The sequence below is a fragment of the Hydrogenophaga sp. genome, from assembly GCF_051858985.1.
GTDB lineage: Bacteria > Pseudomonadota > Gammaproteobacteria > Burkholderiales > Burkholderiaceae_C > Hydrogenophaga.
In genome coordinates this window covers 162756-218819 of sequence record NZ_JBHYGM010000004.1, presented here as the reverse complement: position 1 = coordinate 218819, position 56064 = coordinate 162756, and the positions used below count along the sequence as shown (strand labels likewise).

Here is a 56064-nt window from a genome sequence, read left to right as displayed (position 1 = left end):
ACGCCCAGGCCCAGCGGTTGCAGGTCCAGGTACAGCGTCTCGGCCAGGTTGGTGAGTGCCGCCTTGGTGGGGCCGTAGGCCAGGCTCTTGGGCAGCCCCCGGAAACCCGCTACGCTGCTGATCAGGCTGATATGGCCTCGGCCCTGTGCGATCAACGCCGGCACCAGCGCATGCAGGACGTTGAGCGCACCGATGTAGTTGATGTCGAGGTGCTGGCGCAGGTCGGCCATGTCCATGGCGCTGGCGCGCATCTCGCGGTAGTGGCCCGCGCAATACACCACCATGTCCAGCGGACCCCGGGCGAGGATCTCGCCCGCCGTCTGCGCCACGGCAGGCGCATCGGTCACGTCCATCGGCCAGGCCTGGGCACCTGCGTGTGCGGCCACGAACGCCTGCAGCGCCCCCGCCGAGCGCGCCGACACCAGCACCTGCGCGCCTCGCGCATGCAGGGCCGACGCGGTGGCCTCGCCGATGCCGCTGGAGGCGCCAACCAGCCACACGCGCAGACCGCGCCAGTCGCGGATGGGTGGATTCATGGCGCGCGCTTCACGAAGGACAGGGTGACTTCGCCCAGCTTGAAACCGAACTTGCTCATCTCGGCCTTGTTGAGCATCACCTTCTCGTCCATCAGGTACATCCAGTCGTCGAACTGCACCTCATAGGTTTTTCCATCCACCGGCAGCAGCAGCGTGTAGCCCCAGCGAAAGGCGTTGCCGCGCTGCTCGCCGCGGGCCACGCCCACCACGTCGTCGGCGGTGCCGGTGAACTGCCCGTTGCCCAGGTGCTTCATGCGCCAGATGCGCTTCTGTGCCGTGCCGTCCGAGTAGATGAAGTCTTCGTCCAGCACGCCTTCGTCGCCGTTCCAGGTGCAGCGCATGACCACCGTGAAGCGCTTCACCACGGCGCCCGAGCGGTCGGTGAAGACGCCATAGGCGTCGAGCGTGCCGTTGAAATAGCGACGCAGGTCGAGCACCGGCTTCTCGCTCGCGTACTGGGACACCTGCGGCCCGGCACAGCCCGAGAGCGTGGCGGCGGAGGCAATGCCGGCGGCGATGAGCAGACGTCTTTGCATGGGATTCCTTCAGGAGGTTGAGGCCGGCGCGGGAGCCAGTGGCAGACGCTGCCCGGGACGGATGACGAGCGCGTAGAGCGCGCCGCCCGCGAGCAGCTTGAGCGCGCAGGGCAGCAGGCAGTAGGCGATGGTGAGGGTGTGGAGCGCGGCCTCGTCACGCGCGCCGGGCACGTAACCGAACCAGGCCAGCAGCGGCAGCGCCAGGCCGGCGGCCAGCGCCAGGTTGAGCTTGGCGGCAAAGCTCCACCAGCCGAAGTACGCGCCCTCGCGCTGGCCGCGTTCGCCGAGCTGGCCGATCAGGCCAGCCAGCATCGCGCCAGGCAGGGTGAGATCGGTGCCCAGGGCCACGCCGGAAAGCGCACAGACGATGAGAAACGGCCACACGTCGCCCGTGCCCAGCGTGGCGGCCCACACGAACACCGCCACCGCCAGCGCCATGCCCAGCAGCCAGGTGCGGCCCAACCCCAGTCGGGCCACCACGCGCACCCACACCGGAATGGACAGCGCGGCGCACAGGAAGTAGGTGGCCAGGAACGCGGGTTCGATCGAGGGCGGCGCCTGCAGGCGGTCCTGCACGAAGAAGAGCACCAGCGTGGCCGGCACTGCGCTCGCGGTTCCGTTGAGCACGAACACCGCGAGCAGGCGCAGGAATGCCGGCTGGCGCAAGGGCGAAGCGCCCGCCGCAGCGGGCGTGTCTGCCAGCTTCAGCGCCGGTGGGGCGATCGAACCGCTCCACGCCCACCAGCCCAACGCCAGCAGCACCGCAAACGTGGACACGGTGGCGCCCAGGCCCAGCGTGCCCGGCAGCACCGCCGCGATCAGCACACCCAGCAGGGACAGACCTTCGCGCCACGCCACCACACGGCTGCGCTGGGCCTCGTTGCCGCCCAGCCGCGCGCCCCAGGCCTGATGCCCCACGGCAACGACGCTGAACGCGGTGTAGGTCACGGCCATCAGCAGCCCGGCCCAGGTCAGCAGGGCCGTGGTGCCGGCCTCGCGAACCGCAGAGGGCGGGAACAACAGGCCCCACAGCCCCAGCGCCAGCACCACGGCCGAAAAGCCGGTGGCCGCCATGAGGGCAGCCACCGAGCGGGCCCAGAGGCGATCGCACCAGCGGCCGATCCAGGGATCGAGCACGGCGTCGACCAGGCGTGCGGCCAGCAGCACCGCGCCCAGCAGGGCCAGCGGCGCGCCGAACTCGCGCGCGTAGTGGTTGGGCAGGATCACATACAGGGGCAAGGCCACGAAAGCCAGCGGCAGCCCGAGCAGGCCATAGCGCAGGCCGGCGCGCCACGCACCGGGGCCGATGAAGCGGGCCGCCGGTTCTGGCAGCTCGGCGTTCATGAGGACGGCCGCGTACCGGCGCCCGAGGGATCGATCAGCGCGCGGCGCATGGCAGGTTGCGAAGTCCTGGGGGAGAGCCAGATGCCGAAGAACAGGCGCGAGAAGCTTTCGTCCGCCACCTCGCCCAGCCACTGTCCGTTGAGGTAGAAGCGTGCGCCGGCGCCGGGCACGTGCACGCCGGTGATGCGGTCGCCGCGCTGCACGTCGGGGAACAGCGCGCTCATGGCCCTGAGCCATCCTTCGGCCTGAGCGGCATCGATCGTCCCCACGCGGCGCATTTCGTCCAGAGACCGTTCGGCGATGTCGGGTCCCTTGAAGCTGCGCAGGTAGTTCAGCTCCAGGCCGAAGCGCTGCTCGGCGAAACGCTGGGCGTCAAAACCTGGTGCCGCGTACAGGCTCGCGTCGTACACCTCGAAGCCCCACACCCGCAGGCGCGCCGTGCCCAGCCGGGGCTGGTCCTTCAATGCGGCGCTGGTCGTGGCTTCGGCCGGCATCGCCTGCGAGATGCCCGCCGTGAGCGCGAGTGCGCCGGCGAGCAGCGCGAGGGCGGCGACGGTGGAAGCGCGCATGGTGCGATCCTCAGGCGGGTTTGCGCAGCGTGTACTGCACGACGTCGATGCTGCCCTGCTCGAAAGCCGCCTCGCAGTAAGCGAGGTAGAACTCCCAGATGCGCAGGAAGCGCTGGTCGAAGCCGAGCTGCATCACGCGGTCTTTTTCGTGAAGGAACCGCTCGCGCCAGAGCGCCAGCGTGCGCGCGTAGTCGGGGCCGAAGGCGAATTCGTCCACCACCTCCAGTCCAGCGCTGGCCGCCTGTGCGCGAAACTCGCGCGGACAGGGCAGGCAGCCACCCGGGAAGATGTACTGCTGGATGAAGTCCGTGCCCTTGATGTACCGATCGAAGTGTTCGTCGTCGATCATGATGCTCTGCACACAAGCGCGCCCGCCCGGCTTGAGCAGGCGCGCCACGCTCTGGAAGTAGGTCGGCCAGTACGCGCGGCCCACGGCCTCGACCATCTCGATCGAGCAGATCGCATCGAATGGCGCGTCGTCGATGTCGCGGTAATCCTGAAGACGGAGCTCGGCCCGATCGGCGCGTCCCAGGCGCTGCATGCGCTCCTGCGCGAACCCGAGCTGTTCGGTGGACAGCGTCACGCCGACCACGCTGGCGTCGAATTCGGTGGTGGCCTTCTCGGCCAGCGCTCCCCAGCCGCAGCCGATCTCCAGCACGCGGTCGCCGGGTTTCACCCCAGCCATGCGCAGCGCGCGCCGCACCTTGGCGTGCTGCGCTGCCACCATGGTCTGGCCGGGTTCCTCGAACCAGGCCGACGAGTAGTTCATGGTCTCGTCCAGCCACAGCGTGTAGAACGCGTTGCCCAGGTCGTAGTGGGCGTGGATGTTCTTGCGGCTGTTCGCCCTGGAGTTGCGGTTGAGCAGGTGGCGAACCCGGTAGGCGAAGCGGCCGAGCCAGGAGCCGTAGATCACATCCTCCACCTCGCGCCGGTTGGCCACCATCAGCGACAGCAGCGCGGTCAGGTTGGGCGTGCTCCAGTCGCCGTCGATGTAGGTTTCGGCGAATCCGATGTCACCCGACTTCAACGCGGCGCCGCACACGTTCCAGTTGTGCAGCTTCATGCTCGCGTGTGGCCCGTCCGAATGGCCGAAGCGCTGCACCGTGCCATCGGGCAACTGCAGGGTCAGGCTGCCGTGCACCAGGCGTTGCAGCAGTTGCAGCGTGGTGCGCGCGGCCGCGGGCGCGTTGCGGGGCAGGTCGAAACCAGCGGGATTGCGGGAGGCAGTGGTGGAGTTCATGGATGGCGGGGTTCGGCGTTCACGGGACTCGTCGCAGGCGAGACGGCGGCGGTGACGAAATCGCCCGGGGCGGGCGGTTGGCGAAAAAACGGGGCGCGCTTGATCCACAGACGCAGCGCCTGCCAGTGGATGCGTGCGATCACGCCGAAGGTCATGGCCGGGTAGGACCACAGCGCGCGCCGCAGATTCTTCGCATCCAGGGGCAGCAGTTCGCCACTCACACTGGTGTTCAGCAGGGGCGCCGTACCGCTGACGTCGAAGTAGTCGACCCGCGCCACGGTGCGGGGCACCGGCTCCTGAGAGCGCATGAAGACGAAACGGTAGCGGCCTCGCAACGGGCAGAACGGCGAGACGTGGAACACCTTGTCGGCTTCGCACGGCTGGCCGTAGCGCGGTGCGTCCAGCAGGTAGCAGTGCCGTTCGCCGAAGGTGTTGTTGACTTCGGCCAGCACGGCGCGCAGGGAGCCGTCCGTGCGGTGGCAGTACCAGAAGCTCACCGGCAGAAAGGCATACCCCAGCACGCGCGGGTAGGTGTGCAGCCAGACCTCGCCATCGGCGTCGCGGATGCCGTGCGCCTGCAGCACCTCGTCGATCCAGGCCAGGCTGTCGGCGCGACCATCGCCGTGGTCGGCGTCGTGAAAGCTCAGGGCTGCGGGGCGATTCCGCGCCAGCGCGCCGTTGCCATTCGCGCGCAGGCTGCGCATGGGCAGCATCAGGAAATAGGTGGCATAGGCGAAGGCATGGCGGCGCGGGCGGTGGCGCGTGTGGCGCACCTGCCCGAAGCCGATCTGCGCATGCTCACTCATGCAAACACCCCGGGCAAGGCCTGGCGACGTGCCGCCTCGCCGCCTTCGACGGGCACAAGCCCATGTGTGTCGATGATGGATCGGGCCGCGCGCAGGCCGGACTTCAGGCCGTCCTCGTGGAAGCCGTAGCCGGTCCAGGCGCCAGCGAACCAGGTGTGTCGCTGCCCCTGCATGTCGTGCACGCGCGCCTGGGCCCGGATGGCGGCCAGATCGAACACCGGATGGTCGTAGGCGTACTCGCCAAGCACCTGGGTGGGCGCGATCTCGCGCTGCGGATTCAGCGACACCACCACCGGTTGCGTCACCGGCAGCGGTTGCAGGCGGTTGATGAGGTAGTGCAGGCAGACCTGCGCCGACTCGACATCGGCGCTGGGTGCGCGCTGGTAGTTCCACGCCGCCCAGGCGCGCGGGTTGGCCGGCAGCACCGAGGCGTCGGTGTGCAACACGGCGCGGTTGGGCTGGTAACGGATGGCGGCCAGCACCTCGCGCTCGTTCTGGCTCGCGCCGTTGCCGAGCAGGCGCAGCGATTGGTCGCTGTGGCAGGCCATCACCACCGCGTCGAAGCGTTCCACATGGCCGTCGGTGACGATGCGCACGCCCTGCGGGTCGCGCAGCACCTGCCGCACCGGCGTGGCCAGGCGGCGGTCCGCGATGCCCTCCACGATCTTCTGCACGTACTGCCGCGCGCCGCCCGCCACCGTGTACCACTGCGGCCGGTTGGTGACCTGGATCAGGCCGTGGTTGTGACAGAAGCGCACCATGGTCGCCACCGGGAACGCCAGCATCTGGTCGGTCGGGCAACTCCAGATGCAGCCCATCATGGGCAGGAAGTACCAGTCGCGGAATTCGTCTGAGAACCGCTGTTCGCGCAGGAAATCGCCCAGGGGTTGCAGCAGCGCGCTGTGCTCGCCCAGATCCTCGCCCTTCTCGGCCAGGCGCGAGGTGATGCGGTTGAAGCGGACGATGTCGGCCAGCATGCGCAGGAATCGCGGGTTGGCCAGGTTGCGCCGCTGCGCGAACACCGAAGACAGGTTGCTGCCGCTCCATTCCAGCGTCTGCCCCCCGGGCCCGGCGCCATCGGCCTGGACGGAGAACGACATGTCTGACTTCGCGATGGAAACGTCCAGTGCGGAAAACAGCGCCAGCAGGTTCGGGTAAGTGCGCTCGTTCAGCACCAGAAAGCCGGTGTCCACGCCAAAGGTGGTGGGCGTGCCCTGGGCGTCGGGCAAGGTGACGTCCACCGTGTGCGTGTGGCCGCCGAAATAGTCACCCGATTCGAACAGCGTGAGGTCGGCCAGGCCTTGAAGGGTGTGGGCGGCGGCAAGGCCGGCGATGCCGGAGCCGACGATCGCGACGCGAATCGGCCGCGGGGGGCTCGATGCCATGGCAGGCTGCTGGAGGTCCGTGTACATCGTCCGGACCCTCAAGCCATCACCGCAAAGCGGTGGCCACTTGTACAAAAGACTGCGAAGCGCCCCGAAACGAACCAGGGAGGGAGGGAGGAGGAGGAGAAGCGCCTCGGGATTTCAGCCGGATCACAAGGACCCGACCGGCTTCGCAGTGCAAAAAGGAATCTGTTGTCTGGGAGGAAATCGCCGCGCAAAAAGTTCCAGCGCCGCGACGCAATGGCAAGCGCAAAAGGGCGGCGGCGGGAGGAAGGTGCGTTCATGGGCATCGGAAAAACTGATTGGTTTTATTGTGACTGATCAGTCACTATTTGGTCGAGAGAAACTTTTCGATGTCCTTCACCAGGCCGGGGTCTTTGGGCTCGACACGGCTTCCATAGCTCTTGACAGTCTGGCCGTCGCGCGCGATCAGGTACTTGTGGAAGTTCCACTGCGGGCGTTCCCCGGTGCGCTGCGCGAGCTGGCGAAAGAGGGGGCTGGTGTCGGGGCCGACCACGCTGGTCTTGCTGAACATCGGGAATTTCACGCCAAAGGTGTTCTCGCAGAACTCGGCAATGGTCGCGTTGCTGCCGGGCTCCTGGCGCCCGAAGTCGTTCGACGGAAAGCCGAGCACGACCAGTCCCCGCGCCTGGTACCGGGCGTTCAGGGCCTCGAGCCCTTCGTACTGGCTGGTGAAGCCGCAAAAGCTCGCCGTGTTCACCACCAGCACCACCTTGCCCCGGTACTGGCAGAGGGACTGCGGCTTTTCATCCTGCAGGCGGTCGAACCGATGCTGGAGCAACGCGGGGCAGTCGCTGTCGGCAGCGCGCGCGCCACCTCCGAGCGCCAGGCAGGCCAGAGCCATCGCCAGCGCGCGCCGCAAGCCGGGGTTCGCGGTGGGGACAGGGCCTTTTCTCATGCCGGCAACTCCATAATGACGGGGTTCATTGAAACATTTGTCCATGACAAACTCAAGCTCTCGCAGCGCTACCTGGCACACCATCGCCGACATCGAGCGCGACACCGGTTTGTCCAAGGACACCCTGCGCGTCTGGGAGCGACGCTACGGTTTTCCGGATCCCGAACGCGATGCCCTCGGTGAGCGGCGCTACGACGACGCACAACTCGAACGCCTGCGCCACATCCGCCGCCTCATCGACGCGGGTCACCGGCCTGGCCAGGTGGTGCCGCTGCCTCGAGAGGCGCTGCTGGAACTCAATACGCAAACCGGCGCCCGGCGGATTCAGACCGTTTCACGCCGGGCGCCGGCTGCAACGCCGGCGTCGGCTCCCAGCGAGGAAATCGAGGTGTGGCTGCAGATGCTGCACCGATACGATGGCCGTTCCTTGCGGCTGGCCCTGACCCGGACGCTGGAGGAACAGGGGCTGGCGCGCCTGCTGCTGGAGGGCGTGGCCCCCATGAATGCGCTGGTCGGCGACGCCTGGCTGGCGGGTCGGCTGGGGGTGCATCAGGAGCATCTTTACAGCGAGATCGTGCAATCGCTGTTGCGCCAGGCGATCTCCCAGGTGAACCTGGCGCGGCCACTGGCGCCGCCGCGCGTGCTCCTGACCACGCTGCCCGGTGAGGAGCACGGGCTGGGGCTGCTGATGGCGGAGTGCTTCCTGGCGCTCGAAGGTTGCGAGACCCTGCCGCTGGGGGTGCAGACGCCCGTGCCCGACATCGTCAATGCGGTCTCGGTCAGCGGCGCCCACATCGTCGCCCTGGGTTTCACCGCTGCGCAGAACCCGCGCGACGCGCTCGGGGCCCTGGAGCAGTTGCGCAGCCGGCTGCTGCCTGAAGTGAAGATCTGGACGGGCGGGAACTGCCCCGCGTTGTTGCGCAGCCCACGCAGCGACGTGCGCGCGTCTGCCCCTTTCCAGCATCTGGCCCGGCTGCAGGACATTCCGATGGCGGTGACGCTCTGGCGCTCGCTCGTGCAGACCCATACCCCTGCGCAACGCGATGATTCTTAAGACTTTTTGCGACGCCGCATAAAATGGAACGTGTTTCGAAAGACCTCCATGCTCTACCCTGAACTCTTCAAGCAACTCGAATCCGTGCGATGGGACATGGACAAGGACATTCCCTGGGACCGGTTCGACGCCGCTTCGCTCACCGATGAGCAGGCCCAGACCATCAAGATGAACGCCATCACCGAGTGGGCTGCGCTGCCGGCCACCGAGATGTTCCTGCGCGACAACCGCGACGATTCCGATTTCTCTGCCTTCATGTCCATCTGGTTCTTCGAAGAACAGAAGCACTCGCTGGTGCTGATGGAGTACCTGCGCCGCTTCCGTCCAGACCTCGTGCCCAGCGAACAGGAGCTGCACGACATCCGTTTCGAATTCGATCCCGCGCCACCGCTGGAAACGCTGATGCTGCACTTCTGCGGCGAGATCCGCCTCAACCACTGGTACCGCCGCGCCAGCGAATGGCACACCGAACCCGTGATCAAGCAGATCTACAGCACGCTCAGCCAGGACGAGGCGCGCCACGGCGGCGCCTACCTGCGCTACATGAAGCGCGCCATCGGCAAGTTCGGCGATGAAGCGCGCTCGGCCTTTGCCAAGGTGGGCGTGCTCATGGCCAGTGCTCGTCGCACGGCGCAGGCCCTGCACCCGACCAACCTGCACGTGAACAAGACGCTGTTCCCCAACGACACCATCCAGAGTCGCCTGCCCGACCCGGAGTGGCTGGAGCACTGGCTGGACAAGCAGATCAACTTCGATGCGGTCTGGGAAACGCGTGTGGTCGAACGCATCCTGCACAACATGAGCCTGCTCATGGACCAGAGCTTCAAGACCGTTCAGGAACTCAACCGCTTCCGCAAGTCGCTGGCCGTGGTCACGCCCGTGCCCCAGGCCACCTGAGTCCGCCGCTGCCGGCGGACCAGCCCGGCCACCAGGCCACCAGCAGCCCCAGCAGCAGCCCCCACACCACGCCGCTCACGTGGGCGGCCTGCACCACCGACATGTCGTTGGCCCGGTCCCACACCACCGGGTACTGCCAGCCGCGCTCCATCAGTGTCTTGGTGATCACGCCCAGCGCCAGCAGCACACCCCAGCGCCGCGCTTTCCGAATGGGAATGCGCTTGAAGATGAGCTGCACCGCCAGCACCATGGCGCCCGCGTGCAGCACGCCCGACAGACCCACCGCGTAGCCGATCTGTGGCCACCACAGCAGGCTGAACTGCATCAGCGGCCAGGCGGTGAGCCAGGCCAGGGTGCAACGCAGACTGGGCCGCACCAGCCACGCAAACGCCGTGAGCGCACCCAGGGCCAGTTGGTTGCCGATCAGGTGCGGGGTGTTCAGGTGCACCCAGGCGCTGGTCCAGAGGGTCCAGGGATGCTCGGCCCAGTGATCGGCGCGCCAGGTGAGCGCCGCCACCGCGCCCGACTGCGCCCACCACAGCAGCATGCTGGCCACGCCGTGCACGCAGCACACCACGAGCCAGGCGCGGGAAGGGTTCATGCCAGGGTCGTGGCGCTGGCCTGCTGCTGGCGGCCCAGCACGTGGTGCCACAACGCGCGCACGGCGGCGGCCGCGGTGGCCACGCGATCGGGCTCCACCTGGGTGGGCATTTCATCCAGCCGGGCACGGTGCTGGATCTGGCGCAGCTCGCGGTAGGCGCGCGCTGCGGCTTCGCCCATGCCCGGCTCCAGCAGGCCGGCATGCTCGGCGCGACGCAGCAGGTTGATGTTGCCGGTGTTGGCGCGCAGCTCCGGGTGCGCGTGCGAGTGCAGCAGCACCAGGTACTGAACCGCGAACTCCACGTCCACCATGCCGCCGGCGCTGTGCTTCACGTCGAACTTCGCCCCGCGCACCGGGTGGGCCTGGCGCACCTTGGCGCGCATGGCCACGATCTCGTTGGCCAGCGATTGGGCATGGCGTGGTGCGGTGATGACGGCTTCGCGGATCGCGTCGAACCGGCCGGCCAGCGAAACGCCACCCAGCACGAAGCGCGCGCGCGTCATGGCCTGGTGTTCCCAGGTCCAGGCGGTGTTGCTGCCGCGCTGCTGCTGGTAGTTGGCGTAGGCGTTGAAGCTGGTGACCAGCAGACCCGAGTTGCCATTGGGCCGAAGCGCGGTGTCGATCTCGAACAGGTCGCCTTCGCCGGTCTTCACCGTCAGCCAGTTGATCATCTTGCGGACGAAAGCAGCGTAGATTTCCGACGCGTTCTCGTGTTCGTCCTCGTAGACGAAGACGATGTCCAGATCGCTGCCGTAGCCGAGCTCCTTGCCGCCCAGTTTGCCGTAGCCAATGATGGCGAAGCTGGGCTCGGCCCGATGCCGGTTCTTCAGGCGCGCCCAGCACCAGCGCGCGGTGGTGCGCAGCACGGAGTCGGCCAGGGCCGAGAGGTCGTCGGCCACCTGCTCCACGGTGAGCACCTTCTCCACGTCGCGCGCGAGCGTGCGGAACACCTCGGCGTGGTGCGCGCGGCGCAGCAGGTTGAGCAGCGCCTCCTCGTCGTCCTCGCCGGTGGACTGCAGCGCGGCGCGGCGGGCTTCGAGTTCGGCCTCGAACTGGGCGGCGTCGAAACGGTCGGTCAGCAACTGCTGACTGGCCAGTTCGTCGATCACGCCGGGGTGCTGGAGCAGGTAGCGCGCTGGCCACTTGGCCGCACCCAGCAGGCGCAGCAGGCGCTCGTGCACCGACGGGCGTTCCTGCAGAAGGGCCAGGTAGCTTTCCCGGCGCAACAGGGGCTCGATCCAGTCGGCCATGCGCAGCGCGGCTTCTTCGCTCACGCGGCCTTCGTCGAGCCAGGCGCCAGTGCGCTGCACCAGGCGCACCAGCCGGGCCCGGGTGTCTTCGCGCAGCGCCAGCACGCGCGGGTGCTCGCACCATTGGCCCACCTTGGCGGCGAACGCCGGTGGCAGTTGCGCCAGCACGGTTTGCAGGTCGTCGGCCGAACTGCGGGTGGATGAACCGTTCTTGCCGTTGCAACCCTTGCCGTTGCAGCCCCCGTTGGTGGGGCCGCCCAGCAGCGTGTCGAACTCCTGCGCCACCAGCTCGCGGTGCGCGTCCAGCGCGTGCAGGAAGGCGCACACGTCGGGGTAGTCCAGTGTGGCGGCGAGCCAGGCCAGGTCGTCGTCCTGCGTGGGCATCACGTGGGTCTGCTGGTCGTCCAGGTACTGGATGCGGTGCTCCACGCGGCGCAGGAATTCGTAGGCGCTCGCCAGCGCGTCGGCCGTGGCCTGTGGCATGAGGCCGGCCTTGCAGAGCCGCTGCAGGGCGTCCAGCGTCGGGCGCGTGCGCAGCTCCGGAAACTGGCCACCGCGCACCACCTGCAGCAACTGCACGGTGAACTCGATTTCGCGGATGCCGCCGCGCGACAGCTTGACGTCGTTGGAGCGACCCGGGTGGCCCGCGGCGCGCTTGGCAGCGTGGTCACGAATCTGGCGGTGCAGGTTGCGCAGCGCCTCGAACACCCCGTAGTCCAGGTAGCGGCGGAACACGAAAGGCAGCACGGTGCCGCGCAGGGCCTGCGCGCCACCGTCGCGCACACAGGCCGCCGGCGCAATGACGCGGCTCTTGAGCCAGGCAAAGCGTTCCCACTCGCGGCCCTGCACCAGGAAATACTCTTCCAGGGCGCCGAGCGACACCGCACTCGGGCCGGAATTGCCATTGGGCCGAAGCGCCAGATCAACCCGGAACACGTTGCCGTGCTCGGTGGTCTCGCCCACGGTGTTGTAGATGTGCTTGACGGCCTTGCCGAAATACTCGTGGTTGCTGATGCGGTTGCGGCCCTGCGCGTTGCCAGCGGTTTCGCCGTCCTGGTCGTACACGTAGATGAGGTCGATGTCGCTCGACACATTGAGCTCGCGCGCACCCAGCTTGCCCATGCCGATCACCCACAGGTGCGCGCGCCGTGGCTGGCCATCGGTGCCCACGCATTGAGGCGCGCCATGCAGGTCGTCCAGGTCGGCAAAGGCCAGGGTGCAGGCTTTGTCCAGGGCCAGTTCGGCCAGCTCCGTGACGGCGCGCGTGATCACCGCCAGTGGCGCGCCTTGCTCGCAGTCCAGCACCACCAAGCGTTCAAGCACCAGCTGGCGCAACACGCGCAGTGCGGCCGGCATCGGCAGGCCGCGATCGAGCAGGTTCTGCAAGCCGGCCTGCAGGGTGGCGTGCACCGGTTCGCCCGGTGGCAGGCAGCTCAGTTCATCGGGGTAGCGGCGCCGCACGCGCTGCACGAAGCGCGAACCGTCGGCCTGGCGGTCGGCGGGCGTCAGCGGCGGGCAGGCGTTCACATTTGATGACAAACCGGAAACTCCCGCTGAGGAACCCGTTGAAAGGCTGGCCGTCATAATTTGCGGTGGACATGAATCAAAGACCGGCTCCCATCGCTGCTGCCCCGCGAACCCTCAAGACACTTTCGTTGGCAACGCGGCTCATGTTGTGGCTGGTTCTTGCAGGCTGGAGCCTGTTCGCGCTGACCTGGTTCGGCCTGCACGCGTGGATTGTGCCCCGAATCGGCGAATGGCGTCCCGACCTGGAAAGGTGGGCGAGCTCGGCGGTCGGGGTTGAGGTCCGGGTGGGTGAGATCCGTGCCAAAGACACCGACAATGCCCGCGCCTGGCTGCCCGCGCTGATGCCTTCCTTCGAGCTGCGCAACGTGCAGCTCATCGACTCGCAAGGCCGCGTGGCCCTGGAGCTCCCACTCATCCGCACCTCGATCTCGGCCCGTTCGCTCTGGCACGGCGGCTTCGAGCAGATCGTGATCGACCAGCCGGTGCTGGACGTGCGGCGCACCGCGCAAGGCCGCATCGAGGTGGCTGGCCTGGACCTCGCTGGTCCCGGTGAGGGCAACACCGATGCCGCCGACTGGTTCTTTTCCCAGAGCGAGTTCGTCATCCAGGGCGGCACGCTGCGCTGGACCGACGACCTGCGGGCGCAGCCGCCGCTGGCGCTGGAAAAACTCGACCTGGTCTCGCGCAACACCGCGCTCACGCACCAGTTCCGCGTCGATGCCACGCCGCCGCCGGCCTGGGGAGAGCGACTGAGCCTGCGCGGGCGACTGCGCGAACCGCTGCTCGACCTCGACCGGCAGGGCGCCCGGCAGCAGAACCCCTGGCACCGCTGGAGCGGCGAGGTGTTTGCCGACTTCGCCCACGTGGACGTGGAGCGTCTGCGCGCGTATGTGGATCTGTCGGACTGGGGCGTGGAGGTGCGCGCGGGCCGCGGCGCCCTGCGGGCCTGGGCCGACGTGGCCAACGGGCAGGTGGCCGGGGTGACGGCCGATCTCTCGCTCCAAGGTGTGCAGGCCCAGCTCGGACCCCGGTTGCCGGTGCTCGCCATCGAAGACCTGCACGGCCGGCTGGCCGCGACGTGGTCCAGCGACGGCTACGAACTCTCTACCGAGAACCTGGCCTTTCGCACGCCCGACGGCGTCACCTGGCCCGCCGCCAGTCTGAAGCTGGCGCACACGGTGGCGCGCGAAGGGCGCGGGGCCAGCCTGCAGCTCAACGCGCAGCGCTTCGAACTGGCCGCGCTGGCGGCCATCGCCACCCGCCTGCCCTTGCCCGCTGCCAGCCACGGCCTCATCGAACAACTGCGCCCGGCCGGTCAGGTCAATGGGCTGAACGCGCGCTGGCAAGGTCGCGCCGGGGCCGCGCCTGCCAGCGAAGGAGGTCTCGACCTGGCCCAGGGCGACTACCAGGCCAGCGGGCGCGTGGTGGGGCTGGCCCTGTCGGGCCAGTCGAGCGGGAAAATGTCTTCCTCCGGGCGCTACCCGCTGCCCGGGCGGCCCGGCATTGCGGGCGCCACGGTGGACTTCGACTTCAGCGACCAGGGAGGCCGTGCGCACCTGAGCGTGAGCGATGGCGCGCTGGAGTTGCCCGATGTGTTCGAAGAGGTTCGCCTGCCGCTGGATCGTCTGGAGGCCGACGCCAGCTGGCGTCTGGCGGGCGAGCGCATCGACGTCGAACTCGACAACGTGCAGCTGAGCAACGCCGATGCCGAGGGCACGGCTCAGGCCACCTGGCACACCGGCGACGCGCCCGGCAAGCGCTTTCCAGGCGTGCTCGATCTGAAGGCCACGCTCACCCGCGCCGAGGCCACCCGCGTGCACCGCTACCTGCCCCTCACGGTCCCCGCCGAAGCGCGGCGCTATGTGCGCGAAGCGGTGCAGGGCGGTGCGTCGGACCGGGTCGATTTCCGTGTGCGCGGCGAGGTGGCCGAGGTGCCGTTCGAAGACCCGGGCGACCAGGGCGAGTTCCGCATTTCGGCGCGCCTGCAGGACGTGGACATGGACTACGTTCCGCCCTTTCTCCAGTCCGCTGGCGACGCGCCCTGGCCGGGCTTGCGGCAGGTCGCGGGCGAGCTCGTGCTGGACCGCAACGCCTTCAAGGTCACGGTGAGCGAAGCGGGTCTGGCGGGCGCGCCGGAGGTGCGGCTGACCCAGGGTGAAGTGGGCATCGCGAACCTCAAGGGCGACTCGGTGCTGGTGGTGAGCGCCCGCGCGCAGGGCCCCGCGCCCGAGCTGCTCGGCTTCGTGCAGCGATCGCCCGTGAACGCCATGACCAGCCAGGTGCTGGCGCGCGCCCGCATCAGCGGCGCCGCGCACGGCAACTTCGCCATCCACCTGCCGCTGCACGATGCGCAGGCCACGCGGGTGAGCGGCACCGTGCAGTTCGACGGCAACGACGTGCAGATTTCGCCGGAGTCGCCGCTGCTCGGGCGCGCCAGCGGCACGCTGGCCTTCAGTGAAAAGGGCTTCACGGTGCGCTCGGCGCAGGCCCGCGTGCTGGGCGGCGAGGCGCGTTTCGAAGGTGGCATGGAGCCCGACGCGCAGGGTGTGTCCCGCGTGCAGTTCCGCGGTCAGGGGGAAGCGCGCGCCGAAGGCCTGCGCGACGCCGGGCTGGGCTTCGTATCGCGCCTGTTCCAGAACGCCAGCGGCAGCACCAGCTACAACCTGCAGCTCGGCTTCAAGGGCGGCCAGCCGGAAGTGCAGGTGACCAGCAGCCTGCAGGGCATGGCACTGAACCTGCCCGCACCGCTGGGCAAGACGGCCGAAGCCAGCCTGCCGCTGCGCTACGACAACACGGTGCTGGAGATGGGTGGCGACACGGCCCGCAGCGACCGGCTCGCCATCCAGCTCGGCACCGCGCTGGCGCCCGTGCTCGCCGTTCACTACGAGCGCGAGCTGGGCGCCGGCGAGCCGCGCGTGCTGCGCGGCGGCATTGCGGTGGGCGTGAACGCCGACGAAACCCCCCTGCCGACCGCGGGCGTGAGCGCCAACGTGCTGCTGGACCGCATCGACGTGGATGCGTGGGAACGCGTGCTCAAGGCGGCCACCGGCGGGGAGCCGCGCAGCGCCGCGCCCGCCCGCCCGGCCGCGGCGGCAGCGGCGGGCGACCAGGCCTACCTGCCCACCACGCTGGCGGTGCGCGCGAACCAGCTCACGGTGGAAGGGCGCACGTTCAACCGTCTGGTGGTGGGCGGCTCGCGCGAAGGCAGCCAGTGGCGCGCGAACATCGACGCCGACGAGCTCAACGGCTACGTGGAGGTGCGTCAGTTGCCCAGTGGTGCCGTGGGCAGTGTGTATGCGCGGCTCGCGCGGTTGACGCTGGCGCCGTCGGCCGCCACCGACGTGGAACAGCTGCTCACGCAGCCCACGAGCGTGCCGGCGCTGGACATTGCCGTGGACGACTTCAACATGGCCGGGCGAGCGCTCGGGCGCGCAGAGATCGAAGCCGTGAACCGGGGCGGGCCATCGCGCGCGGCGGAATGGCGCCTGAACAAGCTGCGCCTGGCCGTGCCGGAGGCCCGGCTGACCGCCACGGGCAACTGGGCCGCGCTCGGCGGGGGCGGTGCGGCATCCGCCCAGCGCCGCACCGCGCTCAACTTCATCCTGGACGTGGACGACTCCGGCGAACTGCTCAAGCGCTTCGGCCGCGAAGGCACGGTGCGCGGCGGCAAGGGCCGCATCGAAGGCAACATCGGCTGGCTCGGTTCGCCGCTCTCGATCGACTACCCCAGCCTGTCCGGCCAGTTGCGTGCGGACTTCGAGCGCGGCCAGTTCCTGAAGGTGGAGCCCGGCGCCGGGCGCCTGCTGGGCGTGCTCAGCCTGCAGGCCCTGCCGCGCCGGCTGGCGCTCGATTTCCGCGACGTGTTCTTCGAAGGCTTCGCGTTCGATTTCGTTCGCGGCGACGCGCGCATCGAGCAGGGCGTGCTGTTCACCAACAACCTGCAGATGAAAGGCGTGAACGCGGCCGTGCTGATGGAAGGCAGCGCCGACATTGCGCGCGAACAGCAGGACCTGAAGGTGGTGGTGGTGCCGGAGATCAACGCCGGCACCGCGTCGCTGATCGCCACCGCCATCAACCCGGCCATCGGCCTGGGCACCTTTCTGGCGCAATTCCTGTTGCGCCAGCCACTGCAAAGCGCCACCACGCAGCAGTTCCACATCACCGGCGGCTGGGCCGACCCGCAGGTCGAGAAGGTGGAGCGGCCCGCGCCCGTGCGCGACCCGGCCAAAGGCGCACTGCAGTAAGCTCGAAGGTCACCGAAAGGAACCGCATGAAAGTCGCTTCGATCCAGATGGTTTCGGGCATCAGCCTGGACGTCAACCTCAGCGAAGCGCTGCGCCTGCTGCGCCAGGCCGCCAGCGCCGGCGCCGAACTCGCCGTGCTCCCCGAATACTTCTGCTTCATGGGCGTGAAGGACGAAGACAAGCTGCTGCTGGCCGAGACGCCCGGTCTGGGCAAGGTGCAGGACTTTTTGTCCGACGCCGCGCGCGACCTGAAGATGTGGGTGGTGGGCGGCACGCTGCCCATGGCCACCGAAGACCCCTCGCACGCCGCCAACGCCAGCCTGGCCTACAACCCGCGCGGCGAATGCGCCAGCCGCTACGACAAGATCCACCTGTTCCGGTTCGACAACGGCCGCGAGCACTACGACGAGGCCACCGTGCTGCGCGCAGGTGAAACACCCACCGTGTTCGAATGCCGCGACCACAGTGGACAGGACTGGCGCATCGGCCAGACCGTGTGCTACGACCTGCGCTTTGGCGAGCTCTACCGCATGCTCGCGGCCGACATCCTGCTCGTGCCCTCCGCCTTCACGCACACCACCGGCCAGGCCCATTGGGAAGTGCTGCTGCGCGCTCGCGCCATCGAGAACCAGGCGTTCGTGATCGCCAGCGCGCAAGGCGGCGTGCACGAGAACGGCCGGCGCACCTGGGGCCACAGCATGGTCATCAGCCCCTGGGGCGAGGTGATGGCCATGCACGCCGAAGGCCCTGGCGTGGTGCTGGCCGATCTCGACATCGAACGCCTGCGCAGCGTGCGCGAACAACTGCCTTCGCTGCAGCACCGCCGACTCTGAGCGTGGCCATCATGCGGCCCTCGCGCTGGCGCCAGGCCCTGCGTTCGCGCCGCTGGCTGCTGTGGGGCGCGCTGCTGCTGCTGGTGCTGGTGCTGCTGGGCGTGCTGGTGTTCCTGGCCACCGAATACGAAGAAGGTCGCGACCAGACCGCCCTGGAGCAGGAAGCCGCCACGCTGGTGAGCGATATCCGCAGCGGCCTGGTGCGCAATGTGCAGACCCTGCAGTCGCTGCACAGCGTGGCGCCCACGGTGGACAGCTGGCACACGCCCGCCGCCGAGCTGCTGGCGCGGCACCGCGAAATGGCGCGCATCGAATGGCGCGGCCGCAACCTGCGCCTGCTGGCGCACCGCGACACGCCCTACCTGGCCGACCTGTACGGCATGCTGCGCCGCGCGAGCCTTCCCGCCGAAGTGAGCCTGGCCTGCGACAACGCTAGGCGCATTTCCGGCCCCGCCTATTCGAGCAGCTACTTCTGGCCCATGGTCGGCGGCCAGGGTCTGGAGCTCATGGAGATGTGCCTGCCGGTGTCGCGCTCGGCCGAACCCGACGGCTACCTGGTGGTGACGTACTCGTTGCCCGGCATCCTGGCCGAGTTGACCAACCAGGCCTCGTTGCGCGGGCGCGGCCTGGCCTTCAACGAGGCCGACGGCACGCGCCTGGCCTTGCACAGCATGGTGCCCGGTCCCCGACGCACGCTCACCGCGCGCACCGTGCTCGACATGCCCGGGCACACGCTCATCCTGCAACTGCAGGCGCCGCGCCAGGCGGGTGGCCTGTTCCCCAACGTGCTCACCGCCGTGGTGGGCGCGCTCTCGCTCGCGCTGCTCGCGGTGCTGTTTTTGCTGGGGCGCGACATCCGGCTGCGCCAGCGCGCCGAACTCGACGTGGCCGATGCGCTGGCGTTTCGCAAGGCCATGGAAGACTCGCTGGTGACGGGCCTGCGCGCGCGCGGCATGGACGGCCGCATCACGTATGTGAACCCCGCGTTCTGCCAGATGGTGGGCCTGCCCGCAGAGCAGCTGATCGGCACCGGCCCGCCGGCGCCGTGGTGGCCGCCCGAACTGGCCGACGAATACCAGCAACGCCAGGCCGTGCGCCTCGCTGGCAGGATCCTGCCGCGCGAAGGTTATGAATCGGTGTTCCAGCGCCGCGACGGAACGCGGTTTCCGGTGCTCATCATCGAAGCCCCGCTGATCGATGCGCAGGGCAACCAGACCGGCTTCATGAGCGCCATCCTCGACCTGACGGAACAGCGCCGCGTGGAAGACCTCAACCGCACATCGCAGGAGCGCCTGCAGGCCACCGCGCGCCTGGCCACGGTGGGCGAAATGGCTTCGCTCCTCAGCCACGAACTCAACCAGCCGCTGGCCGCCATCTCCAGCTACGCCAGCGGCACCCTGAACCTGCTCGAAGAACCCGCGGGCCAATTGCCCCAGGCCGACCTGCTGCAGGCCATGCGGCGCATCAGCGAACAGGCCGAACGCGCCGGGCGCGTCATCAAGAGCGTGGCCGACTTCGTGCGCCGCCGCGAACAGGTGCGCGAAGCCGTCACCCCGCAAAGCCTCATCGACGCCATCCAGCCGCTGCTGGCGCTGCAGGCCAAGAAGCAGGGCATCCGCTTGCATATAGAGGTAGCCCCAGGCTGCCCCGCCGTGCTGTGCGACCGCACTATGGTCGAACAGGTGCTGCTCAACCTCGCGCGCAACGGCATGCAGGCCATGCCCTTTGAAGATCCGCCCATTTCGTCCGGCCTGCGCGTGCTGAACCTGAAAGTGGGCCAGACCCGCCTCCACGCCGGCCTGGCGCCCGGCGGTGAACCGCGCAAGAGCTGGGTCAGCTTCGCCGTGACCGACCACGGGCAGGGCCTGAGCAGTGAGGTGAAGGAAAAACTGTTCACCCCCTTCTTCACCACCCGGGCCGAGGGCATGGGGCTGGGACTGAGCTTGTGCCGCACGGTGATCGAGCAGCATGGCGGAGCGCTGACGCATGAGGATGCGGAGCCGAGGGGGACGGTGTTCCGGTTTACGTTGCCTGCGGCGGGGTGATGTGCGCATGATCCGCCGCTTCTTGCTCGCCGTCCTGCTTCTGGCTTTGGTGCTGGCCGCGGTGGCCGTGGGCGTTGTCGTCCAGCCCTTCGTCATCCCCATCGCGTCCACCCCGCCGGCGGTGGACGCCAGTCAGCTCGAGCGGCACGTCAGGTTCCTGTCTGAAGACGTGCACCCGCGCAACCACGCGCAGGTGGAGAACCTGGAGAAAGCAGCACTCTATATAGAGAGCTCATTCAGGGCCTCCGGGGGCGATGTGTCCAGCCAGGACGTGGTGGTGGAGGGCACCCGCTACAGGAACGTCATCGCGAGGTTCGGTCCCGATTCGGGGCCTGTGCTCGTGATCGGCGCCCACTACGACACCCACGGCGACACACCCGGTGCCGACGACAACGCCAGCGGCGTGGCCGGCCTGCTGGAGCTGGCGCGCCTTCTCGGCCAGTCGCCAACCCCGCGCGCCATCGAACTCGTGGCGTACACCCTGGAAGAGTCGCCCCACTTCCGCACCGAACACATGGGCAGTGCGCGGCATGCGAGGGCGATGCGAGAAGCCGGCCGGGACGTGGAGCTGATGCTGTCGCTTGAGATGATCGGCTACTTCTCCGACGAGCCGGGAAGCCAGCGCTACCCCGAACCAGCGCTGGCCCCGCTGTACCCCGACAAGGGCAACTTCATCGCACTCGTGGGCAAGCTCGATCACTTCGCCTTGATGAGAAAGATGAAGGCGGCCATGACCGGCGCCACTCCACTGCCCGTCCGCTCTCTCAACGCACCGCCCACCGTGCAAGGCATCGACTTTTCAGACCACCTGAACTACTGGCACCAGGGCATGCCGGCCATCATGGTGACCGACACGGCCTTCCTGCGGAACCCGAACTACCACCGGCCGGAAGACACGGCCGAGAAGCTGGACTATGCGCGGATGGCGATGGTGGTGCAGGGGGTTCATGCCTTCGCTCTGCGTCCGTGACCTGACATCGCCCACTTATCATCCGCTCCATGACCCAGTACCCCGACGCCAAGATCTACCTCGTCGATGACGATGTGGGCGTGCGCGAGGCGCTGGCCTGGCTGCTGCGCACGCGGCGGCTGTTGAGCGAGGGGTACGACAGCGCCGAGGCGTTCATGGAGGCGGCTTCGGTGTGGCGCGAGGCGCCCAGCGCGCCTTGCTGCGTGATGCTCGACGTGCGCATGTCGGGCATGAGCGGGCTGGCGCTGTTCGAACGCTTTCTGGCGCTGCCCTGGCAGGCCTGCGCGCCGGTGATCTTTCTCTCGGGCCATGCCGACGTGCCCACGGCGGTGGATGCGGTGAAGCGGGGTGCCTTCGATTTCTGCGAGAAACCGTTTTCCGACAACGCGCTGGTGGACCGGGTGGAGCAGGCGCTGAACCAGTCGGCCCAGGTGCTGGCCCAGCGGCGTGCGCAGACCGAGCTGCAGCAGCGGCTGGAGAGTCTGACCGAGCGCGAGCGCGACGTGATGGACCTGGTGATCGCGGGCCTGCCCAACAAGCTGGTGGCCGACCAGCTCAACATCAGCGTGCGCACGGTCGAGGTGCACCGCTCGCGCGTGTTCGACAAGATGGGCGTGAAGTCCGCGGTCGAGCTGGCCAACGTGCTTCGCCCGGCATGAGGCGCATGCGGTTCAGTCGCGCCTGTCTTCGGAAGACGCGGGGTCTTCTTTCTTCTTCTGCTTTTCGGTTTCCGCCGCCTCGGGCAACTCGCCCTTTTTGCGGCCGGAGAACATGGTCCACCACACGATGAACACCAGCAACACCAGCGCGCCCAGCGCTTCAAGCAACAACAAGGTCATGGATCGGATTCAGGATGGGCCCGGCCTGTCGGCCGGAAGGTGGATGGCACGCGTGGGCCTGGGAGCGCTCATTGTAGGAAGCCTGGTCGCGTGCTCGGTGGGGGTGCGGCCGGATCCGCAGCCGGTGCCGGTGCCGGTGACACCCGCACCTGGCGTGGTCACGGTGCCGGACGACACGACGCTGCCCGCACCCATCCAGCGCGCCAGAAGCCGCTGGACGCCGGTGCGCTGGAGCGAGCTGCCCGGCTGGGGGCAGGACAGCCTGCACGAGGTGTGGAATGCCTGGGTGCGCGGTTGCGAGCGGCCCGCGCCGGGCCAGGCCACACCTTGCCGCGAAGTGCGCCAGCTCGCCATTGCCACGCCCGCCGAGCAGCAGGCCTGGGTGATGCGCCGCTTCCTGCCATACCGCGTGACCGAGATCGACGGCAGCGAGCCGCCCGGCCTGCTGACGGGCTACTACGAACCCATCATGAACGCCAGCCGTGTGCGCACCGAACAGCACCGCACGCCGTTGTATGGCCCGCCGCCCGGCCTGCGGCCCGACCAGCCCTGGTACAGCCGTCAGGACATCGACACGCTGCCCGCTGCACAGGCCGCGCTGCAGGGCCGCGCCATCGCCTGGCTGGCGGATCCCATCGATGCGCTGATCCTGCAGATCCAGGGCTCGGGCCGGCTCAACCTGGTGGAGAACAACGGCCAGATGCGGCAGGTGCGCGTGGCCTACGCCGCGCACAACGGCCACCCCTACCAGAGCGTGGGGCGCTGGCTGCTGGACCAGCGCGCCATCCGCGAAGCGTCGTGGGATGCCATCAAGGCCTGGGCGGCTCAGAATCCGCGCCGGCTCAACGAAATGCTGTGGAGCAACCCGCGCACGGTGTTCTTTCGGGAGGAAACGCTGAGCGAGCTGGACGCGCGCTTTGGCCCGCGCGGCGCGCAGGGTGTGCCGCTCACGCCGGGGCGTTCGATCGCCGTGGATCCGCTGAGCATCCCCTACGGCACGCCGGTGTGGCTGGCCACGCAGGGCACCACGCTGAACTTGCAGAAACTGGTGATGGCGCAGGACACCGGAGGCGCCATCGTGGGCGCTGTGCGCGCCGACCTGTTCACCGGCTGGGGCAGCTGGACCGACCCGGCCTACACGGTGGCGGCCGCGCTCAAGCAGCCGCTGCAGATGTGGGCGCTGCTGCCGCGGGAAATGGCGCGCTGACGCTCAGAGCGCGGTGATGTCGGTCTGCACCGGCCAGGCCATGGCCTTGGGCGATTCACCCGGCGCGGCATCGAATTCGTGCTGCAGCAGCAGGGTGTAGCGGCCGGGGCGCGCGGTGCACAGCCGGTAGCCATCGTCGACTTCCAGCAGTGTGATGCCGCTGTGCTGCGCGGCCTGCAGGCGCCAGCCGTCCACCTCGTCGGAATTCACCCGCATGGTCACGCAGAAGCCGCGCTTCATGTTGGAGACCACCACCAGCTTCTGCTGGGCGCTGAGGGCGCCTTCGGCAGGCAGGTTGAGCCGCGCGGGGTGGCTGTTTTCCAGCAGTTGCATCACCGGTGGAATGACGATGCGGAAGTCGAGCGACGCCCCGGCACTGCGCGATGGGCTGGCGAGGCTGCTCTCGCCCATGCCGGCCAGCGGCGTGAACAGCAAACCCACCGCCATCAGGGCGGCGGCGAGGCGGTTCGGGTGGGGCGTGAACTTGGGCATGACCCAACTATCGGCCCCTGATCCCTCAACTTGAGGGGCTTTTACCCGCCAGTTCCGGCGACCGCCTGGCGGCTGATCTTCCTTTTGTGTCGCGTTTCTATTGGACGAGGTCGGCAGATCGTCGTCTGGTTCCGCAATGAATTGACTTGATCGGAATTCGCCAAAGATGAATTCCCCTTATCCAACTCAAGAGGCCACACGATGCGCACCAATCGAATCCTTGCAGCCCTTCTGGGTCTTGTGCTCTCAGGTTCTTATGCGGCAACGCAGGGTACGCTGGGCGCGACTTCCACGGGCACCTTCACCAACACTTTCAACGGCACGGGCGTGCGGCAAGTGCAGATTCTGGGTCTGCAGGATGCCGTGGTCACACCAGACACCGGCCAGTTCTCTCCGGTCACGCAACACGGTAGCAACGTCTATTGGGGCGTCGCTGACCAGTTCTGCGTGGTGGACACGTACGGCGGTGCCGTGAACCTCACGGTCTCGGGCGACGAGTACGGCGGCCTCGATGGCCAGAGCCTGGTGGCCCGCGCGGCCAACGGTTCGCTGCTGGGCTACAAGCTGGCGTTCGAGTACATCGCGGACGTCGCCGTCTATGGCGTTTTCGACCAGGTGGACGACACGCTGACCATTCCCGCCGGCGCAGGCGACCCCAGTCTCTGCGCGGCCGGCAACATGCGAAAGGCCATCTTCGCCACCGACATCGACGATGTCTCGATCGCCGACGGCCCGCTGCCCGCCAACGGCAACGTGTACTTCAGCACGGTGACCGTCACCGCCACCCCGGTCTGAGGAGGCCCGATCATGCGAACCCATCGAATCCTCGCTGCCTGTCTGGCTCTCACGCTCTCGGGTGCTCATGCGGCCACGCAGGGCACACTGGGTGCGACGTCCACAGGCACCTTCACCAACACCTTCAACGGCACGGGCGTGCGCCAGGTGCAGATCCTCGGTCTGCAGGATGCCGTGGTCACACCGGACACCGGTCAGTTCGTGCCCATCACGAACCAGGGCAACAACAACTACTGGGGCGTGGCAGACCAGTTCTGCGTGGTGGACACGTATGGCGGCGCCGTGAGCCTGTCGGTATCGGCAGACGAATACGGCGGCCTGGACAACCAGACTCTGGTGGCGCGTGCGGCGAACGGCTCGTTGCTGGCCTATGGGATGAGCTTCGAGTACGTCCCGGATCCTTCCATCTTCAACGGGATCAACCAGGTGGCCACGACGCTGGTCATTCCCGCTGGCGTGGGCGACCCCAGCCTGTGCGCGGCCGGCAACGTTCGCAAGGCCGTCTTTGCGGCAGAGATCGACGGGGTCTCGGTGAAGAACGGCCCCTTGCCCGCCAATGGCAACGTGTACTTCAGCACGGTGACCATCACGGCCACGCCCAACTGAGGTCTCCTGATGTGGTGGTACCGTTTTCGATGGGTGTGGGCTGCGTTGTGCCTGCCGGTCTCGGCGCTGGCCCAGCAGGCCTGGTACATGGAATCCAGCACGCTCTTGCTGGAGCCGTCGAACCGGTACGTGACCACTGTGGTGGCGACCAACCCCACCTCGCAGCCGATCTACCTGAGGGCCAGCACCACGGCGCTGCGCACGAAGGAAGGTCGGCGCGAGCGCGCGCCCGACAGCGAGCAGGTGCTTTCGGTCTATCCCGCAGAGTTCGTGCTGCACCCCAACAGCTCGTTCGCCGTGAGGGTGGTGGCCGATGCCCGCAAGTTGAATGGCGTGAACCAGAGCTTCTACGTGAAACTGCGCGACATCTCGCACCTGGCGGCTGAAGGAACCGGCAGCGCCATGGCGGCCAGCACCGTGCTGGCGCACGAGGTGCTGGTGGCGGTGGGCGCGAGAAACGCCGTGGGGCTGACGCCGGAGATGTTCGACGTCGGCCGGGATGCCCAAGGCCAGTGGCGGCTGAAGAACCGCAGCGGTCAGCACGTGTTCCTGCAGGGTGGCTATGCCTGTCAGGACGCGCGCCAGACCCTTGACCGCTGCAGGAAGCTGAGCGGCTTCCCACGGCAGTCGGCCTTGATGGACGAAGAGACCCGGATACCCGCGCCGGACGCGCCCTACCTCGGGGTGTTGCTGCTGCCCAGCCTGGGTCCGCAGAGCCAGCCCCAGGCGCTCTTTGTCCAGGTCCCTCCCTGAGGCAAAAGGACGGGTGGAATGCCATGGAAGGGATGGATCCGCTTCGCCACGCTGTTGGCGGTGCTCTGCGGGTGGATCGTGATGGCGCACGCGCAGGTCTCGTTGCAGCGCAAGGCGCCACCCGGCTTTGACGCGCTGGAGGTTCGTTCGGTCGAGCAGCCGATTCATTTTCGGGGCCAGGCGCAACCGGGCATGGTGGTGGTGGTTCGCAGCCAGGCGGGTCGCACGGTCCAGGCGGGGGACACGGTGGTGGTTTCCCGGTCGTCCAGCAAGCCGCTCACCGCCCTGCTGGTCCAGCTCGGGGTGCATCCACGGGGCGCGCGCGCCTGGGTCGACCAGGCGGAATTCATCCTTGGCCAGAGCACGTGCCTTCCGTTGCAGCGCTCGTCGGACTGCATGCCTTTCTCGCTGGCGGCCGACGAGCAGGGGCAGGTGGCGCTGGGCTCGGATCAGGCGCGGCCACCCGACGCGCGAGATGGTGAACTGGCGCTGCTGGGCAGCGCCTACGCGTCGGCCAGTTGGGCATTGCAGGGCAAGGGAGCCTCGGGCGTGCGGCTGGGCCTGTCCACCCAGGGGATGGTGTCCTCGCGCGAGCATTACCTGGAGTACGACCTCCTGGCGAGCAACACCGGCCAGGCCAACGGGATTTCGCCCAACCTCTTGATGGTGGGCACGCGCCTGGACAGCGGGCTGGCGGCGCATGCCGGCCTGTTCCGGGCCGGCGGCATCGGCGGCGAGGCCAGCGCCACGCAGTTCTTCGTTCGTCCGCGCCTGCTGGGCGTGGCCCTGCGATCCGACGGCCGCATGCTCCAGCCGGGTGAGAGCGCGCAGGTGCGCATCACGTTGCTGGCGCCAGCCCGCGTCACCATCCTCTCCAACGGCGTGCAGCTGTATTCGGCCCTGCACGGCCTGGGCGAGCAGGTGATTGCGCTGCCGGGGCAGCCTGGCAACTTCGTCGATGTCCGCACCGAGAGCATGACGGGGGAGCTACAGGAATTCCAGGCCAGCGTCTTCGGCAGCGGGTCGAATGGCGAACAGCCGGCCTCGTGGCGATGGGAACTGGGCCAGACGGTTGCAGAGCCGGGCGGAGCGATCGGACGTCGCCCGTCCAGCCTGCTGCTGACGATGTCACACTCCGTGCCCCTGCAGGCGTTCAACGGCCAGGTCGCTGCGCAGTGGAGTTCGGGAGGGGCGGCGCGCCTGGGCTTCGGCCTGCTGCCTCGGACGGGGCGGTGGGGCGCGAGTGTGCACGTGGGCCAGCGCGGGGAGGCCGCTTTCAGCGGTTTTGCATCGGCGCGGCTGTTGAACCTGCTGCACACCGGCATCAGCCACACCCGCTACCGGGCGCCGTCGTGGCAGGGCGTGGCCGACACCAGCAGCCCGTGTCTGCTCGACCGCACGCTGTGCTATGCCAGCCGTTCGCAGACGCGCAGTTCGCTGTCAATGAGCCTGGTGGATTTTCCGTTGCACCTGAGCCTGAACGACTCGCGCAGTGGCGCGTTCGCCAGCCGTCAACTGCTGCTGCGCACGTCCATACCCGTGCACCTGGGTTCCACCCGCACGAACCTGCAACTGGGCTACCGCCAGATGCATCCCACGGGCGACCGGGCCGTGTTTGCTTTCCTGACCTTCACGCTGGGGACGGGCGCCACGCTGGTCAACACCTCGCTGAGCGTGCAGCGCGATGGTCGCGCCGACCTGGCTGCGGGTTATTCGCACCGCATCGACGACGTGTGGGACGCCCCGGCGTCGATCTCGCAGTCGGTCTCCGGCCACGCCGGCGCAGGTTCGACGCCGCCTTCGTTCCACCACCAGTTCACCGGCCGGGCCGGGCCTGTGGGAACGCAGCTGTCGGCCAGCCACGGAGGGCTCGGTTCGGGGTTCGTCAGCGCATCGGCCACCGCCAGCTACGGCCTGTCCCATGGACGACTGGCGTTCACGCGGTACCGGCCGGAACTCGGCCAGCTCGCCCTGGCGCCCACCACCATGGCAGCCCTCAAGGTGGTGAACGACTCCGCCGATGACCAGATGGTCACGCTCGGGCTGCGCACCCTGGCCGTGCCAGCCAATTCGAGCTTGCTGATACCGGCGCAGGTTGGTCATTCGCCCGACGTCAAGGTGGCACCGGGACCGGTGGAGGATGCGGGCCGGCTGGCCATGCCGTCCTATCTGTTTGCCGGCAACATCCATGAGGTCCGGGTGCGCAGCGGCGGATGGCACCGCGTGCGGTTCGTGAAGCCCTCTGCCGATGGCACAGGGCCGCAAGCCTTGAAGGTGTCGCATGTCCGGAGCCGTCTCGATGGCGCGGAGGAACGCATCTACCAGGATGCGCAGGGCTATGCCTTCATGTTCGAGTCGTTGACCGAAGGCCCGTTGGTGAGGTACCTGGACGTGCCGTCCGGGCGCAGCACGCTGGCCTACCGTTGCGAGGCGAACCTCTCCGGCGCCGAGGTGGCGCCAGGCATCTACCCGGAAGTGGAATTCCAGTGCGCAGCGTCGACACAGGGAAGCACCCCGTCCGGACGATGAGCAGCGCACGGCGTCACTCGCTGCGCTGCACCGGAATCGTCAGGCCCACGCTCTCGCGGATGCGCACGTCCACCTTGACCTGGCCCTGGTCCACCACGGCCCAGGGCAGTGGCAGCGTTTCGTTGCGCACGCTGAGCGTGCGCGGCCCGCTGGCCACGAACGGGAATTCGAACCGTCCCTGCGGGTCGGTGCGCACGGCGTAGCGGTTGTCCAGGTAGACGGTGACGTTGGGCACGCCGGTCTCGCTGGCTTCCTGCGTGCCGCTGCGGTTGGCGTCGAAATACACCGTGCCTTCGATGCGTCCGCCGCCGTCCGTGGGCCGCCCGCCGAGCGGCGCGCTGCGGGTGCCGGCTTCGAGCTCATAGCGCAGCACGGCGTAGAACGAGCGGTCTGAAAGCGGCACCACCACCGGCGTGAAGGGGGCAAGCGGGTCCAGTGAGGTGACGAAGCGGTTGCGACCGGTGGAGCGGTTGTAGTTGGCCTCCACGCTCCAGTGCCGGTCGAAGCGCCAGTCGGCGCCCAGGTTCATGCTGTGGCGCGACTGGCCGGAACTGCCGCGCTCGGTGGTGAGGTTGCCGCGCAGCCCCGCCCGGCCCGAGAGTGGCATGGCCAGGCTCATGGCCGCGCTCCACAGCGATTCGGCGGGCTGGTCGAACAGGGCGCCGTTGCGGCCCAGCCCGAGGCTGGTGGCGAACGACCAGCCCTGTGGCACCAGCCAGTCCTGATCCCAGGTGAGGCGGCTCGAGTCGTAGTCGGTGTCGCCCTGCGTGAGTTCAAGGCGCAGGCCGCTCGTGCCCCAGCCGTTCTGGAAGCGCCAGTCGCCGTAGGTGCTCCAGGCGTTGCCATTGAACTGCCGCACGGTGGCGCCCGCGCCCACGGTGTGGTCGCGGTTGAGCCGCCAGCGCGCCGAGCCGGTGGCGAAGTAGCCGCTGGCATTGCGACCGCTCACCGAATCGAGCCAGTCGACCGAGCCCTCGGCCGACCACTGGCGCGTGCGCCAGCTCGAGCGCGCGTAGGCGCCCACGATGTCGTTGGCCAGCGGTTGCTGCGCCCAGCTCAGGTCGGGCTCAAGCCGGTAGGCGCCCAGCCCATGCTTGCGCGGACCATCGTCCCATTCGCCATCGATCCAGAATCCCTGGCGATCGCCGGGCACGTTGCTGGCCTGCGTGTGAACGAACTGACCCTGGATGCGGTGTTCTGCGCCTTCGTTGCGCAGCGCGAACAGCGTGGAGTTGGCGTCGATCAGGTCGCTCGCCTGCGTGGGCACGTCCAGGTTGGACACGCCGCGCGCGTCCTCGTGTTGCATGGCCACCGTCCAGCCCTGGTTTGCCAGCGGTGACGGGTTGTTGGCGTTGATGCGCCACTGGCCGCCGAAAGTGGTGCGCTGGCCGGGAATCTTGCGAAAGCCGCTCGCCGGCAGGAAGTCGAGCCGGCCGGACTCGCCCGTGCTGGCCTGCAACTGCAGCCCTTTGCCCGGGTTCTCCCATTCGCCGCTGATGCCCTGCACGATGGACGAGGGCACGAAGATGCGGGTGGGCAGGCGGGTGATGGCGGGTGCTGGCGGATTGATCACGCCAAGCTCGTGGTTGCCCAGCCAGCCGCCGGCCAGCGGCATGGCGCGCTGGCGCAGGGTGACGGCGCCGACGCTGTCGCTGGGTGCGTAGGTGCCGTCGATCGACAAGGTGCCGTGGTTGGGCGTCTCCAGCAGGCCGTAGATGCCGTAGCCGATGCGCGCGCGGTTCGTCACGTCGAAAGGCTGCGTGCCCAGCCGGGTCTCGAGCCGCAGGAAGCGCGGCCAGCCATCGCGGTTGTAGTCAGCGGCATCGTCTGCCTCCGCCGGCTCGGGTGGCAGGTTCTCGATCACGCGGTCCACGTAGCCGCTGGCGGGTGGCGCCGGGGCTTGTGTCCAACCCGTGATGGGAGCGGAGAGACCCAGTATGGCCAGCAGGCAGTGGGCAGAGCGGGCCGCCGCTCCCGTCATGGGGCGAAGCTCGCGTCCAGTGGCAGGCGGTTCTTGCCCCATTCCAGGTTGCCCTTGACCGTGAGCGGAAAGCGCACTTCGGGCGCCTGCTTGCCGTCTTCGACCACCGGCATCAGGCCGATGCTCCGGGTTTCGCCCGGCAGGATGGGCAGATCGGCGGGCGCCATTTCCAGGCGTGCGCCACTGGCGTCGGTGCCGTTGACGAAACCTTCCAGGCGCCCGTGGGCGTTGCCGGTGTTGCGCACGTCGATCACGGCCGTGTTCTTGCCGTCGACCTTCACCACGCGCGTGCGTGCAAGGTCCAGCCGGGGCTGGGCGTCGCCCACGGTGGCGTAGACGATCACGCCGATGCGGCCCCCGACGGGGAAGTTCAGGTCGCCCTGCACGCGCGCCGGCTCCAGGCCTTCGACCATGATCGCGAAACGGCATTCACGCGCGGGCGTGCCGGGCGGCGGCGTGATCTCGAAGCGGTAGCGGTAGCGCGCACCGGGCTCCACGGTGACCTCGCGCCGCTCCACGGCCACCCAGGGGCGGCAACTGTCGGGCGCCAGCGTGTCGCTGAAGGCGACCGAGCTGTCGGGCAGGAAAGACCAGTCGTTCGTGTAGACGCGGTAGTTGCCCTTTTGTATCCCCACGTGCTGGATCTCCAGCACCTGGCGCAGGGTCTGGCCGGCATCGACCTGCACCTCGAACCGGGGCGGGGTGATATAGGCAGCGAAGCCCTGGGCAAGCGCGCCCAGCGGCGCGAGGGCGATCAGACTGCAAAGGACACGGATCAGCATGGGCATTCAGTCCACATCCAGTTCGAAATGGAAGTTCAGGCGCCGCGAGTTCGACTGCCAGTCGGCGTTCGAGCGCAGCCGCACCTGCAGCTGGTCCTCCAGTGTGGCACCGGGAATTGCGCCTGCAAACACCAGCGCGCGCTCGCCCGACACCAGGCGCCCGGGTTGCAGGCGCCCCTGTGAAGACCAGGTCGCCTCGACATCGGACGCCTGGTCGCGCGGCAGCACCATGTAGATCCGACCCGTGCGGCCGACCCAGCTGCGGGTGTCGATGCGGATGTTCACGCGCACCCAGGCTTCCATGCCGCCGGCGTAGGCCTGCCCCGAACGGATGGGCAGCCATTGCATCTGCACATTGGGCGGCACGGTGTAGCTCAGCGAATCGTCGAGCCGGTGCGGATTCGCCCAGAGTGCGGGGCTGAGCAATGCTCCGCCCAGTGCCAGTGCCAGGGCAAGAAGCTGACCCTTCTTCATGGGCTGCTCAGCGTGTAGGTCACGCGCCCGTTGTAGGTGCCGGCCGCGCGCACCGCGCTGTTGGCGAAGGTGAAGGCGTGGCAGTTCTCGAGGTAGGTGTTGCCGGGCACGGTGGCCAGGGTCTGCGTGGCGCCGTTGAACGTGCCGGCGGGAATCACGTTGGGCACACCGCTGCCGGGCGCGGAAACCGTCCAGCTGATTTCGTTGAACGGGATGCTGTCGCCGTTGGCGTTGGTGAGGCCGCCCACCGAGCTCACGCTGAGGGTGGCGCTGGTGGCGCCGCTGTTGCGACGGTACCCGGCGCCCACCATGATCGCACTGGCCGGCGTCGGGCAGGTGTTGTTGCCGTCGCCGTACAGACTGAACGACTGCGTGCTGTTTGTCGTCATGGCCTGCGGCGTGCCGTTGCCGAGCTGCGCCACCGGCACCGAGACCTGCACCAGGTTGATGGCGCCGCTCGTGCCGGCGGTCCCGTTCAGGGTGCCACTCGAGCCACTCAACGCGCCGTCGCCCACATGAAGAAAAAGGCGGCGGCTGCCCGAGGTGATCGACAGCGACCACGCATGGGCTGCAGCCACCTCCAGCAACAGCAGCGAAGCAAGACAGGCCCGCGCCACGTGGCGGGCCACGCGCTCGGACATCAGGGCATCGAAGCGGTGTAGGTCACGCGGCCGTTGGTGGTGCCGTAGGTACCCGGGGCCACCACGGCGGCGTTGGCGTAGCTGAAGGTCCAGTTGGCCGAGCGGTCGGTGACGCGGGTGCCCGAAGAGATTGTCACGTTGCTGCCGGCGCCCGTGCCGGTCAGGGGAATGGCCGGGCTGGGCAACGCGGCCAGGCTGCTGACCGCGCTGATCTGCGTCCAGGGAATGGTGTCGGCGGTCGCATTGGTCAGGGCGCCGGTGGTGGCAGCGGTCAGCACGATCTGGCCGTTGTTGCCCATCACGCGAACCGGAACCACGTTGCCGGTGATGGTGCCAGCGACAGCGGCAGCGCCGCCACCGACGGCAGCGGGGTTGGAGGTGTAGTCGAAGGTCACCGTGTCGATGGTGGTGTTGTTGGCCAGGCCGGTGGAGCCGGTGCCCACGCCCAGGAACAGCACGCGGGGCACGATCACCCGGAAGTCCAGGCGCGCGGTGGCGCCGCCGGTGCCGCCCACCACGAGTTGCGATTCGGCAGAAGCCAGGAACGGGGTGGCCATGGCCAGAGCCAGGGCGGACTTGAGCATCAGGGAAGAAGATTTCACGACGTTTCCTTCAATAAGTGCAGCGGAGAGTGGGCTGAGCACTTTCCGGTACCCGTTCCACGGTGGATGACGGAGCGGATGTTACGGAAAGATACCCACCCCCGCAAGGTTCACTGATGGAAAAATCTCACACTTTTCAAGCACTTACAGCGACTTTGTCAGTCAACGGTTAAAAGACGGGGATGAGCGGTGCACAAAAGTGCTCAAGTTCACGGCGTTTTTGCCGTGCTCGTACTTCTGGCTAACAAATGCGACAGCGGCAAGGCGCTACCGGACTTCACTTCTCCGAGGGAAAAGCTGGTGTGCAGGTCCTTCACATTGGGGAGGTTGAGCAGCACTTCGCGCGCGAACTGGCTGAAGTGGTTCAGGTCCCGACTGACCACCTGCAGTTCGAAGGTGCCGGAACCGCTGATGTAGTGGCACGACACCACCTCGGGAATGCCCCGGATCGCGTTCTCCATGGTGCGGGTGACGTCGCCGCTGTTCCGGTCGGCGTCCAGCCGCACGAAGGCCAGCACGCCCAGGCCGATCTTCTCGCGGTCGATTTCCGCCCGATAGCCCCGGATGAATCCCGCCTCCTCCAGCGCGCGCACCCGGCGCCAGCAAGGCGCCGCGGACAGGCCCACGCGCTGCGCCAGTTCGGCGTTGGTCAGGCGGCCATCGGTTTGCAGTTCTTGCAGGATGGCGATGTCAAACTTGTCGAGTGTTTCCATGGTGGCGCAATTCTAGAAAGATTCTTTCTGGACGTCGGGGAAATCGAGCATCAAACGCAAACACCTGTCAGCCACCCGGGCATACACTGTGCGCCACACTGGGGGCGGACATCTACCCGATGCCCGCCCCTTCCCACGACCTGAAACGACGCGCCCACGAAGCGAACCGTCCAACCCGGAGACAAAACCCATGAACGCCCCCCTGCCCGAACACATCCGCCGCGCACTGGAAACCGTCACGCTCGACGACAAGTACGCACTGGACACCGGGCGCGCTTTCATGAGTGGCGTGCAGGCGCTGGTCAAGCTGCCCATGCTGCAGCGCCAGCGAGACGCCCTGCAGGGCAAGAACACCGCGGGCTTCATCAGCGGATACCGGGGCTCGCCGCTCGGCGGTTACGACCAGGCCCTGCAGAAAGCCGCGCCCTTCCTGAAAGCGCAGAACATCGTGTTCCAGCCCGGCGTGAACGAAGAGCTGGCGGCCACCGCGCTCTGGGGCACCCAGCAACTGGGCTTTGCGCCGCCCGGCACCAACAAGTTCGACGGCGTCTTTGGCATCTGGTACGGCAAAGGCCCGGGGGTCGACCGCTGTTCCGACGTGTTCAAGCACGCCAACATGGCCGGCACCACCGCCTGGGGCGGCGTGATCGCCGTCGCCGGTGACGACCACGTGGCCAAGAGTTCCACCGCCGCGCACCAGAGCGACCACATCTTCAAGGCCTGCGGCCTGCCGGTGTTCTTCCCCACCTCCGTGCAGGACATCCTGGACCTGGGCCTGCACGCCATCGCCATGAGTCGCTTCAGCGGCGTCTGGTCCGGCATGAAGACGATCCAGGAGATCGTCGAGTCCAGCGCCACCGCCCTCATCGATCCCGATCGCGTGAACATCGTGATTCCCGAGTTCGAGATGCCTCCGGGCGGCCTGCACATCCGCTGGCCCGACCACGCACTGGACCAGGAAGCGCGCCTGTTCGACTACAAGTGGTACGCCGCCCTGGCCTACATCCGTGCCAACAAGCTCAACCACAACGTGATCGCCGGCCCGAACGACCGGTTTGGCGTGATCGCCAGCGGCAAGGCCTACAACGACACGCGCCAGGCCCTGCTCGATCTCGGGCTGGACGACGACACCTGCCGCCGCATCGGTCTGCGCCTGCACAAGGTGGCGGTGGTCTGGCCGCTGGAAGCGCAGACCACGCGCGAGTTCGCCACCGGCCTGCGCGAGATCCTGGTGGTGGAGGAAAAACGCCAGGTCATCGAATACCAGCTCAAAGAAGAGCTCTACAACTGGCGCCCTGACGTGCGGCCCAATGTGCTGGGCAAGTTCGAGGAAGTCGAAGGCGACTTCAGCGGCGGCGAGTGGTCCATGCCGAACCCGAGCGCGCGCACGTTGCTGCGCGCCAATGCGGATCTGTCGCCCGCGATCATTTCGCGTGCCATTGCCAAGCGCCTGAAGAAGATGGGTGGCGTGCCCGAGGACGTGATGGCGCGCATCGATTCCCAGCTTGCGATCCTCAACGCGCAGGAACAGTCGCTGCAGACGCTGCTCACGCAGGGCGTGGCCGGTGCCGAGCGCCAGCCCTGGTTCTGTTCGGGCTGCCCGCACAACACCAGCACCGTGGTGCCCGAAGGTTCGCGCGCCATGGCTGGCATCGGTTGCCACTTCATGACGATCTGGATGGACCGCGCCACCGTGGGCTTCACCCAGATGGGCGGCGAGGGCGTGCCATGGGTCGGCCAGCAACCGTTCAGCAAGGACCAGCACATGTTCGCCAACCTGGGCGACGGCACCTATTTCCACAGCGGCCTGCTGGCGGTGCGCCAGAGCATTGCGGCCGATGTGAACATCACTTACAAGATCCTCTACAACGACGCCGTGGCCATGACCGGTGGCCAGCAGGTCGGGGAGCGCCCCGAGGGCCACAGCGTGGTGCAGATCGCGCAGAGCATGCGTGCCGAAGGCGCGGTGAAGATCACCATCGTCACCGACGAGCCCGAGAAGTACGACAGCGTCACCGGCCTGCCTTCGGGCATCGCCATCCAGCACCGCGACACGCTGGACGCCGTGCAGCGCGAGTTCCGCGAAATCAAGGGCACCACGGTCATCATTTACGACCAGACCTGCGCCACCGAAAAGCGTCGCCGCCGCAAGCGCGGCACCATGGTCGATCCGGAAAAGCGCGTCGTCATCAACGAACTGGTGTGCGAGGGTTGTGGCGATTGCGGCGTGCAGTCGAACTGCCTCTCGGTCGAGCCGCTGGAGACCGAATTCGGCCGCAAGCGCACCATCAACCAGAGCACCTGCAACAAGGATTTCTCGTGCGTCAAGGGCTTCTGCCCGAGCTTCGTCACGGTGGAAGGTGGCCAGTTGCGCAAGCAGGACAAGAAGAGCGCCAAGGTGGAATGGACCGGTGGTGCCCTCCCCCATCCGTCCCTGCCGGTGCTGGGCACCGAGCCGTGGGGCGTGATCGTCGCCGGCGTCGGTGGCACGGGTGTCATCACCATCGGCCAGTTGCTCGGCGTGGCCGCGCACCTGGAAGGCAAGGGCATCGTCACGCAGGACGCGGCCGGCCTGGCGCAAAAGGGCGGCGCCACCTGGAGCCACGTGATCATCGGCGCGCACCAGGACGACATCCGCACCACGCGCGTGGCCTCTGCCTCAGCCGACCTCGTGCTGGGCTGCGACCCCATCGTGAGTGCCCACAAGGAAACCTGGCAGCGCCTGCGCGCGGGACGCTCGCACGTGGCGCTGAACGCCAACGCCACGCCCACCGCGGCATTCGTGCGCAACGCCGACTGGCAGAACCCGGCGCAAGCTTGCGTGGACGCGCTCGTGGGCAACCTGGGCGTGGAAGCCGTTGGCGTCTTCGATGCAGAGACGGCCGCCACGCGCCTCATGGGCGACAGCCTCTACACCAACCCCATGATGCTGGGCTACGCTTGGCAGCGCGGCTGGGTGCCGCTGGGTCTTGCCGCGCTCATGCGCGCCATGGAACTCAATGCCGTGCAAGTGGACAAGAACAAGGTCGCCTTCGAGTGGGGCCGCCGCGCCGCGCACGACCTCAAGGCGGTGCAGTCGCTCTGGCAGAAGACCGGTGCGGGCGAGCAGGTGATCCAGTTCAAGAAGCGCGAATCGTTGGACGACCTGATCGCACGTCGGGTGGAGTTCCTCACCGGTTACCAGAGCCGGGCCTACGCGGGTGAATACGAACATTTCGTGGCCCGGGTGCGCACCGCCGAGGCAGCCCTGGGCAAGTCCACACTGAGCGAGGCCGTGGTGCGCAACCTTTTCAAGCTCATGGCCTACAAGGATGAGTACGAAGTGGCCCGACTGCACAGCGACCCCAGCTTCCACGCCCGCCTGGCCAGCCAGTTCGAAGGCGACTTCAAGCTCAAGGTGCACCTGGCGCCCCCGCTGATTGCAAAGAAGAACGCGCGGGGCGAGCTGATCAAGCGTCCCTTTGGCCCTTTCATGTTCACGGTGTTCCGGGTGCTGGCCCGCTTCAAGGGCCTGCGCGGAACGGCGCTCGATATCTTTGGTCGCACCGAGGAACGCCGCACCGAGCGCGCACTCATCGCCGAATACCGGGCCGACGTGGAAGCCTTGCTCGGCAACCTGAATGAGTTCAACCACGCGGTGGCCGTGGATCTGGCGCGCCTGCCCGAGCAGATCAAGGGCTTCGGCCACGTCAAGGAACGCAACCTGGTCGCCGCACGAGGCCGGCGCGACGCGCTGCTGGCCCAATGGCAGCAGGCCGGCACATCCCCGGCCATGGCCCGCGCTGCTTGAAGGCCACGCGAACCGCCGCATACAATGGCCGGTTGAGTGCAGGCCGCCCGGCCGCGCCTTTCAGGCGCCCCGGGCGATTGGCATTGTCGTGACCCTGAATCTGTTGGAGACCTCCCGTGTTCATTTCCTCTGCCTACGCCCAAGCCGCTGCCGGTGGCGACACCCAATCGACCCTGCTGGGCATGCTGCCGCTGGTGCTGATGTTCGTGGTGCTGTATTTCGTGATGATCCGCCCCCAGCTCAAGCGCCAGAAGGAGCACAAGGCCCTGGTCGAGGCGCTGGCCAAGGGCGACGAGGTCGTCACCGCCGGTGGTTTCCTCGGCAAGGTGTCCAAGATCGGTGAAATTTACGTCGGTGTGGAACTTGCCGACGGGATGGAAGTCCAGATGCAGCGCACCGCCGTGGTCCAGGTGCTGCCCAAAGGCACGATCAAATAAGCACCCCTGCACGGGCCGGCATTGGCTGGCCCGTTCCCCCCTCAAGGGGGCAACGCGAGCGGCCCGGCGGAGCCGGTTCCGCCGCGTTTCTGGATGGATACCTTTCACGCCACCTTGGCCCGCTGCTCATGAACCGATACCCGATCTGGAAGTACGCGATCATCCTGATCGTTCTGGTGGTCAGCGCCATCTACGCGTTGCCCAACCTGTTTGGCGAATCACCCGCCGTGCAGGTGTCGGCGGGCCGCTCCACGGTGCGCATCGACACGGGCACGATCACGCGGGTGGAGCAGACGCTGGCAGCCCAGGGCATTCAGCCTTCGCTGGTGCAGCTCGACGCCAGTTCGGTCAAGGTGCGTTTCGAGGACACCGACACCCAGCTCAAGGCGCGTGATGCGCTGGACAAGGCCTTCAACCCCGATCCTGCCGACGCCGGACATGTCGTGGCGCTCAACCTGCTGCCGCGCACGCCGGCCTGGCTGGCGTCGCTCGGTGCTTCGCCCATGTACCTCGGCCTTGATTTGCGCGGCGGCGTGCACTTCATGCTTCAGGTGGACATGGCCGCGGCCCTGCAGCGCCGCGCCGATGTGCTGACCGCCGACCTGCGCACCTTGCTGCGCGAGAGGGGTGTGCGCCACGGCGGCATTGGACGCAATGGCGAGACGATCGAACTGCGGGCTGGTGATGCCCAGACCCTGGCCACAGCGCGCGACCTGGTGCGCACCCAGTTTGCCGACCTGCAAACCACCGAAACGTCGGATTTCCGCTTGCTGGCCACGATCGCTCCCGAAGCCGCCCGACGCGTCCAGGAGCAGGCACTCAAGCAGAACATCACCACCCTGCACAACCGCATCAACGAACTGGGCGTGGCCGAGCCGGTGATCCAGCAGCAGGGCATCGACCGCATCGTGGTTCAACTCCCGGGTGTGCAGGACACGGCGAAAGCGAAGGACATTCTCGGCCGCACCGCGACGCTGGAACTGCGGCTGGTGGATGAGAGCACCGACGGACTTGCTGCTGAACGCGGGACCGGGGCGGTACCTTTCGGCTCCGAACGTTATCCCGAGCGCAATGGTCGCGCCGTCATCGTCAAGCGCGAGGTCCTGCTGACCGGCGAGAACCTCACGGACGCTCAGGCCGGCTTCGACAGCCAGACCCAGGAAGCGGCCGTGCACCTCACGCTGGACGCCAAAGGCACACGCGTGTTCCGCGACATCACGCGCGACAACGTCGGCAAGCGCATGGCCATCATCCTGTTCGAGAAGGGTCGCGGCGAGGTGGTGACGGCACCGGTGATCCGCGGCGAAATCGGTGGCGGACGCGTGCAGATCTCGGGTGCCATGACCAGCGTCGAGGCGACCGACACCGCGTTGCTGCTTCGGGCTGGCTCGCTCGCGGCGCCCATGGAGATCGTCGAAGAACGCACGATCGGCCCCAGCTTGGGCGCGGAGAACATCGCAAAGGGCTTCAACAGTGTGCTGTGGGGCTTCATCGCCATCGTGGTGTTCATGTGCATCTACTACGCGCTGTTCGGCGCTTTCTCCAGTCTCGCGCTGGGGTTCAATGTGCTGCTGCTGGTGTCGCTGCTGTCCATGTTGCAGGCCACACTCACGCTGCCCGGTATCGCCGCCATGGCGCTGGCGCTGGGCATGGCGATCGATTCCAACGTGCTGATCAACGAGCGCGTACGGGAAGAGTTGCGTCGCGGTGCTTCGCCGCAAATGGCGATCAACGCCGGCTACGACAATGCGTGGTCCACCATCCTGGACTCGAACGTCACCTCGCTGATCGCCGGCGTCGCGCTGCTGATCTTCGGTTCGGGTCCCGTTCGGGGTTTTGCCGTGGTGCATTGCCTGGGCATTGTCACCAGCATGTTTTCCTCGGTGTTCTTCTCGCGTGGTGTGGTCAATTTCTGGTACGGCCGCCAGAAGAAGCTCAAGACCGTCTCCATCGGCACTGTCTGGCGGCCGGATGGTCAGACCCCCGCCGTCAAGGGCGATTGAGCAAGGACGCATACCATGGAATTCTTCCGCATTCGCCGCGACATCCCGTTCATGAAGCACGCCCTCGTGCTCAACGCGATCTCGTTCATCACATTCATCGCCGCGGTCTTCTTTCTCACCACGCGCGGACTGCACCTGTCAGTGGAGTTCACGGGCGGCACGGTGATGGAGGTCGCTTACGAGCAGCCGGCCGATCTTGAATCGGTGCGCAAGGTCATCGAGGGACTGGGTTACCAGGAGGTTCCGGTGCAGAACTTCGGCACGTCGCGCGATGTGCTGCTGCGCCTTCCTGCCATGCAGGGCCAGAGTTCGGGTCAGCAGAGCGAGACGGTGCTGGCGGCGCTCAAGGCACAGAACCCGGCCGTGGAACTGCGGCGCACCGAGTTCGTGGGGCCACAGGTTGGGCAGGAGCTGGTGGCCAATGGACTCAAGGCGCTGGGCCTGGTGATCGTGGGCATCATGATCTACCTGGCCTTCCGGTTCGAATGGAAGTACGCGGTGTCGGCCATCATTGCCAACCTGCACGACGTGATCATCATCCTGGGCTTCTTCGCCTTCTTCCAGTGGGAATTCTCGCTTGCCGTGCTGGCTGCGGTTCTGGCCGTGCTGGGCTACTCGGTCAACGAGTCCGTGGTGATCTTCGACCGCATTCGCGAGACGTTCCGCCGGCAGCGCAAGATGACACCCCACCAGGTCATCGACCACGCCATCACCTCCACCATCAGTCGCACCATCATCACCCACGGTTCCACCCAGGCCATGGTGCTGTCCATGCTGATCTTCGGTGGCCCCACGCTCTTTTACTTCTCGCTGGCGCTCACGATCGGCATCTGTTTCGGCATCTATTCCTCGGTGTTCGTGGGTGCGGCGGTCGCCATGTGGCTGGGCATCAAGCGCGAAGACCTGATCAAGTCCTCCGGTACCAAGAACGACGGCGACCCCGGCGATCCAAACTCCGGAGCTGTCGTTTAAGCGCCAAGATCGGGCCTCCCCGGGTCCGGAGCGGCCCGTGGGCCGGGTGTTGACGGAGCCATTCGTGTCATACTGAACACATTGTGTCGCCACCCGATCAGCACGTTTCTTCCCTGGCCAAACAGGCACGTGAACTCTTCGTGGTTCATGTGGGGCGTGCCCTTCCCGAAATCGTCAAGGCCTGCGACACGCGCCTGACGTCGGTGCTGGACCAGGCGGGTCCGGCGCGTGAAATCCAGGCCCGGCGAGACGCCTGGACCACCTTCCAGAAAAACCAGACCACCTGGCTCAACCAGAGCCGCAAGTCGCTGCAGCGCACGCTGCTGCCCCGTTTCTCGAACTCCGGCAACCCGGTCAGCGTCTCGGGGCAGCTCGAACTCGTGGCCGAGGGCGCCATCGACGACCAGATCCTCGCCTCCCGGCTGGCCATGCAGGTGCTCGACAAGTCGTCGAGTGAACTGAACGAACTTCGGTTGCGCGTGCAGCACCTGGAGGGCCGCCAGGAACTGCCGCGGGGAGACGTGTTGCTCCCCGACGTGATCGCCCGCATTCTGGTCGACCAATGGCTCGACGCGCACATGACGCGCGAGGCCTGGACGCTGGTGCACGACGCCATGTCGCCCATCCTGGCCAGCAAGTTGCACGAGGCCTACAAGGCGGCCAATGAGTTTTTGGTTGCCAGCGGTGTGATGAAGGAAATCGACCTGCAGGCGCTGGTCAAGCGCATGCCGGGCACCCGATCGGAAGGCCCGGCGAGTGCAGCGCCCCGGCGCGACCTGCCACCGGGCATGCGGCCCGCCGGCCAGGGACCGTCGGCGCAAGGCGCCCGCCCATCTGCCAACGGCCAGGCTTCGGGCAGCGACTTCGGCGCGGGCGCCGGCCGCAGTGGCCCCCATTCGTCCGGCATGGGCGTGCACGAAGAAACCCGCATGATGACCGGCACTTCGCCACTGGCCCGTGCGCGCATGCGTGCTCAGGGCGTGGTGGGCCGGCTCAAGCGCATGCTCATGGACCGCGTCGGTGGCGACTTCGAGGCCACGCAGGTCTTGCCGCCATCGCCTGGCCTGCAGCAGGCCATGCAGCGTTCCATGGTGGCTTCCAGCAGCGCCAATGCGGGCCTGTACATCACGGGAGCCTCGGGCCCCGCGCCCGTGTATGTAGACGCTACCCACGTGGAGAAAGCCGCTACGGTGCTGCGGCAGCGAACGGTCGAGCTCAAGCAGGCCGCGAGCACGCCCACCGAGAAGGCGACCATCGAGGTGGTGGCGCTGATGTTCCAGAGCATCCTGGCCGAAGAGCGCATTCCCCCGAGCGTGCGGGTGTGGTTTGCGCGCCTGCAGATCCCGGTGCTGCGGGTCGCGCTGGCCGAGCCCGAGTTCTTCAGCGCATTGCAGCACCCGGCCCGCCGCCTGATCGACCGCATGGGCTCGTGCGTCATGGGTTTCGAGTCCAATGTCAGCTCGGCCGCACTCGAATCCGAGATCAAGCGTGTGGTGCAGGTGATCGAGCAATACCCCGAGACCGGACGCCGCGTGTTCCAGCTCGTGTTCGACGAGTTCCAGAAATTCCTCTCCACCTACCTCAGTGAGCAGGGAACGGCCAGCCGCTTCGTCAGCGTGGCGCAGCAGGTGGAGCAGAAGGAAACCCTGTCGGTGCAATACACCATCGAGCTGCGCAAGTTGCTCGACGAGGTGCCGGTGCGCGACGAAGTGCGTGACTTCCTGTTCAAGGTGTGGGTCGACGTGCTGGCCGTGGCCAGCGTGAAGTACGGCTTGCGCCACGAAGAAACCGCGGCGCTCAAGCAGGTCGCCTCCGATCTGCTGTGGGCGGCCAGCGCCAAGCCCAACCGCAACGACCGTGCACGCGTCATCCAGCAACTGCCAGGCCTGCTGCAACGCCTGCGCCAGGGCATGAGCCTGCTCGGTTTTCCGGCCGGCATGCAGGACCAGCACATCAAGTCGGTGAGCGACACGCTGGCCGATGCCTTCATGTCGCGCACCGAGGCGATTTCGCAGGAGAGCCTGGACAACCTCTCCGAACGGCTGGCCAACCTTGAAGACTACCTGCCGGCCAATGGCGTCGGCGACCTCGAACTCGACAGCGAGAGCATCGAGATGATCACCGGCGTGGATGCCGGCAACATCGAGGTGATCAACCAGGGCGGCAGCCAGCCCAACGAAGCCATGCGCGCCTGGGCCGTGGAGTTGCAGATCGGATCCTGGTTCGGCCTCGACCACAACGGCAAGCTCAACAGTGTGCAACTGGCCTGGCGCAGCGAGCGCGGCCAGCTGTACCTGTTCGTCACCAACGGAGGGCGCTGTTTCCTGGTGCAGTCCAACCGCGTGGCGGCCTACCTGCAGGCGGGCCTGCTGGTGCCGAGCGAGGAAGAAGCACTGACCGTGCGCGCCACGCGCGATGCGCTGGCCAAGCTCGACGCGAATCCGGAACGCCTCTTGAACTGAGGTCGCTTCAGCCTCGGCCGAGGCGCTGAAGCAATCCGCCGGGCAAGCGGCTCACGTCCCCTTGCAGTTCCAGTTCCAGCAGCCGCGCCTGAAGGCGGGCGGTGTCCAGCCCTGTGCGGGCTTGCAGTGCGTCCAGGCTCACCGGATCGAAGCCCATGGCGGCCAGCAGGGAGTCTTCCCCTTCGGCGTCGGTGTCCAGGTCCAGCGTCAGCTCCGCGGGGCGCGCGGGCACCAGGTGCAGGTCTTCCAGGATGTCCTGAGCCGATTCCACGAGCTTGGCCCCCTGGCGGATCAGCGCATGGCAGCCGCGCGCCTGGGGCGAATGGATCGAACCCGGAATGGCGAACACCTCACGCCCTTGCTCCAGGGCCAGGCGCGCGGTGATGAGTGAGCCCGACTGCACGGCGGCCTCCACCACCAGCGTGCCTTGCGACAGGCCGGCGATGATGCGGTTGCGCTGCGGGAAATGGGCGGCCAGCGGCGGCGTGCCGAGGGGGTACTCGCTCACGATCGCGCCTTGTGCGCCGATGCGGTGGGCCAGCGACAGGTGTCGCTTGGGGTAGACCCGGTCCAACCCGGTTCCGACCACCGCGATGGTGGGTGCGCCGGCCTGCAACGCACCCTCGTGCGCCGCGCCGTCCACCCCCAGCGCCAGACCCGAGACCACGCACACACCCGCTTCGCCGAGCGCGTGGGCAAACTGCCGCGCGTTGGCTTCGCCCTGCGGCGTGGGATTGCGGCTGCCCACCATGGCCAGCCGGCGTGGGTGGTGCAGTGCCTGCACATCGCCCTGCACGTAAAGCATCAGCGGCGGGTCAACCATCTGCAGGAGCTCGGTCGGGTAGTGCAAGTCACCGAGGGTGAGCACATGGCGGTGGGCGTCTTCGGCCAGCCAGGCCTGGAGCCGATCCACCTCGGCGTCGAGCTTGTCGGGGAGCGCGGTCAGCGCGCGCGCCGCACGCGTGCCCACCACCGATTGCCAGGCAGCGGGATCGTGCTCGAAGATGTCTTGCGGCAGGCCAAAGGCGGCGAGCAGCTTTCTTGCAGATTCGGTGCCCACGCCTGGCGTGAGCATGAGCCGCAGCCAGGCGGCCAGTTCCTCCCTCGGCATCGGCGCCCTCAGGGATTGCTGAAGCGGTCGCCCACCTTCACACCGGTGCTGATCTGCAGCACCAGCGCGTAGGACACCTTGTCGAAGGTGCGGAACACCATCATCAGGCCGTTGCGCTCACCGGGCAGGCGAATCTGCGGACGGGCCTGGTCGGTGGTGTCGGTCAGGCTGTTGGCCTCACGCTGAAGCGCCAGCACATGGCCGCGCTCCACACCGTGGGCTCGGCCCCGGTTGATGGTCACCACCTGGTTCTGCGCCGCGTAGTTCACGGCGTTGCCGTACACGGATACCACCTGGCCGTTCTGCGCGGTCTCCGGCGCGCGTGGCACGTAGTTGCTGAGTTCGCGCTCGGGTTCGGGCAGCATGCGGTCGCCCACGCGCATCTCTTCCTTGGCCGCGACGATGTCGATGGCGGCGGGGACGAGCTCGCTGGCCACCGTGCCGTTGCTGGCCGTGGTCTCGCGCCGGGTTTCGCCAGAGACGAGCTGGGCCTTGCCCACGTACTGGGCCTCGTAGCCCAGCACCTCGCCCGTGGTGGGATCCTTCAGCGGCGTGGCGTTGCGGAACACGCGGTAGTCGATCGACTTGCCGTCGACCACGGCCAGGGGTTCGCCTTGCGGGCTGTCGCCATAGAGGGCGCGCGCATAGGCGCGGTCACCGCGGCTGAGCAGCACGCGGTTCTCCTGCGTGGCCACGATGCGCGGCGCGCGCGAGAAGGTGGCCTCGTCGACGATCATGGGTTCGGTGAGGAACGACTCGATGGCTTGCAGCGAGACCGGCGGGATGGCCGATTCGCCCAGGCTCTCAAAACGGGTGCGCGGCGTCACGCGCACCGTTTCCAGGTCGCCGCTGCCGTTGGGGCGGGACGTCAGGAGGCGCGCACGGCCACCCGACTTGTCCAGGTAGAGCACCTGGCCCGGGTAGATGCGGTGCGGGTTCTGGATGTCCTGGCGGTTCATGCCCCACAACTCGGGCCAGCGCCACGGTGTCTTGAGGAAGATGCCGGAAATGGCCCAGAGGGTGTCGCCGCGCTTGATGGTGTAGCTGTCGGGCGCGTTGGGCGCCAGCTCGGACAGCGGCACACCGGCCTGGGCTACCTGGTCGGCCGTGGCGCGCTGGCCAGGGGTGATGGGGAAATTCTGGGCGGAGGCGCTGCTCACCGCCAGCAAGCCGAGCACTGCGGCCGTGGCGCAGGCCAAGGGGCGCAGCGTGCGCGTGGGACGGAAGTTGGCGGACAGGCGGGTGTTCGATGGCATGTGGTGGCCCCTGGGCGGCAACCTCCGGTGGTCGGATTGCCACCCTCCATGTGGGGCTGGCAAGCGCTCGCCGACGGTGCTCGTGTCTTGACAATTCGCATTTGATTTTGCGCCCAAGCCATTGATTAGGCAATGTAAATGGCGGTGGCATTTCACGCTCCGTCGCAAAATTGGCGAAAATAGCGACATCGTTTTCCGCTCGTCCCCGGCTGGCCGCCAGCCGTCGCCCGGCTACAGTGGAAGCCTCCATTACCCCCCGGTCCATTTCGCTCGAATTCATGAACCCGCCCTCGCTTCTGACGATCCTTCGCTACCCCGATCCTCGCCTGCACACCGTGGCCAGGCCCGTGGCCGCGGTCGACGATCGCCTGCGCACGCTGATCGGGCGCATGTTCGACACCATGTACGACGCCAACGGCATCGGCCTGGCAGCCACCCAGGTGGACGTGCACGAGCGCCTGATCGTGATCGACGTGAGTGAGTCGCGCGACCAACCCCTGGTGCTGATCAACCCGGTGATCGAATGGGCCAGCCCCGAGAAGCGCAAGGGCGAGGAGGGCTGCCTTTCCGTACCGGGCATCTACGACGGCGTGGAGCGTTCCACCGCCGTGCGGGTGCGTGCGCTTGACGCCGAGGGCGTGGAACGCGTCATCGAGGCGCAGGGCATGCTGGCCGTGTGCATCCAGCACGAGATGGACCATCTGCTGGGCAAGGTCTTTGTGGAGTACCTGTCGCCCCTGAAGCAGGGGCGCATCAAATCGAAGATGGTCAAGGCACAACGAGAGGCACTGCGCGCATGAACACTTTCCACACGACGACGATCCGCCGCACCGTGCGGGGGGCACTTTCAGGACTCGTCGTGTGGGCGCTGACCGGCTGCATGGGCATTCCGGAGCGCATCGATCCGGGTACACCGCGCGCGCAGATCGAGGAGCGCCTGGGCACCCCGACCGCCGAGTACCCGTTGCCCGATGGCCGGCGCCTGCAGTATTCCCGCCAGCCCGGAGGGCAGCAGGTCTACAACCTGGACCTGGACGCCAGCGGGCGACTGCGCCGAGTCGAGCAGGTGATGGACATCAACTGGCTGCAGCGAAACATCGCCCTGGACCGCTGGAGCCGCGCGGATGTGCTGCAGAACCTGGGGCGCCCCGCGCTCATCGAGCGCGTGGCCAGCTTTCGCGGCGATGTCTGGACCTACCGTTTCCTGGAGGCGAATTCACCCCACCAGGCGCACCTGCACATCGACCCCGAGGGCGTCGTGCGAAAGCTGATGTTCACCGATGAGGCCACGCGCGACGATCCCCCCGATCGCATGTGAAGCGCGTCCACCTCCCTTTCTCAGGCATTGCATGAAACTGGTTTTTGCCGGCACGCCGGAATTCGCGCGCGCCGCCTTGGAGCGTCTGCTGGCGGCGGGTTTCCAGGTGCCGCTGGTGCTCACACAGCCCGACCGTCCCGCCGGGCGCGGCATGAAACTGCAGGCCTCGCCCGTGAAGCAGCTGGCGCTGGAGCATGGCCTCGCGCTCGCGCAGCCGCGCAGCCTGCGGCTGGACGGCAAGTTCCCGCAGGATGCAGCCGCTGCACGCGAAGCGATCGAGGCCGCGGGAGCCGACGCGATGGTCGTGGCCGCCTACGGCCTGATCCTGCCGCAGTGGGTGCTGGACGAGATGCGCCAGCGCGGGCGCGGCCTGGGCTGCCTCAACATCCACGCTTCGCTGCTGCCGCGATGGCGGGGTGCGGCGCCCATCCACCGTGCCATCGAAGCCGGCGACGTTCAGACCGGCGTGACCATCATGCAGATGGACGCGGGCCTGGACACGGGCGACATGCTGCTGCGTGAAACCCTGCCCATCCGCGAGGACGACACCACTGGCAGCCTGCACGACCGGCTGGCAACACTCGGCGCGCGGCTCATCGTCGAGGCGCTGGAAATCGCTGCCTGCGGCGGATTGCATGCCGAGCCGCAAGCGGCCGAAGGCGTCACCTACGCGCACAAGATCGAGAAGGCCGAGGCTTCGCTGGACTGGACCTTGCCGGCCGCGTTGCTGGCGCGGCGCGTGCGCGCCTTCAACCCGTTTCCGGGCGCGCACGCCTCGCTGGGCGGGGATTCGGTGAAGGTGTGGGCGGCGCACACGGCGAGCGGCACCGGACATGAAGCGCCGGGCACGGTGCTGGCGGTGGGCGACGACGGCATCGGGGTGCAGGCCGGTGACGGCGTGCTGGTGCTGACCGAACTCCAGCGCGCTGGCGGCAAGCGGCTGCCGGCGTCTGAGTTCCTGCGCGGGTTCGGCCTGCGCGCCGGGCAGGTGTTCGATGCGGCCACGTCCTCGAAGGCGGGTGGCTGATGTTCTACCTGCGTGAACACCGCGCCCATGAGGAGTTCTGGGAGGGCGTGCGTGACCAGACCAGCGTGGCCATGGGCATTGGCGCCTGGGCCCTGATGACCGGCGTGGCCATGGTGCAGTCGGGCCTGTCGGTGCTGGAGGCGGTGCTCATGACACTGATCGTCTACGCGGGCAGCGCCCAGCTCGCCGCCGTGCCCATGATCACCGCGGGTGCGCCCATGTGGGTGATCCTGGCCGCGGCCTTCTGTGTGAACCTGCGCTTCGTGGTGTTCTCCGCCCACCTGCGGCCCTATCTCATGCACCTGCCGCGCTGGCAGCGCCTGGTCACGGGTTACGTCACCGGCGACCTGAGCTACGTGTTTTTTGCGCGCCGCTTTCCGCACGTGGGCGCCACGCCGGAAGAACTCGCGAAGCAGCAGGCCTACCTCATGGGCAACTGCGCTGTGAACTACGTGGCCTGGATGTCGATGAGCCTGCTCGGCATTGCGCTGGCCAATGCCATTCCGCTCGCCTGGGGTCTGGGATTTGCCGGCATCCTGGCGTTGCTGGGCGTGCTGTGTTCGCTGGCGTCGTCCAAGCTGCGCGTGGTGTCGGCCGGCGTGGCGGGCGCGGCGGCGGTCGCAGCCTGGGCGTTGCCGCTCAAGCTCAACATCCTGGTCGCCATCGCGAGCGCGGTGGCGATCTGCCTGGTGCTGGAGAAACTGAGGCCGCAAGAACCCGGCGCAGGGGCGCGCCATGCTTGACGTCGACCTCACGACGCTGGTCACCATCGTGCTGCTCGGTTGCATCACGGTGATCACGCGCGGCTTCTTCTTCATCTCCAGCAAGCCCTGGACGTTGCCGCACTGGGCTCAGCGCGGCCTGCAGTACGCCCCCATCGCCGCGCTGGCGGCCGTGGTGATACCCGAGATCGTGATGACGCAGGGTGAGCTGATCGCCACCTGGCGCGACGCGCGACTCTTCGCGGCGGCCGCGGGCATGGCCTGGTTCTTCTGGAAGCGCGGCGTGCTCGGCACCATCGTCACGGGGATGCTCGTGTACCTGCCGTTGCGACTCGGCCTGGGCTGGTGAGCCAGGGCCGCAGCAGCCGCCATCCCGCCAGCGAAACGGCGCTGCAGATCAGCAGCGTCCACAGGGTGTGGCTCGGCGGATGCGCGCCGCGCAACGTCTGCACCGCGCCCGCCAGCAGGCCGGCCACCACCACGCCGGCCAGCCACCGATAGCCCGGAGCCGGCTGGCGTGGCGCGCCCGAAGGTGGCGCGAGCCAGGGCAGGCACAGGGCGATGAAGCCGAACGCGCTGGAGGCATGACCGCCGGGAAAACAGCGCCCGGGGCCGCCATCGGCAACGCCCCATCGCCAGTGGGCCACGGGCTCGGCCACGCCGCCGAACAGCCGCCAGTCCCACGGACAACTGGTCAGGCTGGCGTTCTTGACCAGGTTCACCGCCAGCAACGACAGCGACACCAGCAACGCCACCACCCACCGCTCCCGCCGGCGCAGGGATGACGTCGCGGGCCACAGCGCCCAGACCCAGAGGGCGGCAAACACCAGGGTGGCGACCTGCCGCACGCCCTCGTGCAGCACGCGTTCCAGCCACCAGGCGTGTTGCAGCGGGAACCCGGTGGAGGTGCCGATGGACTGGAGCACCACGGTGTCCAGACCGCTGGTCTCCCAGAGGCCGGTGAGCACGGCCGTGATGGTCCACCACAGGGCCAGCCGACCCGGCGGTGGTGGACGTTGGGCAGTTCTTTGCATCGGCCGCAGAATGCCGTCGACGGGTTAAGTGTCCCTTAAGGCGGCCGCTCATAATCGATGGCGACCCCGATTCAACGACCCAGCTGGAGCCCGATGCGCGCACTCGTGGTGGAAGACGACCCCGGCATTGCCGGCGGCCTGCAGGCATCGATGCGCCAGGCTGGCTACGCGGTGGACCTGTGCACCACGCTGGAAGCCGCCTGGCTGGCGCTGTGCGTCGAGCCTTTCGACGTGATGGTGCTGGACCTGGGCTTGCCCGATGGCGACGGCATCGACCTGCTGGCGCGCGTGCGACGGCAGGCGGCGCCGGTGGCGGGCCGTGAGAGCTTGCCTCGCAACGACCTGCCCGTGCTCATCATGACCGCGCGCGATGGTGTCAGCGACCGCATCGGCGGACTGGACAGCGGCGCGGACGACTACATCGTCAAGCCCTTCGATGCCAACGAGCTGCTGGCCCGCCTGCGCGCCATGCTGCGGCGCGCGGGAGGCCGCAGCAACCCGGTGATCGAACACGGCGAACTGGTGGTCGACCCAGCAACGCACACCGTGCTGCGCGCAGGTCAGCCGGTGTCGCTGGGCGGCAAGGAGTTTGCCCTGCTGCTCGCCCTGCTTCAGGCGCGTCCGCAGGTGCTGTCCAAGTCGCGCCTGGAGTCGTCGCTGTACGGATTTGGCGAGGCGCTGGAGAGCAATGCCATCGAAGTCCACGTCCACCACCTGCGACGCAAACTGGGCGAGCAGCTGATCAGGACCGTGCGCGGCGTGGGCTACTTCGTGCCGCGACACGACGGTGGTGCCTGATGGCGGGTTTCCCCGCAACCACCACTCGGCAGCCCTCGTTGTGGCGCTACCTCTGGAGCTGGGTGGTCGGTGCGCTGCTGGTCGTGTGGACGACCTTGCTGCTGGTGGCCTGGTACACCGGTCATCACGAGGCCGAGGAAGTGACCGACGGTCAACTGGTGGCGGTGGCGCGCCTCTGGCTGGCCACCGTGAACGGGCCGACGCAGGCGTCTCCCACGCCCATCGGCGAGGACCGGCCGCTCGCTTATGTGCAGGATGTGGCCGTGATCCGCTGGGCCGATCGGCAGGTCGTCACAGACACCCACCGACTGGCCTCCGCGCTGGGGCTGGAGCAACCGCCCGCCGCCGGTTTCCTGCAACGGGAGCAGAACACCGCGAATGGCCGCGCGCGCTGGCGTGTCTACGTGGCCGAGCAGGGTGGTGCGCGCGTGGCGGTGCTGATGAACATGGACCAGCGGCTCGATCTCGCTCGCGACATGGCGCTCAAGCTCGCGCGCCCGGCATTGCTCATCCTGCCGCTGGTGGCGCTGCTCCTCTGGTGGGCCCTGAGGCGTGGCCTGCGCCCGCTGGACCGGCTCTCCAGCGACGTGGCGGCCCTCGATCGCATGGCCGGGCAACAGCTGGACACCACGCACCGTTTCCGCGAGTTCTCCAGCACCGTCACGGCCATCAACTCGCTGGTCGATTCCCTGCAGGCCCGCGCCCGGCGTGAGCGCGCGTTCGCGTCCGATGTGGCCCACGAGTTGCGCACGCCACTGGCCGCGCTGACCCTGCAAGCGGGCGCTGCCCAGCACGATCCGTCGCCCGAGCGGCTGGCGCAACTTGAAGCCGCTGCGCTGCGCGCCGGCCAGATCCTGGCGCAGTTGCTGGACCTGGCTCGCGCCCAGCGCGGGGGACCGCAGGGCGAGGGACCCGCCTGGCAGGCGGTGGACCTGGGTGCCGCGGCCTCCAGCCTGATCGCATCGCATGCGCCGGCCGCTTTTCAGAGTGGTCACGAACTCTCGCTCGATCAACCGGAGCAGCCCGTGACGGTGACCACACAGCCCTTGCTGCTCGAACTGGCGCTTCGCAACCTGATCGAGAACGCGTTGCGCCACACGCCAGCCGGCACGCAGGTGGCGATCCGTGTCTGGCGCACTGCCGAGGCGCTGGGGGTTTCCGTCAGCGATGACGGCCAGCGCTCGGGTGCACGCGCCCGGCCGCACGCCGATGGCCCGATGGGACTGGGCCTCGGGCTGCGACTGGTTGTGCGGATCGCCGAGGAGCTCGGTGCCACGCTCGAGCGAGACGGTGGTGATCTGCCCATGACCACGCGGTTCAGCCTGCGCTGGCCGATCACATAAGGCTGATTTAACCCGGGCCACCGATGCTCCGGTCGCCAGCATGTGCTGGTACGCCCGCGAGCTGTCGATGTCGGCCTTCCCTCTTGTTCGATTTCCCATTCCCTGGCCACGAAGCGATTCGGTGTTCCCGGAGCGCGTGCCACGCCCCGTCGTGCGGGTCTGGTCGCTGGCCGTGTGGATCGCGGTGGTGGGCAACGTGCCCCTGTGGCAACACGTCGAACTGCTGACGGTTTCGAATGCCCACCGCCTGCCATTGCTCGCGGGCCTGGGCCTCGTGCTCGTGGGGGCCCTGGCCGCCCTGCTGTCGCTGGTGGCGTGGCCGCGCGTGTTCCGCGTGGTGGCTTCCGCGCTCGTGCTGGTGAGTGCGTTCAGCAGCCACTTCATGTGGCAGTACGGCGCGGTGATCGATCCCACCATGTTCGCCAACGTGGTCCACACCGACGTGCGCGAGGTGCGCGATCTGTGGTCGGTGCAACTGCTCGCCGCCGTGCTGCTGGTGGCCGGGCCGGCGCTGTGGTGGATCTGGCGCCGGCCATTGGCCTTTCGCGGCTGGCTGCCGCAGACCGGGCGCAATCTGCTGGGCGTGGCCACCGGCGTGGCGCTCTCGGTGGCCATGGCCTTGCTCTGCTACCAGGACCTGGCCTCGCTCATGCGCAACCACAAGGACCTGCGCTACATGGTCAACCCGCTCAACACGGTGTACGCCGGTGCGCGGCTGGCCAGTGACCAGTTGCCGAGGCAGGTGACCGCGCTCAAGCCGGTGGGTGAAGACGCGAAGCTGGGCGCCAGCTACGTCCACCAGGCGCGGCCTCCCCTGCTGCTGCTGGTGGTGGGCGAGACGGCGCGTGCGCAGAATTTCGGGCTCAATGGCTACGAGCGGGCCACCACACCGGCGCTGGCGCGCTGGCGGGCCGAAGAGGGCCTGGTGAACTTCAGCCAGGCGAGCTCGTGCGGGACCAACACGCTGGTCTCCGTGCCCTGTCTCTTCTCCCCGCTCACGCGCGCGCAGGGAGGCGACCGCACGCCCGAGCACGAGAACCTGCTGGACGTGTTGCAACGCGCCGGACTCGCCGTGCTCTGGATCGACAACCAGGCCGGTTGCAAGGGGGTGTGCAACCGGGTTCCCCACGCGAGCCCTGCGGACAACCCGGTGCACGGCCTGTGCGATGGAGGCGAGTGCCTGGACCCGGCCATGCTGCAGGGCCTGGACGATCGTCTGGCTGCGCTCGACCCGGTGCGCAGCGCCCGCGGCGTGGTGGTGGTGATGCACCAGATGGGCAGCCACGGCCCCGCCTATTTCAAGCGAACACCGCCCGACCGAAAGCCCTTTCAGCCCGAGTGCCGGAGCAACACCCTGTCCGACTGCCCGCGCGAGCAACTGGTGAACGCCTACGACAACACCATCGCCTACACCGACCATTTCCTGGACCTTGCCCTGACGTGGCTCAAGACCCGCTCGGAACAGGGTGTGAACGACACGGGGCTGATCTATGTGTCCGACCACGGTGAGTCGCTGAGCGAGAACGGGCTCTACCTGCACGGCGTGCCCTACGCCATCGCGCCCACCCAGCAGACGCGGGTGCCCATGGTGTCGTGGTTCTCGCCGGGCCTGCAGGCGCGCGACGGCGTGTCGATGGATTGCGTGCGCTCCAGGTCGGATCAGCCAATCTCGCACGACCACTTCTTTCACACCGTGCTGGGCTTGATGGACGTGCAGACGAAGGCCCACGAACCGGCGCTGGACGCGCTGCTGCCCTGCAGGACGCCTTGACCGCGCCGGGTGCGTGTGGCCCTTTCTACAATGCGGCTTTCCCCTCAGCCGCACCAGCGCCCCGACCACCATGCAATTCATCCGCTTCTCCGACCTCTGCACCCAAGGCCGCGTCAAGGGCCAGCGCGTGTTCATCCGCGCCGACCTCAACGTGCCGCAGGACGATGCAGGCCACATCACCGAAGACACCCGCATCCGCGCCAGCATCCCGGCGATCCGCATGGCGCTGGAGGCCGGCGCCGCCGTGATGGTGACGAGCCACCTGGGCCGCCCCACCGAAGGCGCGTTCAAGCCCGAGGACTCGCTCGCCCCCGTGGCCGCGCGCATGGGTGAACTCATGGGCCGACCCGTTCGCTTGGTGGCCGACTGGCTGGATGGCGACTTCTCGGTCGCGCCCGGCGAGGTGGTGCTGCTGGAGAACTGCCGCGTCAACGTGGGCGAAAAGAAGAACAGCCCTGATCTGGCCAAGAAGCTCGGCGCCCTGTGCGACATCTTCGTGCACGACGCCTTTGGCACCGCACACCGCGCCGAGGGCACCACCTACGGCATCGCCGAGACCGCGCCCATTGCCTGCGCCGGCCCGTTGCTGGCCGCCGAGATGGATGCCATCGGCAAGGCACTGGCTGCGCCGAAGAGGCCCCTGGTGGCCATCGTGGCCGGCAGCAAGGTCAGCACCAAGCTGACCATCCTCAAGAGCCTGGCGGCGAACGTCGACCAGCTCATCGTGGGCGGCGGCATCGCCAACACCTTCATGCTGGCCGCCGGCCTGAAGATCGGCAAGAGCCTGGCCGAGGCCGACCTGGTCGCCGAAGCGAAAGCGGTGATCGAGGCCATGAAGGCGCGCGGCGCCGACGTGCCGATTCCGACGGATGTCGTGACCGCCAAGGCTTTCGCGGCCGATGCACCGGCCACCGTGAAGCAGGCCACCGAGGTGGCCGACGACGACCTGATCCTCGACATCGGCCCCGAGACGGCGAAGAAGCTGGCCGAGCAACTGATGAAGGCCGGCACCATCGTCTGGAACGGCCCGGTGGGCGTGTTCGAGTTCGCTGCCTTTGAAGGCGGCACCAGAGCCATCGCCGAGGCCATCGCAAAGAGCAGCGCTTTCAGCATTGCCGGGGGCGGCGACACGCTGGCCGCCATCGCGAAGTACGGCATCGAGAAGGACGTGGGTTACATCTCCACCGGCGGTGGCGCGTTCCTGGAAGTGCTGGAGGGCAAGACCCTGCCGGCGTTCGAAGTCCTCGCGCGCAGAGCTCAGGATTGATTGGCCCCCCGCGTGGGGATGCGCGCAACGACCACGACGCCGATCACGGCGGCAAGCAGCAGCACCCCCAGCACCACCGGCTGGTTCCGGAACCCCCAGGCTGACAGGCCCACCATCAACACCATGCTGACCTGCGCCACGGTCTTGGTGCGCCGGGTCAGGCTGCGGTGCGTTTCCCAGTCACGAATCATCGGCCCCATCCAGCGGTGGTTGACCAGCCAGCCGTGCAGGCGCGGTGATGCCTTGGCGTAGCAGGCCGCTGCCAGCAGGATGAAAGGCGTGGTGGGCAGGCCGGGCACCACCACACCGATGAGCCCGAGCGCCAGCGACACGCTGCCCGCAGCCCAGAGCAGAACGCGCACCGTGCGCGAACGGTGCAGGGAGGAGCCGTTCGTCGGCGGGTCCTGAGGGGGTGGCTGCGTGGGCATGGATGCGAAGGGAATGCGACGGCCCAAGCATAGCCCGGGGCTTTGCGGGCTTCCCGGAAAGGTGCACCATAGGTACCGAACGCCGCCGCGAGAAAGCCAGCCATGAAACGAGACGCCCTGAAATCCGCCCGGACCGCCATCGGCCAGCAGCCCATCACGTTGGACGTGTTGAAAGAGAAGTACCTCAAGGACGCAGAGACCAGCGAAGACGACATCTACCGCCGTGTTGCGCGCGCCTACGCCTCGGTGGAAGACGAGTCGGTGCGCGCGCAGTGGGAGCAGCGTTTCTTCGACAACCTGCGTGCGGGCGCCATTGGCGCGGGCCGCATCATGAGCGCGGCAGGCACCTCGATCCAGGCCACGCTGATCAACTGCTTCGTGCAACCCGTGGGGGACTGCATCCAGGGCGTGGACGACGGTGGTTTTCCCGCCATCTACGAAGCCCTGTGCGAAGCCGCCGAAACCATGCGCCGCGGCGGCGGAGTGGGTTACGACTTCTCGCGCATCCGGCCTCGCGGCGCGGAGGTCAAGAGCATGGCCTCGCTGGCTTCCGGCCCGTGCAGCTACATCAACGTGTTCGACCAGTCGTGCGCCACCGTGGAGAGCGCCGGCGCCCGGCGGGGTGCGCAGATGGGCGTGCTGCGCATCGACCACCCCGATGTGCTGGAATTCATCACCGCCAAGCGCACCCCGGGGCGCTGGAACAACTTCAATGTGTCGGTGGGCGTGAGCGATGCCTTCATGCGCGCGCTGGCCGACGACCAGCCCTGGGACCTGGTCCACCGCGCGCGCCCTGGCCCGGTGCTGCTGGCCGAGGGCGCACATCAGCGGGCCGACGGCCTGTGGGTCTACCGCAGCCTGTCCGCGCGAGGACTCTGGGACACGGTCATGCGCTCCACCTACGATTTCGCCGAGCCAGGCATCCTGTTTCTCGACCACATCCAGCAGGACAACAACCTGCGCTACTGCGAGACCATCGAGGCGACGAATCCGTGCGTGACGGCCGACACCTGGGTCTTGACGGAGGAAGGCCCTCGCACCGTGAGTGATCTGTTGGGGCGGCGCTTCCACGCGGTGGTGGATGGCAAGAGCTACGCGGTGCGCAGCGCGGGATTCTTCGCCACGGGTCGCAAGCCCGTATGGCGTCTGACCACG

The 56064-nt window shown here is 67.8% G+C and carries 49 protein-coding genes (2 of these 49 running past the window's edge); 27 read left to right on the top strand and 22 right to left on the bottom strand.

The genetic code is table 11. From position 1 onward, the window contains the following. From ACTIEY_RS18035 to ACTIEY_RS18000, 8 genes are all read right to left on the bottom strand, one after another. Nucleotides 1-536, bottom strand: partial view of an SDR family NAD(P)-dependent oxidoreductase gene (locus ACTIEY_RS18035; RefSeq protein WP_439520527.1) — the 5' portion only. Its footprint begins 229 nt before the window's first position; only the first 536 of its 765 coding nucleotides appear in the window; its start codon is at nt 534-536; its stop codon lies beyond the left edge, outside the window. Continuing rightward, nucleotides 533-1072, bottom strand: coding sequence for a DUF3833 domain-containing protein (locus tag ACTIEY_RS18030; RefSeq protein WP_439520526.1), 540 nt, complete (start codon nt 1070-1072; stop codon nt 533-535). Before ACTIEY_RS18030 ends, ACTIEY_RS18035 begins: the two co-directional genes overlap by 4 nt. Nucleotides 1073-1081: 9 nt before the next feature. Next, entirely contained in the window at nt 1082-2416 is a 1335-nt protein-coding gene (locus ACTIEY_RS18025) for an MFS transporter (RefSeq protein WP_439520525.1), read from the bottom strand. Beyond that, complete coding sequence (locus ACTIEY_RS18020; RefSeq protein ID WP_439520524.1) at nt 2413-2985, bottom strand: chalcone isomerase family protein; 573 nt, start codon at nt 2983-2985, stop codon at nt 2413-2415. The genes ACTIEY_RS18025 and ACTIEY_RS18020 overlap by 4 nt, the downstream gene beginning before the upstream one ends. Nucleotides 2986-2995: 10 nt before the next feature. Further along, a complete protein-coding gene (locus ACTIEY_RS18015; protein ID WP_439520523.1) occupies nt 2996-4225 on the bottom strand; it encodes a class I SAM-dependent methyltransferase in 1230 nt (409 codons plus the stop codon). After that, a complete protein-coding gene (locus ACTIEY_RS18010; RefSeq protein ID WP_439520522.1) occupies nt 4222-5031 on the bottom strand; it encodes a DUF1365 domain-containing protein in 810 nt (269 codons plus the stop codon). Before ACTIEY_RS18010 ends, ACTIEY_RS18015 begins: the two co-directional genes overlap by 4 nt. Next, on the bottom strand, nt 5028-6392 hold the full coding sequence (locus ACTIEY_RS18005; RefSeq protein ID WP_439520802.1) for an NAD(P)/FAD-dependent oxidoreductase: 1365 nt from the start codon (nt 6390-6392) through the stop codon (nt 5028-5030). Before ACTIEY_RS18005 ends, ACTIEY_RS18010 begins: the two co-directional genes overlap by 4 nt. Before the next feature lie 352 nt (nt 6393-6744). Beyond that, complete coding sequence (locus ACTIEY_RS18000; protein WP_439520521.1) at nt 6745-7335, bottom strand: glutathione peroxidase; 591 nt, start codon at nt 7333-7335, stop codon at nt 6745-6747. A gap of 43 nt (nt 7336-7378) precedes the next feature. On the opposite strand from ACTIEY_RS18000, the gene ACTIEY_RS17995 reads away from it, so the two are divergent. Next, nucleotides 7379-8389 carry a MerR family transcriptional regulator gene (locus tag ACTIEY_RS17995; protein ID WP_439520520.1) on the top strand — a complete coding sequence of 337 codons (1011 nt, stop codon included), beginning with the start codon at nt 7379-7381 and terminating at the stop codon, nt 8387-8389. A gap of 48 nt (nt 8390-8437) precedes the next feature. Further along, a complete protein-coding gene (locus ACTIEY_RS17990; RefSeq protein ID WP_439520519.1) occupies nt 8438-9286 on the top strand; it encodes a ferritin-like domain-containing protein in 849 nt (282 codons plus the stop codon). Here ACTIEY_RS17990 and ACTIEY_RS17985 read toward each other — a convergent pair. Further along, a complete protein-coding gene (locus tag ACTIEY_RS17985; protein ID WP_439520518.1) occupies nt 9261-9887 on the bottom strand; it encodes a rhomboid family intramembrane serine protease in 627 nt (208 codons plus the stop codon). The genes ACTIEY_RS17990 and ACTIEY_RS17985 overlap by 26 nt on opposite strands. Beyond that, nucleotides 9884-12721, bottom strand: a complete 2838-nt coding sequence (gene glnE, locus ACTIEY_RS17980; RefSeq protein ID WP_439520517.1) for a bifunctional [glutamate--ammonia ligase]-adenylyl-L-tyrosine phosphorylase/[glutamate--ammonia-ligase] adenylyltransferase — start codon at nt 12719-12721, stop codon at nt 9884-9886. Before glnE ends, ACTIEY_RS17985 begins: the two co-directional genes overlap by 4 nt. A gap of 86 nt (nt 12722-12807) precedes the next feature. Between glnE and ACTIEY_RS17975 the strand changes: the two genes are divergently transcribed. Genes ACTIEY_RS17975 through ACTIEY_RS17955 form a run of 5 tightly spaced genes read left to right on the top strand, consistent with a single transcriptional unit; the run spans nt 12808 to nt 21415 of the window. Then, complete coding sequence (locus tag ACTIEY_RS17975; protein WP_439520516.1) at nt 12808-16908, top strand: YhdP family protein; 4101 nt, start codon at nt 12808-12810, stop codon at nt 16906-16908. Nucleotides 16909-16934: 26 nt separating this feature from the next. Beyond that, the gene (locus ACTIEY_RS17970) at nt 16935-17741 is read left to right on the top strand and encodes a carbon-nitrogen hydrolase family protein (RefSeq protein WP_439520515.1); all 807 of its coding nucleotides are present in this window, start codon (nt 16935-16937) and stop codon (nt 17739-17741) included. Nucleotides 17742-17752: 11 nt separating this feature from the next. Next, nucleotides 17753-19786, top strand: coding sequence for a two-component system sensor histidine kinase NtrB (locus ACTIEY_RS17965; RefSeq protein ID WP_439520801.1), 2034 nt, complete (start codon nt 17753-17755; stop codon nt 19784-19786). A 7-nt stretch (nt 19787-19793) separates the two neighbouring features. After that, nucleotides 19794-20756 (top strand): M28 family peptidase, encoded by a 963-nt coding sequence (locus ACTIEY_RS17960; protein WP_439520514.1) that lies wholly within the window; start codon nt 19794-19796, stop codon nt 20754-20756. A 29-nt stretch (nt 20757-20785) separates the two neighbouring features. Beyond that, on the top strand, nt 20786-21415 hold the full coding sequence (locus tag ACTIEY_RS17955) for a response regulator transcription factor (protein WP_439520513.1): 630 nt from the start codon (nt 20786-20788) through the stop codon (nt 21413-21415). Nucleotides 21416-21427: 12 nt separating this feature from the next. On the opposite strand, the gene ACTIEY_RS17950 is transcribed toward ACTIEY_RS17955, so the two are convergent. Continuing rightward, the gene (locus ACTIEY_RS17950) at nt 21428-21595 is read right to left on the bottom strand and encodes a hypothetical protein (RefSeq protein WP_439520512.1); all 168 of its coding nucleotides are present in this window, start codon (nt 21593-21595) and stop codon (nt 21428-21430) included. Here ACTIEY_RS17950 and mltA point away from each other — a divergent pair. Continuing rightward, on the top strand, nt 21528-22802 hold the full coding sequence (gene mltA, locus ACTIEY_RS17945) for a murein transglycosylase A (RefSeq protein ID WP_439520511.1): 1275 nt from the start codon (nt 21528-21530) through the stop codon (nt 22800-22802). The two genes, ACTIEY_RS17950 and mltA, sit on opposite strands and share 68 nt — an antisense overlap. Nucleotides 22803-22805: 3 nt before the next feature. Here the strand turns inward: mltA and ACTIEY_RS17940 are convergent, their stop codons facing one another. Beyond that, nucleotides 22806-23294, bottom strand: coding sequence for a hypothetical protein (locus ACTIEY_RS17940; protein WP_439520510.1), 489 nt, complete (start codon nt 23292-23294; stop codon nt 22806-22808). 201 nt (nt 23295-23495) lie between these two features. On the opposite strand from ACTIEY_RS17940, the gene ACTIEY_RS17935 reads away from it, so the two are divergent. From ACTIEY_RS17935 to ACTIEY_RS17920, 4 genes are read left to right on the top strand one after another with little or no spacing between them, the layout of a single operon-like run. Continuing rightward, the gene (locus ACTIEY_RS17935; protein WP_439520509.1) at nt 23496-24089 is read left to right on the top strand and encodes a hypothetical protein; all 594 of its coding nucleotides are present in this window, start codon (nt 23496-23498) and stop codon (nt 24087-24089) included. A 12-nt stretch (nt 24090-24101) separates the two neighbouring features. Then, entirely contained in the window at nt 24102-24695 is a 594-nt protein-coding gene (locus ACTIEY_RS17930) for a hypothetical protein (protein WP_439520508.1), read from the top strand. 9 nt (nt 24696-24704) lie between these two features. Continuing rightward, nucleotides 24705-25448 (top strand): hypothetical protein, encoded by a 744-nt coding sequence (locus ACTIEY_RS17925; RefSeq protein WP_439520507.1) that lies wholly within the window; start codon nt 24705-24707, stop codon nt 25446-25448. Nucleotides 25449-25466: 18 nt separating this feature from the next. After that, complete coding sequence (locus tag ACTIEY_RS17920) at nt 25467-27977, top strand: hypothetical protein (RefSeq protein WP_439520506.1); 2511 nt, start codon at nt 25467-25469, stop codon at nt 27975-27977. Between the two features lie 13 nt (nt 27978-27990). On the opposite strand, the gene ACTIEY_RS17915 is transcribed toward ACTIEY_RS17920, so the two are convergent. The 6 genes from ACTIEY_RS17915 to ACTIEY_RS17890 all read right to left on the bottom strand — a co-directional run bounded on the left by ACTIEY_RS17915 (nt 27991) and on the right by ACTIEY_RS17890 (nt 33170). Next, entirely contained in the window at nt 27991-29958 is a 1968-nt protein-coding gene (locus tag ACTIEY_RS17915) for a hypothetical protein (protein ID WP_439520505.1), read from the bottom strand. Continuing rightward, the gene (locus ACTIEY_RS17910; protein WP_439520504.1) at nt 29955-30740 is read right to left on the bottom strand and encodes a COG1470 family protein; all 786 of its coding nucleotides are present in this window, start codon (nt 30738-30740) and stop codon (nt 29955-29957) included. Before ACTIEY_RS17910 ends, ACTIEY_RS17915 begins: the two co-directional genes overlap by 4 nt. A 6-nt stretch (nt 30741-30746) precedes the next feature. Then, entirely contained in the window at nt 30747-31214 is a 468-nt protein-coding gene (locus tag ACTIEY_RS17905; protein ID WP_439520503.1) for a hypothetical protein, read from the bottom strand. After that, nucleotides 31211-31855, bottom strand: coding sequence for a hypothetical protein (locus tag ACTIEY_RS17900; RefSeq protein ID WP_439520502.1), 645 nt, complete (start codon nt 31853-31855; stop codon nt 31211-31213). Before ACTIEY_RS17900 ends, ACTIEY_RS17905 begins: the two co-directional genes overlap by 4 nt. Beyond that, complete coding sequence (locus ACTIEY_RS17895) at nt 31855-32457, bottom strand: hypothetical protein (RefSeq protein ID WP_439520501.1); 603 nt, start codon at nt 32455-32457, stop codon at nt 31855-31857. The genes ACTIEY_RS17900 and ACTIEY_RS17895 overlap by 1 nt, the downstream gene beginning before the upstream one ends. Before the next feature lie 209 nt (nt 32458-32666). Next, nucleotides 32667-33170, bottom strand: a complete 504-nt coding sequence (locus tag ACTIEY_RS17890; RefSeq protein ID WP_439520500.1) for an Lrp/AsnC family transcriptional regulator — start codon at nt 33168-33170, stop codon at nt 32667-32669. 190 nt (nt 33171-33360) lie between these two features. Here ACTIEY_RS17890 and ACTIEY_RS17885 point away from each other — a divergent pair, with 190 nt between their 5' ends. The 5 genes from ACTIEY_RS17885 to ACTIEY_RS17865 all read left to right on the top strand — a co-directional run bounded on the left by ACTIEY_RS17885 (nt 33361) and on the right by ACTIEY_RS17865 (nt 42834). Beyond that, nucleotides 33361-36960 carry an indolepyruvate ferredoxin oxidoreductase family protein gene (locus ACTIEY_RS17885; protein ID WP_439520499.1) on the top strand — a complete coding sequence of 1200 codons (3600 nt, stop codon included), beginning with the start codon at nt 33361-33363 and terminating at the stop codon, nt 36958-36960. A 116-nt stretch (nt 36961-37076) separates the two neighbouring features. Then, nucleotides 37077-37397, top strand: a complete 321-nt coding sequence (gene yajC / locus ACTIEY_RS17880; RefSeq protein WP_439520498.1) for a preprotein translocase subunit YajC — start codon at nt 37077-37079, stop codon at nt 37395-37397. 128 nt (nt 37398-37525) lie between these two features. After that, nucleotides 37526-39400 (top strand): protein translocase subunit SecD, encoded by a 1875-nt coding sequence (secD, locus tag ACTIEY_RS17875; protein WP_439520497.1) that lies wholly within the window; start codon nt 37526-37528, stop codon nt 39398-39400. 15 nt (nt 39401-39415) lie between these two features. After that, entirely contained in the window at nt 39416-40372 is a 957-nt protein-coding gene (secF, locus tag ACTIEY_RS17870) for a protein translocase subunit SecF (protein ID WP_439520496.1), read from the top strand. Nucleotides 40373-40455: 83 nt separating this feature from the next. Beyond that, complete coding sequence (locus tag ACTIEY_RS17865; RefSeq protein WP_439520495.1) at nt 40456-42834, top strand: DUF1631 family protein; 2379 nt, start codon at nt 40456-40458, stop codon at nt 42832-42834. 7 nt (nt 42835-42841) lie between these two features. Here the strand turns inward: ACTIEY_RS17865 and dprA are convergent, their stop codons facing one another. Beyond that, entirely contained in the window at nt 42842-43945 is a 1104-nt protein-coding gene (gene dprA / locus ACTIEY_RS17860; RefSeq protein WP_439520494.1) for a DNA-processing protein DprA, read from the bottom strand. An 8-nt stretch (nt 43946-43953) separates the two neighbouring features. Next, nucleotides 43954-45201, bottom strand: coding sequence for a LysM peptidoglycan-binding domain-containing protein (locus ACTIEY_RS17855; protein WP_439520493.1), 1248 nt, complete (start codon nt 45199-45201; stop codon nt 43954-43956). Between the two features lie 278 nt (nt 45202-45479). Between ACTIEY_RS17855 and def the strand changes: the two genes are divergently transcribed. From def to ACTIEY_RS17830, 5 genes are read left to right on the top strand one after another with little or no spacing between them, the layout of a single operon-like run. Beyond that, entirely contained in the window at nt 45480-46001 is a 522-nt protein-coding gene (gene def / locus ACTIEY_RS17850; RefSeq protein WP_439520492.1) for a peptide deformylase, read from the top strand. Continuing rightward, nucleotides 45998-46519 carry a hypothetical protein gene (locus tag ACTIEY_RS17845; protein ID WP_439520491.1) on the top strand — a complete coding sequence of 174 codons (522 nt, stop codon included), beginning with the start codon at nt 45998-46000 and terminating at the stop codon, nt 46517-46519. Before def ends, ACTIEY_RS17845 begins: the two co-directional genes overlap by 4 nt. Nucleotides 46520-46550: 31 nt before the next feature. After that, nucleotides 46551-47546: a methionyl-tRNA formyltransferase gene (fmt, locus tag ACTIEY_RS17840; RefSeq protein WP_439520490.1), complete on the top strand. Its 996-nt coding sequence runs from the start codon at nt 46551-46553 to the stop codon at nt 47544-47546. Then, nucleotides 47546-48289 (top strand): AzlC family ABC transporter permease, encoded by a 744-nt coding sequence (locus ACTIEY_RS17835; RefSeq protein WP_439520489.1) that lies wholly within the window; start codon nt 47546-47548, stop codon nt 48287-48289. Before fmt ends, ACTIEY_RS17835 begins: the two co-directional genes overlap by 1 nt. Beyond that, nucleotides 48282-48617 (top strand): AzlD domain-containing protein, encoded by a 336-nt coding sequence (locus ACTIEY_RS17830; RefSeq protein WP_439520488.1) that lies wholly within the window; start codon nt 48282-48284, stop codon nt 48615-48617. Before ACTIEY_RS17835 ends, ACTIEY_RS17830 begins: the two co-directional genes overlap by 8 nt. On the opposite strand, the gene ACTIEY_RS17825 is transcribed toward ACTIEY_RS17830, so the two are convergent. Next, nucleotides 48568-49302: a phosphatase PAP2 family protein gene (locus ACTIEY_RS17825; RefSeq protein ID WP_439520487.1), complete on the bottom strand. Its 735-nt coding sequence runs from the start codon at nt 49300-49302 to the stop codon at nt 48568-48570. The genes ACTIEY_RS17830 and ACTIEY_RS17825 overlap by 50 nt on opposite strands. A gap of 93 nt (nt 49303-49395) precedes the next feature. Here ACTIEY_RS17825 and ACTIEY_RS17820 point away from each other — a divergent pair, with 93 nt between their 5' ends. The 4 genes from ACTIEY_RS17820 (at nt 49396) to ACTIEY_RS17805 (ending at nt 54481) form a co-directional block, all read left to right on the top strand. Further along, nucleotides 49396-50100, top strand: a complete 705-nt coding sequence (locus ACTIEY_RS17820; RefSeq protein ID WP_439520486.1) for a response regulator — start codon at nt 49396-49398, stop codon at nt 50098-50100. Then, complete coding sequence (locus ACTIEY_RS17815) at nt 50100-51443, top strand: sensor histidine kinase (RefSeq protein ID WP_439520485.1); 1344 nt, start codon at nt 50100-50102, stop codon at nt 51441-51443. Before ACTIEY_RS17820 ends, ACTIEY_RS17815 begins: the two co-directional genes overlap by 1 nt. Before the next feature lie 40 nt (nt 51444-51483). Next, on the top strand, nt 51484-53214 hold the full coding sequence (locus ACTIEY_RS17810; protein ID WP_439520484.1) for a phosphoethanolamine transferase: 1731 nt from the start codon (nt 51484-51486) through the stop codon (nt 53212-53214). A gap of 70 nt (nt 53215-53284) precedes the next feature. Then, nucleotides 53285-54481 (top strand): phosphoglycerate kinase, encoded by a 1197-nt coding sequence (locus ACTIEY_RS17805; protein ID WP_439520483.1) that lies wholly within the window; start codon nt 53285-53287, stop codon nt 54479-54481. Here ACTIEY_RS17805 and ACTIEY_RS17800 read toward each other — a convergent pair. Further along, nucleotides 54472-54909, bottom strand: coding sequence for a YbaN family protein (locus ACTIEY_RS17800; protein ID WP_439520482.1), 438 nt, complete (start codon nt 54907-54909; stop codon nt 54472-54474). The two genes, ACTIEY_RS17805 and ACTIEY_RS17800, sit on opposite strands and share 10 nt — an antisense overlap. 102 nt (nt 54910-55011) lie before the next feature. Here ACTIEY_RS17800 and ACTIEY_RS17795 point away from each other — a divergent pair, with 102 nt between their 5' ends. Beyond that, on the top strand, nt 55012-56064 hold the 5' portion of the coding sequence (locus ACTIEY_RS17795; protein ID WP_439520481.1) for an LAGLIDADG family homing endonuclease. Its footprint extends 2514 nt past the window's final position; 1053 of the gene's 3567 nt are visible here — the first part of the coding sequence; the start codon lies at nt 55012-55014; its stop codon lies beyond the right edge, outside the window.

Excerpts from the sequence above, each read along its gene's own strand:
- ACTIEY_RS17805 (WP_439520483.1), top strand. The coding sequence starts at position 53,285 with ATGCAATTCATCCGCTTCTCCGACCTCTGCACCCAAGGCCGCGTCAAG.
- ACTIEY_RS17960 (WP_439520514.1), top strand. The coding sequence starts at position 19,794 with ATGATCCGCCGCTTCTTGCTCGCCGTCCTGCTTCTGGCTTTGGTGCTG.
- ACTIEY_RS17830 (WP_439520488.1), top strand. The coding sequence starts at position 48,282 with ATGCTTGACGTCGACCTCACGACGCTGGTCACCATCGTGCTGCTCGGT.
- ACTIEY_RS17965 (WP_439520801.1), top strand. The coding sequence starts at position 17,753 with ATGCGGCCCTCGCGCTGGCGCCAGGCCCTGCGTTCGCGCCGCTGGCTG.
- ACTIEY_RS18030 (WP_439520526.1), bottom strand. The coding sequence starts at position 1,072 with ATGCAAAGACGTCTGCTCATCGCCGCCGGCATTGCCTCCGCCGCCACG.
- ACTIEY_RS17815 (WP_439520485.1), top strand. The coding sequence starts at position 50,100 with ATGGCGGGTTTCCCCGCAACCACCACTCGGCAGCCCTCGTTGTGGCGC.
- ACTIEY_RS17925 (WP_439520507.1), top strand. The coding sequence starts at position 24,705 with ATGTGGTGGTACCGTTTTCGATGGGTGTGGGCTGCGTTGTGCCTGCCG.
- ACTIEY_RS17835 (WP_439520489.1), top strand. The coding sequence starts at position 47,546 with ATGTTCTACCTGCGTGAACACCGCGCCCATGAGGAGTTCTGGGAGGGC.
- ACTIEY_RS18000 (WP_439520521.1), bottom strand. The coding sequence starts at position 7,335 with ATGAGAAAAGGCCCTGTCCCCACCGCGAACCCCGGCTTGCGGCGCGCG.
- def (WP_439520492.1), top strand. The coding sequence starts at position 45,480 with ATGAACCCGCCCTCGCTTCTGACGATCCTTCGCTACCCCGATCCTCGC.
- ACTIEY_RS17985 (WP_439520518.1), bottom strand. The coding sequence starts at position 9,887 with ATGAACCCTTCCCGCGCCTGGCTCGTGGTGTGCTGCGTGCACGGCGTG.
- ACTIEY_RS17800 (WP_439520482.1), bottom strand. The coding sequence starts at position 54,909 with ATGCCCACGCAGCCACCCCCTCAGGACCCGCCGACGAACGGCTCCTCC.
- ACTIEY_RS17950 (WP_439520512.1), bottom strand. The coding sequence starts at position 21,595 with ATGACCTTGTTGTTGCTTGAAGCGCTGGGCGCGCTGGTGTTGCTGGTG.
- ACTIEY_RS17810 (WP_439520484.1), top strand. The coding sequence starts at position 51,484 with ATGTGCTGGTACGCCCGCGAGCTGTCGATGTCGGCCTTCCCTCTTGTT.
- ACTIEY_RS17915 (WP_439520505.1), bottom strand. The coding sequence starts at position 29,958 with ATGACGGGAGCGGCGGCCCGCTCTGCCCACTGCCTGCTGGCCATACTG.
- ACTIEY_RS18025 (WP_439520525.1), bottom strand. The coding sequence starts at position 2,416 with ATGAACGCCGAGCTGCCAGAACCGGCGGCCCGCTTCATCGGCCCCGGT.
- ACTIEY_RS17970 (WP_439520515.1), top strand. The coding sequence starts at position 16,935 with ATGAAAGTCGCTTCGATCCAGATGGTTTCGGGCATCAGCCTGGACGTC.
- ACTIEY_RS17995 (WP_439520520.1), top strand. The coding sequence starts at position 7,379 with ATGACAAACTCAAGCTCTCGCAGCGCTACCTGGCACACCATCGCCGAC.
- ACTIEY_RS17825 (WP_439520487.1), bottom strand. The coding sequence starts at position 49,302 with ATGCAAAGAACTGCCCAACGTCCACCACCGCCGGGTCGGCTGGCCCTG.
- fmt (WP_439520490.1), top strand. The coding sequence starts at position 46,551 with ATGAAACTGGTTTTTGCCGGCACGCCGGAATTCGCGCGCGCCGCCTTG.
- ACTIEY_RS17900 (WP_439520502.1), bottom strand. The coding sequence starts at position 31,855 with ATGTCCGAGCGCGTGGCCCGCCACGTGGCGCGGGCCTGTCTTGCTTCG.
- ACTIEY_RS18010 (WP_439520522.1), bottom strand. The coding sequence starts at position 5,031 with ATGAGTGAGCATGCGCAGATCGGCTTCGGGCAGGTGCGCCACACGCGC.
- ACTIEY_RS17935 (WP_439520509.1), top strand. The coding sequence starts at position 23,496 with ATGCGCACCAATCGAATCCTTGCAGCCCTTCTGGGTCTTGTGCTCTCA.
- ACTIEY_RS17855 (WP_439520493.1), bottom strand. The coding sequence starts at position 45,201 with ATGCCATCGAACACCCGCCTGTCCGCCAACTTCCGTCCCACGCGCACG.
- ACTIEY_RS17920 (WP_439520506.1), top strand. The coding sequence starts at position 25,467 with ATGCCATGGAAGGGATGGATCCGCTTCGCCACGCTGTTGGCGGTGCTC.
- glnE (WP_439520517.1), bottom strand. The coding sequence starts at position 12,721 with ATGACGGCCAGCCTTTCAACGGGTTCCTCAGCGGGAGTTTCCGGTTTG.
- secD (WP_439520497.1), top strand. The coding sequence starts at position 37,526 with ATGAACCGATACCCGATCTGGAAGTACGCGATCATCCTGATCGTTCTG.
- ACTIEY_RS17910 (WP_439520504.1), bottom strand. The coding sequence starts at position 30,740 with ATGCTGATCCGTGTCCTTTGCAGTCTGATCGCCCTCGCGCCGCTGGGC.
- ACTIEY_RS17955 (WP_439520513.1), top strand. The coding sequence starts at position 20,786 with ATGACCCAGTACCCCGACGCCAAGATCTACCTCGTCGATGACGATGTG.
- dprA (WP_439520494.1), bottom strand. The coding sequence starts at position 43,945 with ATGCCGAGGGAGGAACTGGCCGCCTGGCTGCGGCTCATGCTCACGCCA.
- ACTIEY_RS17930 (WP_439520508.1), top strand. The coding sequence starts at position 24,102 with ATGCGAACCCATCGAATCCTCGCTGCCTGTCTGGCTCTCACGCTCTCG.
- ACTIEY_RS17885 (WP_439520499.1), top strand. The coding sequence starts at position 33,361 with ATGAACGCCCCCCTGCCCGAACACATCCGCCGCGCACTGGAAACCGTC.
- mltA (WP_439520511.1), top strand. The coding sequence starts at position 21,528 with ATGGTCCACCACACGATGAACACCAGCAACACCAGCGCGCCCAGCGCT.
- ACTIEY_RS18015 (WP_439520523.1), bottom strand. The coding sequence starts at position 4,225 with ATGAACTCCACCACTGCCTCCCGCAATCCCGCTGGTTTCGACCTGCCC.
- ACTIEY_RS17940 (WP_439520510.1), bottom strand. The coding sequence starts at position 23,294 with ATGCCCAAGTTCACGCCCCACCCGAACCGCCTCGCCGCCGCCCTGATG.
- ACTIEY_RS18020 (WP_439520524.1), bottom strand. The coding sequence starts at position 2,985 with ATGCGCGCTTCCACCGTCGCCGCCCTCGCGCTGCTCGCCGGCGCACTC.
- ACTIEY_RS17975 (WP_439520516.1), top strand. The coding sequence starts at position 12,808 with ATGTTGTGGCTGGTTCTTGCAGGCTGGAGCCTGTTCGCGCTGACCTGG.
- ACTIEY_RS17905 (WP_439520503.1), bottom strand. The coding sequence starts at position 31,214 with ATGAAGAAGGGTCAGCTTCTTGCCCTGGCACTGGCACTGGGCGGAGCA.
- ACTIEY_RS17845 (WP_439520491.1), top strand. The coding sequence starts at position 45,998 with ATGAACACTTTCCACACGACGACGATCCGCCGCACCGTGCGGGGGGCA.
- ACTIEY_RS17820 (WP_439520486.1), top strand. The coding sequence starts at position 49,396 with ATGCGCGCACTCGTGGTGGAAGACGACCCCGGCATTGCCGGCGGCCTG.
- ACTIEY_RS17890 (WP_439520500.1), bottom strand. The coding sequence starts at position 33,170 with ATGGAAACACTCGACAAGTTTGACATCGCCATCCTGCAAGAACTGCAA.
- ACTIEY_RS17990 (WP_439520519.1), top strand. The coding sequence starts at position 8,438 with ATGCTCTACCCTGAACTCTTCAAGCAACTCGAATCCGTGCGATGGGAC.
- secF (WP_439520496.1), top strand. The coding sequence starts at position 39,416 with ATGGAATTCTTCCGCATTCGCCGCGACATCCCGTTCATGAAGCACGCC.